Consider the following 57,671-nt stretch of genomic DNA (forward strand, 5'->3'; position numbering starts at 1 on the left):
CCGTAGCTGTAGTGATTCAAGGAATTCATCCCCGCCGGGTTCATCGAACCGTCAGGCAGCACACTGTTCCAGCGTTCCCAGATCGTTGTGGCTCCGAGATTTACGGCATATAACCAGCCCGGGAAATCCTCCTGCAGCAGGAAGTCGTAAGCCAGGTCAGCCATACCGTTCTCAGCCAGTACCTGGCAGAAGATTGGCGCCCCTACGAAGCCGCATCTGATTTTGTACAAATCCCTCTTGATCCGGTTCTTCAGCTGATTGATAATAACCTGCTTATCGGTGCAGACTGCAAATTTGAGCGCGATGATGTAGGCCGATTGCGTATCCACACTCAGCCGCCCGGCAGGCGTGTAGTATTCGAAGAGAAGCTTTTCTTTTACCGCTCCGGCAAGCCTGCTGTAGTGTTCCGCCTCCTCTGCCCGGCCCAGCTTCCCGGAGAGATCGCCCACAATTCTGAGACTTTCATAATAATACACCGTAGCGATATAAGTATCATCGGTGCCGCCCTTGAACGATGAAGGAGTAGCCCCGTCCAGCGCCAGCCAGTCCCCGAACTGGAAGCTGCCGTCATTCAGCCCGGCCCTTGTGCCATGCTTGTCCTCGATGCGGAAGCCGAGATAATCCACCCAATCCTTCATCAGCGGATAATATTGCGCGGCTTCAGCCACACTCCCGTAATTCTTCAGCAGGGTGGCCGGAATCAATGTTGCCGCATCCCCCCACACCGAAGCTCCGCCTCCGGTGCCCATCGCCGGCATATAGTTCGGAATGCTGCCGCCCAGCTTCAGCTGCTCCGTCCGCATATCAAACAGGTATTTACGGTAAAAGGCCCGTGTATCCATGTGATACGAAGCTGCCGGGGCAAACACCTGGGCATCCCCCGTCCAGCCGAGGCGCTCTGCACGCTGCGGGCAATCTGTCGGCATATCCAGGAAATTTGACTTAAGCCCCCACAGGCTGTTGGAATACAGCTGGTTCAGCTTGGCATTGCCCGTCTCCACATAACCTGTCCGCTCCAGATCAGAGTAGATTGCCCGGCCCAGGACATCTTCCTTGGTGACGGAGTCCCAGCCGGTGACCCGCACATACCGGAATCCGAAATAGGTGAAATGCGGGGTTACGGTTTCCCGGCTTCCGCCCGAGATGTAGGTAAAGCCTGCTGTGGCCGTCCCGTAATTATCATTATAGAACCGGTCATTCTGCAGAATCTCACCGAACTCGAACCGGACGGTATGCCCTGCCGGGAAGTCGGCGGTGAATTCCAGCCAGCCGGCAAAATTCTGGCCAAAGTCGAGAATGGTTTCACCGGCCGGCGAATGCAGCACCTTCTGTACCGGCAGCATTTCCTGCAGCCGCAGCGGCGGACTGATCCGGTCCATCAGCTTGCTTTTATCCATAGGAAGAATATCGGCCTGGCCTTCTGTATCCGCATTCACGTCAATGGTCCGGTCAATAAGCTCCCCGTCATAAATCCCGCTCTCTATAATTGAACTGCCTGTGCAGTGCCAGCTCTGATCCGTGGTAATCTTCCGCTCTTCGCCGTCTGTAAAGGTTAGGATTAGTTCAGCAATTGCCGCAAACCGGCTGCCGAAATAAGCCTGCTCCCCCTGCAGCCCAAAGCGGCCCTTATACCAGCCGTTCCCCAGCAGAATGGATAATTCGTTCTGTCCGCCAATCTGGCGGGTCACATCATAGGTCTGCACCTGAATGAACGCATCATAATTGTTGACAAGCGGAGTCAGGACTTCATCGCCCACCTTCTCCCCGTTCAGATAAGCTTCATAGAGCCCCAGTCCGGTAATATATAACCGTGCCCTTGCCAGCGGTTTGTGAACAGCGAAATCCGTCAGCAGTCTCGGGTGAACACCGGAATCGGCCTGCGGGCCGATCCACTCCGCCTCCCATGGCTCGGCCAGCTTGCCGGTCTCAAACCGGCTGACCGCCTGCGCGTGACTGCCCTGATCCGAATAGACATCTATCCGGACAAAATATGTTGTTCGCGGCTGCAAATCCAGTTCTACCGCAACTCCCAGGCTATCCAAATCACCGGCTCTGCCGTACAGGATCTCCGTGAAATCCGGATCGGCTGAAATCTGCAGAGACGCGCTTGCCTGCATCTCACCAGCCGCCCCCTCGACTAACCAGCTGACAATCAGCGGTGTAAAATGATAGCCGAGAGGCTCCTCCACACCATTAAACCAGATTTTTGCAATCTGCATGTTATTCGCTCCTTTTGCCAAGTACGCTTACTATAGCTCTGTTGTCCTGACGAAACAATCGGCGAATTTCAGCTAAATATGCACAAATTACAGATCCAGCTCCGCATAGCGGCTGAACTCAAAATGCGGCTTATGTCCGGCAGCAGGAACAAGCCCCCGTTCATTAAACCACCCGGCCTGCCAGCCGGCAGCCAGGGCACCGGCAATATCCTTCTCCCAGGAATCACCGATATACACACTTGCTGACGCTTCCGTTCCGGTCATCCGGTTGGCATGAGCGAAGATGGCGGGATCCGGCTTCGCCAGGCCCACCGCTCCGGAGATGAAGATCCGTTCTGCGGGGATGATACGGTCCAGCCCCAGCCCGCGGATTTTGGCCCATTGGTAGTCTTCGGGTCCATTGGTAATAATGCCGACGACATAACCTGCGGCTATAAGCCGCCCGAGCAGCTCCCGTGCTCCTGGGAACCAGCCGAACCGGCTCTGCCGCTCCAGATAATCCTGCTGGAACAGTAATGACCGCTCCCGGTCCAGCTCTATCCCGAGCTCGTCACAGGCTTGCTCCATCCTTACGCGTTTGAGCTCATCCAGCCCCACTTCTCCCCGGTCATAACGCGGCCACAGCAAGTCACCGTAACTGCGCATAGTATGAAACAGCCGGGTAATATCCACCGATGTCTCATCCGGGGCCAGCACGTGGCGGACCGCCTGCAGAAAGGGCGAGAAATGATCGTACAGCGTATCGTCCAGATCGAAGAAGAACGCTGGTTGGGTATTCACAGTATTCAAGGCAAACTCCTTTAAGCCGGGCTTTCAAGTCATTCAGGCAGCCGGATTCTGTTCAGCCCGGCGAGATATTCCGCACCTGTTAACTGTATTTTATCATTGAAAGGGCAGTTTCAACTATGCGGGTCTGTACTATGTGATATAGTACTTCTATGTGTCATAAAAGTGCGGTTCATCTGAGGTAGAAGAGGGGCGGTTGTCATCAGCTGGTTAAATGATCTCTATAAATTACAGAAACGGGGGCCGGGCAAGGACACCGGGCCCTCGCTCGTCAATGCCATCTTCCGGATGTACGACCGCTTCCCCCGGATCGGCCTCCGGGAGCGGACAGGCCAGCAGGATATGTCACTGGATATCGCTGATGCTTATCTGAATGGCCGTAATGCCATAATTGAAGCCGGGGTGGGCATCGGCAAGTCATTCGGATATCTGATTCCCGGACTGCTCATTAACCGGATGTCGGGGCAGCCGGTTGTGATCGCTACCTCATCCATCCAGCTGTCGGAGCAGATTCATAAGGATCTTAGAATCATCGGCAGCCGCCTCGGATTCAACACCGTCCGGGCCGCCGTCGGCAAAGGCATGGGCCAGTACGCCTGCCGGCAGAGGGCTGCTGAGCTGTACAGGCCGGAGGATACCAGCGGTCCCCTCACGGCTCTTGCCGGGCGGATTGTCAATTACGAAATTGATGAACGGGCGGATATCAAAGGCGGAATCAGCGATGCCGAGTGGTCGAATGTATGCGTCAATGACTGCAGCTTCGAGCGCTGCCATTACCGGAGCAGCTGCCGGTTCTACGATATGCGGGCGAAGATTAACGCCAGAGCCGGTGAGATCGACTTCATCATTGTGAACCAGGACCTGCTGATCCGCGATCTGATTAAGAAAAAAGAAGGCACCCGGGGCATCATCTCTGAACGCCCGGCGATGATCATTATCGATGAAGCGCATAATCTGGAGTCCAAGGTGCGGGATGCCCGCACGCTTGAATTCACTTACCGGCGCTCCTGCCGGATTCTCGATGATGTACTGCAGCTTCTGCTGAAGCAATCCGGCGACAGAAGCCTCTTCGCCGGGTCCAAATTGATCAAAAACAGTCTCGAGCGGATCTTCAAAGGCATAGAAGGTGATCTGCTCCGGGCAGCCGGGCAGGATACCGACCGGATTAAAGTGCCGAAGCCTTCCGGCGTCCCGCTTGACCGGGTATCGCGTGAGCTTAAGGATCTCAGCCTGGGCCTCTCGGTGCTGACCTCCCGGCAGGAGCGGGAGATTGATGATGCCTTTGAAGCGCTGAACGGGCTGATTGACTTATTTGCCGTCCTCGCCGGTGCAGAGGATAACTATCTGATCTGGGCCAGCCGCCCCCTGCGGGAAGCTACCATCAGCATCTGTCCCAAAGCCATCAGCCGGTTCCTGAAGCATACTTTATTCAAAGGCAGGACACCCGTCATTCTTACATCAGCAACCCTGTGCCAGGGCGGGGATACGCTGGAGGAGCAATATGCTTATTTGGCGCAATCTCTTGGATTTACAGGGGAGTACATGGAACGCCAGGCCTCCCCGTTCGATTATCAGAGCCATGCCATGATGTATATCTCGGATAAGGTTCCGTACTACCGCCATGACCGGCGTGAGCAATACCTTGAGGCCGCCTATGCTGAACTGGTTAAGCTCTGTAATCTGACAGAGGGCAGAACACTGGTCCTCTTCTCCGCCAAGGAGGATATGAAGTACATCCATTCCAGACTGGGGGCAGAAGCGGACGGGTTCCAATGGGAGCTTCATATGCAGCAGGAGGGCGCTTCCCAGGACGGGGTCATCGCTGACTTCCGGCGCAGCAAAGGTGTCCTCCTCAGCACCGGGGTGTTCTGGGAGGGCGTAAATATCGAAGGCTCTGACCTGTCGCAGGTCATCATATTCCGCCTGCCCTTCCCTGTTCCGGCTGATCCGATCTATGAATATAAGGCCGAGTCAGCGGCCAATCCGCTGCAGGAGGTCTTTGTACCGGACATGCTCCTGCGCTTAAGGCAGGGAACCGGACGCCTGATCCGCAGTGAAAGCGACCTCGGTGTACTCAGCATTCTGGATTCCCGCCTGTCCGCTGCCGCCCGGAAAGATTACCGGAGCCGGGTGCTCGGAACGCTGCCGTTTAAAAAAGTTACAGAGGACTTCTCCGTACTGGAGAAATTTGTCCGGGCCAAGGGGATTAAGCGTACAGTCTGAATATGGAATAAGCCTGGCGGCCTGCGCGCCAGGCTTATTTGTGCTGCGCGGGTCTATACACCCTGTGTAGGTTGAGCAGTATAGAATTCGTTTGCAGGGTTCATAAGGCAGTTAATCGTCTATCCTTTCAGGCGCACCAATAATTGTAAATCAATATAAATCCCTTTAGGAGGCACAATATGCTGCTCGATATCCGGCAAGTAAGCAAACAATACAAGAAAGGTCAACAGGCCCTGCAGGATATTAACCTGCAGCTGAAGCCGGGGATTGTCGGTCTGCTCGGGCCGAACGGAGCCGGTAAAACCACGCTGATGCGTATTCTCGCCACCATCTCACAGCCGTCAAGCGGAAGCGTGAGCTGGAACGGCATGGATATCCGTAAGCAGCCTGATGCGCTTCGGGCTGTCTTAGGTTATGTGCCCCAGGATTTCGGCGTATATCCGCATCTGAATCCGGTTGAGTTCCTGGAATACGCCGCTGCGCTCAAGGGCCTCGATGTAAGAGCCGTCCGGCCGCGGATGCTGGAGCTGCTGGAGCTGCTCAATTTACACGATACGTTGAAACGCCCGGTTGGCAGCTTCTCCGGGGGCATGCGCCAGCGGGTCGGCATCGCCCAGGCGCTGCTCAATGATCCGCAATTGCTTATTCTGGATGAACCGACCGTAGGGCTTGACCCGGAAGAGCGGGTGCGCTTCCGCAGCCTGCTGACCGACCTGTCCGGAGACAGAATCATCATCTTCTCCACACATATCGTCTCCGACATCGAAGCGACCGCGGACCAGATTGCGATTCTGGCGAAGGGGCAGTTGCTGATGAGGTCAGCCCCGGCAGAATTATTACATACAGTGCAAGGCAAGGTATGGTCCGTCGTCATTCCGGATCAGGCATTGCAGGAAGCCCGCAAGAAGTGGACGATCAGCGGAACGGTCCGCAGAGCGGACGGCCTCCAGCTGCGCGTGGTCGCAGATACTCCGCCGCTGCCTGATTCTTCACCGGTGGCTCCAAGCCTTGAGGATGCCTATCTGTATATCAGAACCGCCCGGGGGGATCGCTAAATGAAAGTCTTCCGGACAGTCTATAATGTTGCACGGGCCGATGTTCTTGAGCGGACCCGGCAATTCTCCTTCCTGCTGATGCTGGGAATCACGATGTTGGCCGCTTATTTCTTCATTCCGCCGACGGACGGTAACTACGCAACCCTGTACCTGGATCGTTACCGGGGAGTGTATAACTCTGCCTGGGTAGGCTCCTCTGTCGCCATTTCGACTACGCTGTTTCTATCCCTGTTCGGCTTCTATCTGGTCAAGAACAGCATCCGGCGTGATGAACAGACAGGCTTCGGGCAGATTATCGCCTCCACCTCTGTCAGCAAGCTGAACTACCTGGCAGGCAAAGCGCTCAGCAACTTTACCGTTCTGTCGGTAATAGTAGCGGTGATCATCCTGATCACTGCTACTATGCAGCTGGTCCGGGGAGAAGTGCTGCGGATTGAGCTATGGCCGATGCTCTCCCCGTTTCTGTTCCTGACGCTCCCGGTAATGGCTGTCGTATCCGCACTTGCCGTGCTGTTCGAGACGGTTAAGGCTCTCAGGGGCGTTATTGGCCATGTCATTTACTTCAGCATGTACATCGCCTTCATCTCCCTGTCCGCTTACATACCTTACGGCACCAATGTCATTACAGACCGAATGAAAAGTGACCTTACGCTGCTTCACCCGGACTATTCAGGCTCCTTCGGAATCGGAGTTCTGACCCTTGGCGGTCAGCCGATGAAGCTGTTTCAGTGGCAGGGCATGGACTGGACACCCGCTCTGATCGGACAGCAGCTGACCCTGCTCCTGTATGCTTTCATAATTATCCTGGCCGCCTCCGTATTCTTCCGCCGCTTTAAGGAGGTCCCGTTTACTGCACATAAGGGCAGCAAGCGGGAGCAGTCAAGAGCGGCGGCAGAGCAGGCAGCAGCAGTAGCAGCAGGATACACTTCTGCAGATACAATACACGCCGCTGGCTGGAATGGCTTTACCAGACCTTCCGGTACAGGCGCCCGCGCTGCGGCACTTTCCCCGGTAACGCTGCGTAACTCCTTCTTCCCGCTTGTAATGGCCGAAATCCGGCTGATGATGAAGGGCACCCGGCTGGGCTGGTATGCTGTGGCCCTTGTCTTAATCATTCTGGGCCTGTCCATGCCTGCCGGCACTTCAGCCGCCTGGATGATCTGGCCGCTTACCTGGATCTGGCCGCTGGCTCTCTGGTCCGGAATGGGCAGCCGGGAATACCGCTATCAGACCCATCTGCTCGTTGCTTCAAGCCCGCGTTACCTCACCCGGCAGCTTACAGCGGTCTGGCTCTCAGGCGTCCTGCTGGCCTGCATCACAGGAAGCGGCATGCTGATCCGGTTCATCCTTGAGGGTAATCTGGAGTCGCTGGCCTATTTTGCTTCCGCTGCACTGCTGATCCCGAGCCTTGCCCTTGTCAGCGGAGTCATGACGCGGACCAACCGTACCTTCGAGGTGCTGTACATGCTTCTCTGGTACCTCGGCCCGTTCAACAAAACGCCTGTCCTTGATTTTCTGGGCAGCCCCTCAGAATCCGGAACCAGCTGGGCTGCCGCTATGGGCATCCGCTACTGGCTGGTCGGCTGCAGCTATCTGGCTGTCAGCGCCGGGCTGCTGGCCGCAGCCTATCTGGCACGGAGCCGGCTCGCCAAGAGCAGCTGATTCTGCTGATTCCCATACGGACGGACTGCCGTGCTCTGCGGTGTCCGTCCGTTATTATGTCCGTAGCTGCAGGTTGAAGTAAAAAAAATCAAAGGCTCTGTAAAAAAACTGCAACATCCCTCCCCTCCGGCAGCAGCATGTCAAAAAAGTAACGGAATCGCGTCAATATAATTTATTACACTCCCTCCCCCCCTCGTTTAGAATAAATTGTGCAAGTGGTTCCATAACTACAAGATTAATGGGGGTAGACGTATGGCCAAGAAAACCGCAGTTGTAATTCTGACTTTATGCATGATCTTTGTACTGGCAGCATGCAGCTCTAACGGTAATACAGCGGGCAGCCCGGCAGGTGAGGCGTCCGGCAACAATGAAGCAGCCGGTTCCCTTGAAGTAGATCCTTCTGATCCCTCCTTCAGCGCCTTCAAAGAGCCGGTAACCATTCATACGGTAACTTCTGAATACGCTTCCGCGAAATATCCCGAGGGGAATGACATCACTAACAATGTCTGGATCAAGCGGTACAAAGAAAAATACAATATCAGCGTCATCACAGACTGGGTCAGCGATGAATACGACACCAAGCTGAATCTGGCGATCTCCTCTAATGACCTCCCCGATGTGTTTCATGTGAACGCCTCGCAGCTGCAGCAGTTAATCGAAGCCGATATGATTATGGATCTGACAACCGTGTTTGACGGCTATGCCTCCAGCCGCTTGAAGGGTTATATGGAAGCCGATGCGGACAGCTTTGAATCCGGTAAAAAGGACGGGAAGCTGTATGGCATCCCTCAGCTGCACTGGGGACTCATCGAACAGCCGGACTTCATCTGGATCCGCAATGACTGGAAGGAGGAGCTGGGCATCAGTGATCCGCAGTCTGTAGCAGACCTCAAGGAAACCGCGCTTAAGTTTATGGAAAAGCATGGCGGCTACGGCATTGCCGTAGACCAGACCCTTGATTATCTCAACCTGCTGGCCATTGCCTGGAATGCGCATCCTGACATGTGGATTGAAGGCGGTGACGGAAAGCTGGCTTACGGCTCCGTTCAGCCGGAAATGAAGGCGGCTCTGACCGAATGGGCCGAATGGTTCAAGCTGGGGATCATTGACCCTGAATTTGCCATCAAGGATTTCAGTGCCATGAATGCGGATATCGTGGCCGGCAAGGTCGGCATGCAGCCTTACTACCAGTGGTGGGGTTACAATCCGGGGGTAGATACGATCTCGAACCTCGGGAAGGATGCCATCTTCTATCCATATCTGATCCCTGCAACCGACGGCAAAGAGGCCAAACAGTCCATCTTCTTCGCGAACGGCAGCTACACTGTGATCAAGAAAGGCTTCAAGCATCCGGAGGCTGCCGTCAAGCTGCTTAATGACTATGCTTACATTGTAGACGAAGGTGTCGGCAAAGAATCCAAGGAAAGCTTATCCGCCCTGCTGGATAATGACCTGGCGCATGTGGTTGGTGCCTTCCGGGTGCTTAACCCGAATTCTGACTATGAGCAGTTCGAGGCTGTATCTGCAGCTTTGCAATCCGGCGATACTAGCGGCCTGACCACTGCAGGAATGTGGCAAAAGTATAACAACAGCGTGGATTTTATCCAAAATACTACACCGGGCGCGACCGGTGATTACCTGCAGCAGGGGGCTCCAAAAACCGCCTACAGCCTGTCCAAGAAAATTCTCGACAGCGGCAACTATATCAAAACGGCCCTATGGGGAGCCAGTCCCGAGGCGCTCGCAAGCTACGGTACAACACTGGATGATATCTTGACCGAAGGCTTCACCAAAATCATTATGGGTACCGAAAGCGTTGACTATTTCGATACCGTAGTCCAGAACTGGAAGACAGCCGGCGGGGATCAGGCCACTGAAGCCGTTAATGCAGCCTACGGAAAATAAAGGTTCCGGTGTACAGGGGGACGAGAATTCTCGCCTCCCTGTGCTGTATGCGGGGAACTATCTTTGAAACGGAGGATTGAGGATGCTCAAAAAATTAAAACAGCAGAGTCCCTATCATTTAATGCTGCTTCCAAGTCTTGCCCTGGTATTCATCTTCAGCTATATCCCGTTCTACGGGCTGGTGATCGCCTTCCAGAAATACAATCCAGGCCTTGGATTCAGCTCTCCATGGGTCGGCTGGGATAATTTCCAGCATGTCTTTAACCAGCCTAATTTCACCCGGACCATCTGGAATACGCTGTACATGTCCGCCTTTAAGATCATCGGCGGCATTATCGTCCCGGTTATCTTTGCCCTGCTGCTGAACGAAGTGGCCAAAAGCAGTATCAAACGTACTTTCCAGACGCTTGTGTACATTCCGAACTTCCTGTCATGGGTCATTATGGCCGGCATCCTGCTGGATATCCTTAGCGCAGACGGCATTATTAACAGCTTCTTAAGCATTTTTGGAGTGAAACCCGTCCCTTTTCTCGGCAATCCGTCTATTTTCCCCTGGACGATGATTGTGAGCGATATCTGGAAGGGCTTCGGCTTCGGCACTGTCGTCTACCTGGCTGCCTTAACCAGCATTGATCCCGGGTTATATGAAGCGGCTGTAATTGACGGGGCCAAACGGTGGAAGCAGACGCTGTACATCACCTTGCCGCTACTGATGCCTACAATCGTATTGATGTCGGTTCTGGCGCTTGGCAACGTGCTGAATGCCGGCTTCGATCAAATCTTCAATCTGTATTCACCCGTGGTCTATCAGACCGGAGATATTATCGATACCTATGTATACCGGCTGGGGATACAGCAGGCCCAGTATTCGGTCAGCGCAGCCGTAGGCCTGTTCAAATCCATAATCTCCTGCATTCTTGTAGGCGTATCTTATATCCTTGCCTATAAAGTCGCCAATTACCGTATCTTCTAAGGAGGCAGCTATGATTCAAGACAAAAGCCTGGGCAGACGCCTATTCCATATTCTGAACTACACCTTGCTTATCATAACCTCTCTGCTCTGCATTCTGCCCTTCATTAACCTGCTGGCCGTATCCTTCAGCAGCAGTGCTGCTGTATCCGCTGGTAATGTGGCATTCTGGCCGGTAGAATTCACCACCAAAGCCTATGAATTCGCCTTGACCGGAGGGGATTTCTTCACCTCCCTGTGGATCTCCGTCAAACGGGTAGTGCTCGGAACGGTCATCAATCTCGCTCTCATCGTGCTCACCGCTTATCCGCTCTCCAAATCTGCACAGAAGCTGACGGGCCGTAATCTCTATATGACTTTCTTCATTATAACCATCCTGTTTAACGGCGGATTAATTCCGACCTACCTTATTGTTGTGCAAATGGGGCTGATCAACTCCATCTGGGCGCTTATCCTGCCTGGTGCCCTCCCGGTGTTCAGCATGATTATTCTGATGAATTTCATCCGCGGCCTGCCGGAGGAGATCGAAGAATCCGCGATTATCGACGGTGCCGGACCCATGCAGATTCTGACCCGCATCCTGCTTCCGTTATTGAAGCCGGCGCTCGCCACCGTCGGCCTGTTCAGTATCGTCGGCCACTGGAATTCATGGTTTGACGGCATTATCTACATGAACAATCCTAAGAACTATCCGCTGCAAAGCTATCTGCAGACCTTACTGCAGAGCTTTGAGCAAATTATGCTGAAGTCAGGCACAGACTACACCCAGCTCCTGTCGATGATGAATGCCCGCACCGGACGGGCGGCCCAGATGTTTCTTGGGGCCATCCCGATCCTGCTGGTGTACCCCTTCCTGCAGAAGTATTTCACCAAGGGACTGGTGCTCGGAAGTGTCAAAGGGTAATGCCCGGAGGACTGGCCGCCCAAGGCCACCGCAACCAGCAACACAGCAGCAACACAGCAGCAGAGGAACAGCTTTTCCCCCCGGAAAATTGCACCTCTGCTGCTGTGTCTTAGCTGCCGGGAATCCCCGGCAGCACAATATAAAAAACCGTGCCTTCCCCAAAACAGCTCTCCGCCTTAATTCCATAGGCCTGGCCAAAATGGAGCTGGATCCGCCGCTGGACATTGTACAGCCCGATGCCCTTCGCGCCGCCATCCTGCCCGGTCCAGCTCTCCGCCAGTTCCTGCAGGGTCTCCTGATCCATCCCGCTGCCATTGTCGCGGATTCCGATCACAAGATCACTGCCCGCGGACTGGATGGTTACCGTAATTACCCCGTCTTCTTCAAGCTCCGCAAACCCGTGAAAAATCGCATTCTCGATAACAGGCTGCATAATCATCTTGGGAATCCGGTAATCCAGAAGCCCTTCTTCAATCTCATAGACCGCCTGAATGCAATTATAATATCTGACATTCTGAATCGTGATGTAATTCATGACATTATCCAGCTCCTCACGGATGGAGACCAGCGTCCCGTCCAGCCGCGTAGCATACCGGAGCATAGAGATTAAGGCCTCGGTCATGTCGGCGATTTTTTCAGCCTTCTGCATGGAGGCCATCCACTTCACCGAGCCTAATGTGTTGTACAGAAAATGGGGGTTGATCTGTGAATGCAGCGCCCTGATCTCTGCGGCGGCTTTCTCGCTTTCCTCCTGCTGGACCCGCTCAATCAGCTGCTTTAGTTCATAGGACATTTTAATGAAGCGGCTGGACAGATGCCCGAACTCGTCTCGGGAGCCGATATCCTCCACCCGCTCGAACTGCCCCTTTTCCACCAGCCGGATATTATTCATCAGCTTCTTGATCGGCCGGGTAATCACATTCGACAGAAAGACCGAGATAATGATTGCAAACAGCGACATTACAATCGCCAGGGTGAACAGGTTCCGCCCCAGTATTTCGCCCTCATCCGTTAATTCATCCATCGGCATATAGAGATAGGTGGTCCATTGCTGCTGGCTGAGCGGATTAGTCACCACAATATTCCTGGTCTCGTCAGGTCGGACATTATCCCGGAACAGGGTGCCGATCAGGCGGTCATCGGGGTTATACACAATTTTGTCGTTCGCATCAACAATCATGAACCGGGAGCGCAGCGCCTCCTGCAGGTTACTGTTCACAATCTCGATAAATTTGATATCGATGCTGACCACTATCACCCCCAGCTGCCGGCCGGTAGTCCCGTCATATATTTTCCGCGCATGGGAGACAGCCAGCACTTTATTCTGCAGCTGCTCGTCTATCCGGGTCGTTAAGGTAATTGTCCTGTCTTTGGTATGCATGAATTTCTTGAACCACAGCTCATTAGCAACCTTGTAATCCTCATTAATCGGCTGGTTGGGGCTGACAAAGAGGTCGGAGCCGCCGTTCAGGTTATACAGGTAAATGGAGAATACACGGTCTTTCATCATGATGTAATTCATCAGAATGTTATAGGCCGCATCTTCATTGGCCTTGCCGCCCGTCCGGAGATAATCCTGGATCGGATAGCTGCCCTCCAGTGTCGCAGATAAGGTGCTGCTCAGCCCGTTGCTGGCCAGGAGCGAGATTTTCTCAATTTCCTTCAGGAATTCATCGATTCTGATATTCGTTTGCTTGGCCAGATCCTTCAGCAGGTTCCTGTAGTTATGCTCCAATAATTTTTCAGAAGACCGGTACGAATTAATCGTCATGACAAACACAGGCAGAATGATTACCGTTAAGCAGATAACCATGATTTTGGTCTTGATCCGAACCGGATGCCGTCCCCGCATATACACCTCTCCAAACGTGATGGGCAGCAGTCATTTTATTCCCGGTAGTCCTCAGGGGAGACTCCTGCGATCTTTTTGAAAATTTTGCTGAAATAGGTATGGTTGTGATATCCCACTTTGTCAGCGATTTCATAAACCTTCAGCTTGCCGCCCTTGAGGTAGACTTTAGCCCGCTCGATCCGCACCCGGGTTAGATAGGAGATGAAATTCTCCCCGCGCTCCTGCTTAAAAATACGGCTCAAGTACGACGGGTTGACGTTGATTTGGCCTGCGACGCTCTGGAGTGAAATGTCCTCGGCGTAATACTGGTTAATGATGTCTACGGCCATTTCTGTATACGTGCGTTCCCGCATCATGCTGGAATCCGCCTCAAAGCAATACCCCATGTAATCAAGCACACTCTGGTGAATATCCCCCCAGTTCTCTCCGCGCAGGATAGCTTCATAAGGAGACTTCTCTGCCAGGGAAGAACGCAGCCATTTAGCCGCCAATTGAAAATGGGTATGCATCTTTTCCATCAGCAAAATATAGGTCTCCCGGATGCTGCTCTCATCAGCCTGCGAAGCATCGAGCCTGTCACGGATTCCGTTCAGCAGCGCCGCAGCCTTCGGTTCATCCCTGCTCTCCCAGACTGCTGTAAAGTCATGCTCTTCGTCAGAGCTGATGAAGGCAGCCACCGGTTCACGGGGCGGGAGTCCCTTCACATCCGCATAGAACAATACATTGCTTGTGCTGTCAAAGAAACGGTAAGCGAGTGCCCGTTCCGCCTCTTCGTATGCCGCCTTGACTGACCCCAGCCCCGGAACAGCCGTACTCACCCCGGCAGTAAGCTCGAGGTTCATGAAATCTTTGATGGAGACAATAATCTTGCTGCACAGCTTCCCAATATCACTGTATACAGTACTGCTGCCGGGCAGGGTATTTACAAAGACCAGATATTCCGACGAATTGCCGGTGATGACCTCCCGTTCCCACCTGGCAGGAATAACCTCCTCGACAATATTCAGAACCGAGAACCGGAGCAGCTTCTCATCCTTCTCCACATATTTCTTCTTCACCCTGTCAAAATGATTCACTTTCAGAATGAGCACCGCCAGTTCACTGGGCCTAACCTTAATTCCCAGCTCCCCTGCCCTTGTCCTGGCCGACTGCTCGCTGATGAACCCGCTGATCAGGTCCTTGAAGAAATCCTCCTTCAAATGTCCAAGCCCCCGGCTGAAGTTATAGGGCAGATTACGGTTATTCTCCTGGGTCTCCTGCTCTGCCTGCAGCTTCTCCCGGACCACTGCCAGCAGGTCGGATAACACAGCGGGTGTAATCTCACTCTTGATCAAATAATCTGCCGCCCCGAGCTTCAGCGCTTCCTTTACATAAATGAATTCATCGAAATTGCTTAAGATCACACACTTACAGGCTTTCAGGGAGATGGAGAGCTCCCGGATGAGCTGCAGCCCGTCCATTACAGGCATTTTGATATCGGTTATAATCAGGTCCGGCAGGACAGCCAGTGCCATCTCCAGCGCTTCCTTGCCGTTGCCGGCCTCCCCCGCCACCTGGAACCCGTGCTCCTCCCAGTCAATCATGGAACGTATGCCGACACGCATTAATAATTCATCATCTACAATCATTAATTTGTACATAATCATCCCTCGGTGTATTGTTCTTACTAGCAATATAATCAATTTCTATTGAAAGGTATACAAATTATTTAACACTTATCTAAAATAGTATAACAAACAACCCAATTCCGGCGGGAATTGGGTTGTTTGCTTCACGGCTCATTCAGATTAATTGGAGCTCAGCGAGCGGATGAATCTCGCCAGTATGGCTGCTGTCTCTGCACGCATGGTGATAGTTCCCGGCTCCAGCCTGCCGCCGGATTTGCCGTTCAGAATGCCTGCCGAGGCCAGCGCATACGCCGCCTCTTCCGCCCATGGACTAAGGCTGTCTCCATCGGCAAATTGGACTGTGCCCTTATCAGGGAGCTGATACCCCTTGCTTACTGCATAGTTATACAGTATAACCGCCAGCTGCTCACGCGTAATCCCGTGATCCGGGCTGAAGCTGCCTTGAGCGGTTCCGCTGATCAGCCCGCTGCCGGAAGCCCAGCCCACAGCGGCGGCATACCATTGCCCGCCCGGCACATCCCCGAAGCCTGACACTGTATACAGGCTGCGGTCAATTCCCTCCAGATTGGCCAGCATCTGGATGAACATCGCCCGGGTCATAGCAGCCCCGGGGCTGAATACGCCCCCGCTCGTACCCTCGAACAACTTGCGGGCTGCAGTAAAGGTAATATCCTTGGCTGCCCAGTGATACATGGATACATCCTTGAAGCTAACCGGGGTATAGATCACATCGTAGGTCCCCGTAGCTGCTGCGGTGAAAGTCACACCGCTGCCTCCGGCAACAGCCAGCGGCAGGATGCTGCTGTTCTCCTTCTCTTGTCTGACTACCACAAATGCAGCAGGATCTTGGCCAGCTTCAGTGTTGAGCGGCAATGTAATGATCAGCGGATGGTTCTGATCCTCGTATGCTGCCGGCTGCCCGTTATGCAGCAGCCCGATTCTGAAGCTTCCCTTCCTGATATAGAGATGAAGCAAATCACCATACTTCTTCTTGATATTCTGCAGGGTATCCTTAGAGAGCAGGACACTTCCGAAATCCGCAGTCACCGTCAAATCCGCAGAGCCCAGTGCTGACACCGGCAGCTGTACAGTCAGATCTGAGATATCCTTTACGGTGATAACCAGACCGCTGCCGGTGCCAAGAGCCTCCTTAATCTGCTCAGCGGTAGGGATCAGGCTGTAGCCTCCGCCGTTATTTGGGGTGAGTGCAGCTTTGACCCCGTTTAATGAAACGATGTGTGCGTTCTCTGTCTTCACCGGAGCAGCGGCACTGCCCGGCAAGGCTTCCGCAGGCACCGGCTCCACTTCCGGCTCCTTCACCGGCCCTGCCGGTGCAGCCTTCACTTTCGCCAGGGCACCGCTGCCGGCATTGTTGACTGCCCGTACAGCAAAAGTATACTCTGAACCGTTAAGAAGACCCGTGAAGAGGTGCCCCGCAGCAGCTTCCGCATCCTTCCATGTCATGCCGTTATCTTGAGACACTTCATACTTGATAATAGCGGCACCGCCTGTGCTTGCTGGAGCATCCCAGCTTAACGCCACCTGCCCGTCTCCGGCAACCGCCGTTAAGTTCTGCGGCATAGACGGAGCAGTACGTTCATCCCCGGCGATCTCCTTGGTATTAAACATGAAGATCAGTCTCTCATTCGTAGTAACGTTGGGAACATCGGTTATTTCCGCCAGCTGCTTAGTCCCCAGACGAAGGGTCAGGACGGCATTGCTGCCTGATCCGGCTGCTTCCTGATACACAATCCGGTTGCCGTATTTAGGCGATACCAGGTAATAGGGGCCGACTCCGCTGGAGCGCAGCATGAATTTCTCGTTCTCGCCGATCACCGCTGCGTCAGCCTTAAGCATATTGTAATTTCCCGCCTTATCCTCCTTGACCGACAGGTACGTATTCGTTGTGAGCAGCAGCACAGAATATGTGCCGTCATCATTTCCGGTCAGCTGAAAGAACGGTGCATCCTTCTTCATGACACTTGTTACCAGCTCACCGTTCCCATTGATATCGTAATACGAATTCAAGGTTTCGGCGACCTTTATACTGTTCACTGTGCTCCAGTTTCTTTGATACAAGGGCTCCCAGCGTGTCCGCAGCTGAAAATACATTCCATCCGCCGTCTTCAGCGGCTCCCCGTCATAATGAGTCAGTGTGCCAAAATTCAGATTATCGAAATGCACCATTCCCTGGGGACGCGCTGCTTCAGCCGCCTTGGCGGTCCAAGTCATAAGAGCGCCATCAAGCTTTCTGTACAGGGCAAGTCCCTGCTCAAACACGGGCCGGAGCTCGCCTCTGTTGAGTCCGTTGCTGTCCCTGTCAAAGCCATCACCATAATAGCCCCTGGCGGTATCGCCGAATACATTCGGCATAGCAGTGAAGGGGAGCTCCTCCCCGGTCCATTCCGGCGAATACAGGTTATACTTCGCAGAGTATTCGAAAGCCTTCGCCAGTCTGTTATCGTACAGTGAAGCTAAATCCTCATCCTGGTTTCTGGCGATGAGGCAGATCTCTGCCATGTATCCCAGTGCCAGCATCGCATGCGCCTGGTCCCGGCCGGTCTCCATGGTCTGGCCGGACTCATTCACATAAGCAAAGACTGAACCGTTTGTATGAATATCCCGGTAGAAATGCATCGCACGGTCAAAGATTTCACCATTGTCACACAAGACCCCGATAGCCATCATGCTGACAATAGCAGCGGCGTCCCAGTTCCCGTTGGCCAGCATCGGAACTGCGGCATCCTGGATGACAGGATAGACTACGTTCAGCATCATCTCCTGCAGGGCTGCGAAGTCAGCCTGGCTGTATCCGTTGTACCCGCCGCCGTAGTACCGGAGAATTTCCGCTGCACTGGCATATTTATAGGCATTGATTCCGGCCCCGAGTATCCGGTCCCGGCCGTCAATCACCTTCAGCGTCTTAGCCCACCCGGTCAGGATATCAGCAGCCTTGTCAGCATACTGCTCTTCTCCTGTAATCACCCATTGGAGGGCATTGAAATATGCGGCATTGCCGCCCTTCTCGAAATAACCGATATTGGCGGAATCCGACGGCGCGCCTCCGCGCCCGACATTGGAGAAGACTGTATTCTGATAGCCGGAGCCGGCCACCTGATATGAAACCGTATTCAACATTCTCTGATAGTCAGAGTACCAAGGCTCTTCCTTGGCCTGTACACGGGTTCTCATCCGCTCCAGATCATCCATGGCCAGCAGAATTCCGGGATGGCTGAAGATCCGGACATTCACCTCTGCCTGCGCCTGATATCCGGCTTCACTGTACTCGGCGGTATATTGATGAACCCCTGCGCTTAAGCCCGGAAGCGTAACATTCATCAGTCCGCCGGAATACACGGCTTCCGCCACTGATCCATTAAGCCTGTAGTGGGCCGGATTCGTGTCACCGTTTACAGGCTTCCAGAATAATGTGGCATCCTCCCCCGACACAGCCTGGCTGATCTCCAGCGGGTCTGCATCTGTAACCGGCTCGAAGTAAAATTTGTATTCCTTGTTCTCCGCAGCAATTCCGCTGCTCTGCATAGCGCTACCGGTCATTCCCACGTTGAAGCGGTTAAAATTATTATCATCTCTGAGCGTGGATAAATGCGACCAGATCCGGTAATAACCCGAATCCGCATACCGGTCGATATAGAACCGCTCATTCCAGCCCGGAACAGAAGCTGCCGCTTTGATCTCGAACGTCCGCTCCGTGCTGGTGCCGCTCTCTGCACCGCTCATAATATTGAAGTAGCGGTGGGTATTGTTCAGAAATTCGTCTGCCGTGAAATAATTCTGGATGGTCAGATACTTATCGTTCTCCAGCGATTTAATGGAGTACGCCGTCCTGGTGGCTCCCGCTTCCGCCTCCTGATGGTCCACGGTTGCGAAATAATCCAGGACATACAGTGCAAAGGAAGACGCCCCGGAAGCATCGGCTGTCAGCGACAGCTTCCCGGTGACAGGATCAGCATGTACGTATTCACCTGCTGCATTCCTCATTTTGATAATCATCGCCGCGGTGTTGCTGTTGTTATAATAATTGCCCATGGCAGGGCCGGATATTGGGCCGGGAAGCTCAGCAGGCACAAGGCTGTCCATCGCAGCTTGCAGCAAGATAACAGCCAGATTAATCTCAGGCTGGGTTGCATTATTTACAAGCAGGCCTTTTGCCGGCTGCAGCGCTGCCCCCAGCACAGACCAGCTATCCGCAGTGTATGCGGTTTCAATTAACTGGTTGGCCTGCGCAATCAGCCCGCTGAGCACAGTGCGGTCCATTCCATCCGTAATTAGCGGATCTCCCAGCCTAATTTTCAGGACCGGACCCGGATAGCCGGATGTATTCCTTGATGAATATAATTCACTGGCGCTTACTGTACTGTCCTCCACTTTGGCCGTCGTCAGGTGAATGCTGACGGATTGTCTGCCGCTGTGCAGTGCATTACGGACAATCGGTGAAAGATCAATATCTGCATTCTGCTCACCGCTTGAGGTAATATTATAGGTTACCATTGGAGCTCCGGCCATTTCGTATGGACGGTTATTATACGTGACATTAGTAACAGTCCATTCGGTGCCGCTATCCCGCAGGGTAGGCTCGGCTTCAGTGAATATCAGCTCGTTAGGCGAATGTGATTTCCTGAAGCTTAAGGTCATATTCATCCCGTCGATATCATATCTGCTTGTATCCACGGCGGATAAATCGAACTTGAGGTACACATGCCGTGATTTCCCGTAAATCAGCTTGGCTGCATTCAGACTCGTCCCCACACTGTTTCCCTGCCCGCTGAAATTGGACACAAAAACGTCCTGAACCGCCGGAATTACCTCCGGCGCCGCTTCAGCCTTCATTGCTGCCGGCTCCAGAAAAAGTGATGACAACGACATACATACACACAACATTAATGCCAGACCCCGCTTCAGCTGCTGTTTCATGCTCGTTCTCCCTTCTGCACTTCACGATAATTAAGAGAGGCTGTCTCCCGAATCCAGTTTATCAAGACTGCGGGGAGGTCATAAATGCAGTTTTTTAAGTTCTGTATGCAGGTTATTGCAGAATTCTTCGTCTGCTATGGAAGTAGATTAATTTTTGCACCAGTCGCCCAGTTAAGCGGGGATTGCCCTGTTTAAGGTTGAGTTATAGTTTGCAGTTGTATCAGGATGGCGGACATTGCCGCCCGCCCAACGGAAACAAGTGGAAAAATGTATCCTAATTGGGCTGTTTCGGCTCGCTGGACGGAATTAATTGGATAAACGTCATTTAATTTCATGCGTTTCACCTATTCCGGCTGATTTGGATGAAATTAAGTGCTGTTTTTCCACCTGCTGCCGGAAAGGGGCTTATCCGTTCATGAGTAAGTGGAGAAAATCCAACTAATTCCCTGCGCCGGTTCTGTTGCTGTTGCTGATCTTCATAAAAAAAGCACTTCCCCTTAAACCAGGGAAGTGCTCTGGAATTGCTCTCCTTACTGCTGCAAACTCAGTCGTTACTCATCCATCCGAAATGGAAGCTGCCCGGCTGATCCACCCGTTCAAAGGTATGGGCGCCGAAGTAATCTCTTTGCGCCTGCAGCAGGTTGGCCGGAAGCCGTTCGGAACGGTAGCTGTCATAGTAGGCCAGTGCAGAAGCAAATGCCGGCACCGGAATGCCTCTCTTAACCGCAAGGGCAACTACATCTCTCCATGCCTCCTGATAGTTATGAACAACGCTGCTGAAGTACTCATCCAGGAACAGGTTCTTGAGCTCAGAGTCACGGTCATAGGCATCCTTGATATTCTGCAGGAATCCCGCACGGATAATGCAGCCTCCCCGGAAAATCATCGCAATGCTGCCATAGTCCAGGTTCCAGCTATATTCGTCCGAAGCTACCCGCATCTGGGCAAAGCCCTGGGCGTACGAAGCGATTTTGCTGGCATACAGCGCTTTGCGGACCGCTTCGATGAACTCCTTAGCGTCTCCGTCATAGCCTTTGACCTCCGGTCCTTTCAGCCGTTTGCTTGCCGCCACGCGTTCTTCCTTCATGGCGGAGATGAAGCGGGCAAAGACCGATTCGGTAATGATCGATAACGGAACGCCAAGATCAAGCGCATTCTGGCTCGTCCATTTCCCTGTGCCCTTCTGCCCGGCGGAATCGAGGATCACCTCAACCATCGGCTGCAGGGTAACCGGGTCTGTCTTGGCGAATATATCAGCGGTAATCTCGATCAGATAGCTGCTCAGCTCACCGCGGTTCCAGTCTGAGAAAATAACATGCAGCTCTTCCGTGCTAAGGCCCAGCACATCCTTCAGCAGCTGATACGCTTCGCCGATAAGCTGCATATCGCCATATTCAATGCCGTTATGCACCATTTTGACATAGTGTCCGGCACCGTCTCCCCCAATGTAGGTTGAGCAGGGATCACCGTCAACTTTGGCTGAAATAGCTGTCAGAATCGGCTCCACCAGCTCATAGGCATCCTTCTGACCGCCCGGCATGATTGCCGGTCCCTTCAGCGCCCCTTCTTCCCCGCCGGATACCCCGGCCCCGATGAAGCGGAAACCTTGAGCCTGCAGCTCTTTGTTCCGCCGCTGCGTATCCGGGAAGAAGGCATTCCCGCCGTCAATCAATATATCCCCCGGCGACAAGTACGGTACCAGCTGCTGGATTGTATCATCTGTCGGTTTGCCGGCCTTCACCATAATCATGATTTTGCGCGGCAGCTCAAGCGACTCTACGAACTCTTCCAGACTGTATGCCCCTGTAAGGTTCAGGCCTGCCGCTTCTGCCAGCAGCTCATCTGTTTTCTCGCGGGAGCGGTTATACACCGACACCGCGAATCCTTTGCTCTCCATATTGAGGGCCAGGTTCTTCCCCATGACGGCCAGGCCGACCACACCAATCTGCTGTTTACTCATTTCCGTTGACCTCCTATGAATTGTCTGATTGAACTCTTATCTATAATCAAAAATTCGCCGCATCCCGCATAGCCACTTCGCCCGCTTCTTCATCCGCTTCTCCGGCAGCATCGAGCCACCAGTGATGTCCGTCCCTGGCCAGCAGCTGGTCCGACTCCGCAGGTCCGTGGCTGCCCGCCGCATACGTGTGAAGCGGAACCGTATTCTCTGCAAATGCGTTCAGGATCGGCTGCACCCATTTCCAGGACAGCTCTACCTCATTCCAGTGGGCAAAGAAGGACGGATCGCCGCGCAAGGCATCATGAATGAGGTTCTCGTAGGCCTCGGGAATCTCTATAGAGCTGGTATGGAAGTCAATATGCATCGCCTTGAACTTCCCTTTGTGCTGCGGATCCCTTGCCTTAAGCTGAAGCGTAATGCCTTCGTTCGGGCTAATCTCGAACACGAGCAGATTCGGAATATCCTCCCCCTCTGCTGACGAGACCTGCTTCAGCGGCTCCTTGAATTCAATTACAATCCGGGTCGATTTCTCCTTCATGCGTTTCCCGGTCCGGATGTAGAAGGGTACGCCCTTCCAGAACGGATCATCGATCTGCAGCCGGGCTGCAATAAAGGTATCATTCACCGAGCCAGCCGGAATGCCCGGTTCGGCAAGGTAGCCGGGAACCGGCTTACCCTTGATCACGCCTGCCGTATATTGGCCGCGGATGACCTCGGAGCCGATATTCCCTTCCTCCAGCGGCTCCAGGGATTCCATAACCTCTTTCTTCTTGAAGCGCACCTCATCAGCGGAGCTGTCCTTCGGCAGGCGGATGGCGAGCATCATCAGCAGCTGCAGCATATGGTTCTGGAACATATCCCGGAGCGCACCTACATGGTCGTAATACCCGGCGCGTTCTTCTACGCCTACAGTCTCCGCCGCTGTAATCTGCACATTCGCAATATAGCGGTTGTTCCAGAGCGCGTGCAGCACCGGATTCGTCTGCTGGAATACATCCAGCTCCTGCACCATCGGCTTGCCCAGGTAGTGGTCGATCCGGTAAATTTCCTCTTCCGAGAAGGCTTCGCTCAGCTTCAGGTTGAGCTTCTGCGCCGACGGCAGGTCATGCCCGAAGGGCTTCTCAATCACCAGGCGCTTCCAGCCCTTCGCGGCACCCAGGCCGCTCTCCTTAATGTTCAAGGCAATCGGCTCGAAAAACTCAGGCCCGACAGACAAATAGAACATCCGGTTCGGGGTGCTGCCCTTGCCGGCTTCCAGCTGTTCCACCCGCTGCAGCAGCTTCAGGTAATCCTCTGCATTGCCTACTTCCAGTACGTTATATTGAAATGCCTTCAGGAAGCTGCGCACCGACGCGGAAGGGTTCACTTCCCGCCGGGAAAAGTCACGGATCGACTTCTCCACCATTGCCTGAAAGGCTTCATCTCCGAGTTCTCTTCGTCCAAGACCTACCACAGAGAAGGAATGGCTCAGCTTGCGGTCGAGAAACAAATTATACAGTGCGGGATATATTTTTCTCCGGGCCAAATCTCCTGTCGCTCCAAATAAAACAAATGTAGTTGCCTCCATCTCTATTCTCCTTCTGCTCTGGTTTATCGTTCATGGGTACACTATAATACAAATACGAGCCATACAAGTAATTAATATATTGAACAGGAGCTATAGACTATGTCTATGATCAACTTCGAGTTATATAAAGTTTTTTACTGGGCTGCCAAGACAGGAAGCCTGACTCAAGCCGCCAAATTGCTCTATATTACCCAGCCCAGTGTCAGTCATGCGATCAAGCAGCTCGAGGACAGCTTCGGCCTCACCCTCTTCAACCGGAACTCCAAGGGCGTTACCCTGACCCCGGAGGGAGCCGTGCTCTACTCCTATATTGAACAATCGCATATCCTGATCACCCAGGCTGAGAAAAAGATGTCTGAGCTTAAGAACCTCGACAACGGCGAGCTGCGCATCGGCGGCAGTGACTCCCTGTTCAAGCATTATCTTCTGCCTATTATCGAGATTTTTCACCAGCAGTACCCCGGCATCCGGCTTCAGCTGATCCATGGAACGACACCGGAAGTGATCTCTTATCTAAAAGAAGGTGCCGTCGATATGGGCGTAGTCCGCATCCCGATTACCGACCCGCAGCTTGAGGTCCATCAGGGGCTCCAGCTCCAGGACTGCTTCATTGCAGGCAGCCGTTATGCCGAGCTGAATCATAAGGTGCTCTCCATTGAAGAGCTGCTTCAGTATCCGCTTGTCCTGTTCTCCCGCAGCAGCCGTGCACGTATGGCGGTCACGGATTTGTTTCAGGGCTACGGGTATGAACTGAAGCCGGAATTCGAGGTCGGCAGCGTGGGTCTGCTGATCGAATTCGCCCGCAAAGGGCTCGGCATCTCCTTCGTAACCCGGGAATTCGTCTCCCGGGAGCTGGAGGAGGGCTCGCTTTTTGAGATCAAACTGGATGTACAGCTGCCGCCTGCCCAGGTAGGAGTGATGACCATGCGCAATATGCCGCTGACGACTGCCGCCCGCAAGTTCATTGAGCTGACCAGAGGGAATGAATTCTGACCCCGGCCATCCGCAGACAATAAAACCGGACCAGGCAGGGCTTCCCCTTATCCGGTCCGGTTATACTCTGTTTCATACTATGCCCTGTTCAGCAGAACACGCACAGTACCCCTTATTCATTCCCCATCGTGCTGATGTCGATAACGAACCGGTAGCGGACATCGGACGCCAGGACACGCTCCCAGGCTTCGTCAATCTGATCAGCCGAGATCACTTCAATTTCCGAAGCGATGTTATGCTCTGCGCAGAAATCAAGCATCTCCTGCGTTTCACGGATACCGCCGATCATGGAACCGGCGAATGAGCGGCGGTGGCCAATCAGCGAGAATACGTTAACTGCAAGCGGATCAGCAGGTGCACCGACATTGACTAAGGTCCCGTCCAGCGCCAGCAGCGACAGATAGGCATCGATATTGATCTGCGCGCTTACGGTATTCATAATCAGGTCGAACGAGCCGCCAAGCTGCTTAAATGTTTCCGGATCACTTGTGGCATAATAATGGTCAGCTCCCAGCTGCAATCCGTCTTCCTTCTTCTTCAGGGACTGTGATAACACCGTAACCTCGGCTCCCATGGCATGAGCAATCTTCACCGCCATATGTCCAAGACCGCCAAGACCGACTACCGCTACCTTTTTGCCTGGAGCAGCACCCCAGTGACGCAGCGGGGAATAAGTGGTAATTCCGGCACACAGAAGCGGGGCAGCAGCGTCAAGCGGAATGCTGTCCGGAATCCGGACCACGAAATCTTCGGTTACCACGATATGCGTGGAATAACCGCCTTGTGTATAGTGACCGTACCGGTCGGTGGCGCCATAGGTGCCCGTATTTCCTTCCAGGCAGTACTGCTCCTCACCTTTACGGCAGCTGCTGCACTCTCCGCAGGAATCTACCATACAACCTACGCCTACACGGTCGCCAACGGCATACTTGGTAACTGCAGAACCGATCTGGCTGACGATACCGGCAATTTCATGTCCCGGAACGAGCGGATACTTGACCGGCCCCCACTCGCCGCGGGCTGTGTGGATATCCGAGTGGCAGATCCCGGCGTACTTAATTTCAATCAGAACATCATGCGGCTGCAGCTCCCGGCGCTCAATGGTCGTTAACTTGAACGGGCCTTCCTGGCTGAATGTGGCGCGTGCACTGGCTTGTATCATATGTGTAACCTCTCTTTTCCTCATAGTATAGAAATCTGTGCCTCAGGCTTTACAAAACCTATGTTATTACTTAAAGTTAACTCTAAGTCAAGCACAAATATTCAGAAGAGACAGGAGCCATACAATGAAAACCTATTCCATAAGTGAAGCGGCCGAACACTTTAACATGACCCCGCATACCCTGCGCTACTATGACAAGGAAGGGCTTTTACCGCATATTGAAAGAAATCCCGGGGGAAAACGTGTCTTCAAGGAATCCGATATGGAAGCCTTAAGAATCATTGAATGCCTGAAGTCCTCGGGGATGCCGATTAAGGAGATCAAAAACTTCATTGAATGGTGCTCAGAGGGGGATTCCACCCTGCAGCAAAGATATGACATGTTCCTGGAGCGGAAGGCCTGCGTGGAAGCCCAAATGGAGGAGCTGCGGAAAACGATGGAGGTCATAGATTATAAATGTTCATACTACAAGACAGCTTTGACGAGCGGAACGGAAGCTGTGCATACAGGGAAAAGCCATCTCAAACAGCCGGTCCTGCATGGCCATTGAGACAGCTCTCTACTAATTATTTTATCCGGGGAGTATACCTGCCGTTTCAGCGGTGAGCCGTAACATACATCTCGCCCATCACAGACTGCAAGCGGTAGGAGCCTGCGGGCAGCTCAGCTTCGATAAATGCCTGTACAGCGTCCTTGTCTATACCGTACATAACCTCAAGCTCTTTGGCGAAAAGCACTGGTTCATCATTCAGTAAATTGGATAACACCGGTAATTTCCGTGCCTTAAGCTCCTGCGCGACGATCTGCTGAAGTCCCTGCTTATATTCTTCAAGGGATCTTGCCCCTGTAAGCTTCACACCTTTGTTCTCTTCATTGACCATAATTATTGTGGGAAAGCCCCGTACCCCTAAACGGGCAGTCATGGCAAAATCCTGCTCAAGCAGCTCCTGGGCGGCTTCGGAGCCGGCCTCCTCCACAATCTGCCGGCCATACAAGCCGATGGAGTCAACGAGCTTCACCAGCACTTCCTCTTCCGCAATATTCTGATTAAACGCAAACACCGCTTCACGCGCCCGCCGCAAAAACTCAGCCTCCCGGCCCTTATGTCTGCTTTGAATCACTTTATACACTCTGGAAGGCGGGTAAGAGGATTGAATGGGATGAGTATGCCACAATGAACCGTCAATCGGCATGCGGGAATGCTCGCCTACTTCTCTCCAGTGACCGGCGACATCCGCCGGCTTCTGAATCCCATTTCCTCCGTCCGAGAACCCTTGCCAGCCGGCTAGTAATCCTCCCATTAATACTTTCACCTCAAAATACTGGCCGTACTCCCGGATTAGCCGGTTCAGGACCGGCTCCAGCGCCCAGCAATGCGAGCAGATCGGATCTGTAGCATAGTATAACGTCACCTTCTTCTCTGCCTCATTCAAGTCAACCGCTTGTATACTCTCTTCATCTGCAGCACCGCATATGCCGGTCGCAAGATCGCACACCATATTATTAGAATCATTCATATTCTTCTGCACTCCTTTTAGCTTTCCGTTATTTTCGTTGATGCTTGCTCTATAGTATAATTATATTTAGTATGTAACTTCTAACAAGTATGATTGTTTTTAATACCTAGTATATATTTTATACCTAAGGAGAATTCATAATGAAATATATTTTTAATCTGGAACAGCTTTGTCCGGCCACCTTTGCTTTTCATGTCATCAGCGGGAAATGGAATTTGCCGATTCTTGCTTATCTGAGTGAAGAAGAAGCTATCCGTTACAACGAGCTTAAGAGAAGACTCCCGGGCATCACGGGTACGACCTTAACCAACTGCCTGAAGGATCTCATTAACTACGGAATTATTCACCGGGAGCAATATAACGAGGTGCCTCCCCGGGTTGAATACTCCCTGTCCCCTTCCGGCCGGGAGCTGGTTCCGCTCATTGCGTCAATCGTGGCCTGGGGCGAGCGGAACATTCATTCGCTTGAGAAGGAGTGATTGGGTCGCGTCAAAAGCAAATAAGGTATCCCGGCCCGCTAAGATTAGCAGTCCGGGATACCTTATTATGTACTACAGCTTACAATGAAGCGGGGGCACTCTTCGCGCCTCGGCTATCTTTTCCGAGCAGCTTGTTCGTGAAATTCACATTAAAGAAATGAATGATCGGCCCCAGGCCGAAGACCGTTGCCAGCGTGCCCAGCCCGATGATGCCTCCTGCCAGGAAGCAGATTAGAGCGCAGAGCGCATCTGTTAACATCCGGTGCCAGAAATAAGAGATGCGCGGAAACTTTGCTCTCATAATCAGAGACAGGCTGTCATACGGCGCTACCCCGACATCCGATGTCTGATACAACGATACCCCGAAGCTGCATACCACTACACCAATCGCGACGGTAATAACCTGCTGCCAGAGCAGCTGAGGTTCGCCAAGCAGACTGATCCAAGTACTATGGAAGAAAGTAGCTATGTACCCGAGGAGAATCGCATTGACGAACGTTCCGGCGCCGATAAATTTCCGACCGGTGATGAATTCAGCCACAAACAAAACTACATTTACCAGGATAAGAAAATTCGCATAGCTGATCCCGGTCAAATCTGCAAGAGCCATGACCATGCCGCTAAAAGGATCATTCCCCAAGCCGGATAACTTAAAAATACTGATGCCCATCCCTAAAAATATATTGCCGAGCACCATAATGATCAATCGTTTCGAATCTAACCTCTCCATATACCCCTTCATCCGGCCCATCCTATGCTTATATTATAGTGTTGAACTTACTTTAATGCCCAGTTCCATTATAACCGGAATTATCCTGCTGTCTGCTATTAATTCCACAGTGTGAAGTTCATCGCTTAAGGAGCTTCCATCCAGCCGGCAAGGTCATTAACAGGTATCAACCGTTAGTTGAGTATTATAAAAAATCAAACATGAAGTTATTGTTCATCCCGAAAAGTATAGATAAAATCAGAATATAATAAGGAGCGTGATCGTTACCCATGAAAGATACATTAGCGCGAAACATCAATATTTACCGCAAAGAGAAAGGGTTCACACAAGAAGAACTCGCACAAATACTAGGACTTTCTTATCAAGCGGTATCTAAGTGGGAGAATGCCCAGTCATTGCCCGACATCTCGCTATTGCCTCAATTATCAAGAGCATTAGAGGTAAGCATCGATAAGCTGCTTGGTTATGCATCGCAGGACCGGCCGATCACTATCTATGAAGAGGTTTATAAAACTCATGAGTATTACTGGGGTACTCAACCTAATAAAGTATGTTATCAGGTGCTTCAGCTTATGCCTCCCACAAAACCTTTAAGATTACTAGACATTGGCTGCGGCGAAGGAAAGGACGCTGTGTTTTTCGCACGCAACGGGTATGAGGTTAGTGCATTAGATGTTTCGGATGCAGGAATTGACAAAACGAAAAGGCTTGCTGATCAAGCTGGTGTTTCTGTTAATGTGTTCAAAGCAGATATTTTGGATTACCGGTTGAGCACTCACTATGATATTATCTTCTCAAGCGGGGTCCTGAACTACATTAAATCAGAATTCCGCCAAGAAATATTCAATAATTATAAGCAGTTTACAAATGATAACGGCCTGCATGTCTTTAACGTATTTGTACATAAACCATTTATCGCGCCTCCCCCTGAAAAGGAACCAAATGCTCATAAGTGGCTCTCTGGTGAGCTGCTCACGAAATATCATGATTGGCTGATTAAAGATAGCTCGGAGGATATCTTCGACTGTAATTCATCAGGCATTCCCCATAAGCATGCTATGACTAAGTTGATCGCGCAGAAGATACGCTCAGTAGACTAATCTTTTTGCCAGGCAGAATCCGTGCTATCCCATTAACGTACAACAATCGCCCTGTAAGATTATACTTACAGGGCGATTGGCTGTTATCCAGGTACAACGATATGATTTTGATAAGTCCAACTCGATACTAGAACCAGTCCGCATAACCAAGCTGTCTCAAGTAGTCCGCAGATTCCTGCAAACAATCAAACGGATCACGGCCATACGTATTGTCCTGCTCAATCAGGAAATATTTTACGCCGCTCGCAGTTCCTGCTTCCATAATGCCTTTAATATCCAGACTGCCCTGGCCCAGCTCAGCAAATTCAATAATATCCGTAAATTTATACATGAACTTGCTCATGTCTTTGAAGTCTGCTTCCGTTGTCTCCATACGGCCGATCCGGTAATCCTTCAGATGCAGCAGCGAAATTCTGCCCGCAAAGCGTTCAATGACCTCAATAGGGTTCGCGCCTCCGCGGTGTACCCAGTGCACATCCAGCTCAAAACCGAGCTTCGCCGTATTTTCCCGCATAATATCAAGCAGGAACTTCTCATCGTATTTCTCAAATTCAATATGATGATTATGGTAATAGAGCTCGATACCGTGCTCAGCCAGCCGTTCAGCCATAGCTTCCGCATCCTGGATATAGGCCATAGCCTTATCTTTATCGCCCATCAGTTGAATCGGCATCATCCCAATGCGTACAATACGGCAATCCAGCTGCTTGCAGTCTTTTATGATTTTATCAAAATCCTGCGCCAATGACTCGCCGGGCATACCGGGCATAGTATCGAGCGGGGCACTTACAGAGGCGATGGTTATGCCGAATGCCGTACTTGCTCTGTGCAGCTCGGCAACATTATCCTGGCTCATTTCAATCTGAGTGACCTCAACGCAGCTAAAGCCGAGGTCTTTCAGGCTTCTGAATGTCTCGTAGATCCCGATTTCCGCTATCTTATTCTTCAAATTGAACATTTGCACGCCGATTTTCCCTTGTGTCATCTCTGTTCCTCCTATAAATAGATCTCCGTTTTAAGTTCAGAAGAAGTACGGATAGCGTCAATCATAAGCATCGGTACGGCAGCGTCTTGGACATGGACATAATCCTGGGAATCCGCCTGAATACACTGATAGAACTTGCGAACAAGCTTGATGTGCCCCGCGCCGTAATAGAATTTGGACCCGGGCAGCCTGCTGTCCTCCACCCAATGCTCCGCCGGTCCGTCTTCATTTATTTTCCATAAAATATTATCCTTGATCCTGAATCTGGCCTGCTCCAGGATCACTTCAATCTCAACGCTTGAATTCTCGGCATAGGCATTAGTAGCCCAAAAGATCCCTGTAACTCCGCCCTTGAACCGGATATGGGCTGATACCGTATCCTCTACTTCAGTGCCGTAATCAAGGAGCTGATCAACAGAACCGCGGATAGATGCGATCTCGCCGCCCAGCAGCTGCAGCTGATCGAGGACATGAATGGCCTGGTTAATCATCACTCCGCCGCCTGCCTGCTCCATAAGGCCGCGCCAGGGCTTGACGGTATAGTAATCCTTGGGCCGGGCCCAGGCAACAATCCCTTTGACTCCCTTAACAGCTCCGTATTGTCCTCCTGCGACAATTTGCTGCAGCCGTTCAAAAGTCTCATTGAACCGGTTCTGCAGGCAGATCCCGATCTTTACCTGTCTGTTCTCCGCTTCCAGCGCAATGAAAGACCGGGCTTCTGCTGCATTTAAGGCCAGCGGCTTCTCTTGGAATACGTGAATTCCTGAGGCGGCGCAAGCTTTCGTTACCGGATAATGCAGATAATGAGGCAGACAGATATGTACACAGTCCAGCGTTTCCGTCTCCAGCATCTTCATATAATCTGTATAGAATGGAACGCCGGGGACTATAGTTGCCTTCGCCTGATCAATATCGCATACGGCAGCAAGCACAATATCCGGATTCGCCTCTATAGCTGCAATGTGAATAGGGGCTACATCACCAAGCCCAATTACTGCTGCTCTTAACATCCTGTCACCTCTGTATGCGGCCTGCCCCTATTATGCCTGGACAGGCTGCTGCTTCTCTTCTTCAATCCGCTGGTTCAGCTCAGACAGGAACAATTCTTCATCCAGCGGAAGCTCCACCTCGCGGCCCAGCCAGCTGGACAGATGAATGGCATTGGCCAGAGTCACACCATGAATACCGTCGCTTCCCGGAGCCAGCAGCGGAGTGCCGTCAATTATATTAGCGGCGAAATTGTCCATGACCGCGATGTGCTGGCCTCCCCATACACTCTCGAACTCAATCACTTCTTCCGTATATACATCCGATTGATCTCCGCCCATGAAGATTTTCAGCACATCAGCCCAGCCCATATTCTTGCTCATCTCCGCTTCAGGCGTAAGCAATCTCTTAATGGTCACCTTCTTGCTGTCTTCGACCACAATTTTGCCTTTGTCGCCAAGAATTTCGAAGCGGTCTGTGCCCATTACGTCATGTGTGCAGGTAATGAATACACCGGTTGCCCCGTTGCCGTAGTCGAACATAGCGGTTACTTCATCTTCAACAGCTATATCCCGCTGGAAGCCGTATTTGACATTGGAATATACCTTCTTGGGCATTCCGCAGATCCATTGCAGCAGATCAATCTGATGCGGAGCCTGGTTCACGAGAACTCCTCCGCCTTCGCCGCCCCAGGTAGCTCTCCATGCGCTTTGGTCATAATATCCCTGAGGTCTCCACCAGCTTGTGATAATCCAGTTGGTCCGGCGGATATTCCCGATTTCCCCGCTATCGACCCATTTCTTCAACTGTTGATATAGCGGATTGGTCCGTTGATTGAACATGATACCAAAGGTCAGCTCTGGTTTGGCAGCCGCGAATTCATTAAGCTCCTTAACCTGCTTCGTATATACGCCGGCAGGTTTCTCTACCAGGGCATGAATATTTCTTCTCAGCGCTTCAATGCCCATCTCGGGATGAAGATAATGCGGCACACAAGTTACAATCGCATCCACATCGCCGCTTTCCAGCATTTCGATGTAATTGTCATAGAAGGGAACATCCGGATACTTCTCAGCCGCCCACTGTTTTTTGGCAGGATCAATATCGCAGATTGCCCCAAGCTCCATCTGTTTTACTTTGCCTGCGGCCAGAAATTCCGCGTAAGATCCGCCCTGCGCACCAACACCGATAATGCCCATTTTTACTGTTTTCATAATACGGTTGCCCCGCTTTCGATTTGTTTGAGTATTGCTGTTAAAGCCTCATATTGCAGCTTATAACCACCGGCTCCATCCAGTCCCTTGTTATCCTTGATCACGTTCTCCGCTGCTTCCAGCTCCAGATCCTTAAGCGAATCAAACAATACCAGGTGCGGCTCCAGTGTCAAGAAGCCGGTATAACCGCTGTGAATCGCCTGAGCCAGAATGGACGGAATCTGACCTTCACCTGTACCGCACAGCACATTCTCATGATCTGTACTTAACGCATCCTTAATATGGATATAGGCGATGTCCTCTTTGAGCAGATTGTAGCAGGCCTGCGTATCTTCCCCGCATTGCACAAAATTGGCGAAGTCGAAGATAGCTTTAAAGTGCGGCGAATTTACCTCTGCCAGTATCTCTTTGCAGCGCCTGGAAATGTCTCCGTAAATGTCCTTTTCATTCTCATGCAGCAAAACTACACCATATTGCTCCGCGATAGCGGCCAGAATCTTAATCTTTGCTATCACTTCATCCCGGTAGCCGTCCGGATTCTGGCCTTTTGGTATATAGAAGCTGAAAATACGAATGTACTTACAATTCAGCAGACGGCTGATCCCGCACATTCTGATAAGCATTTCCTGTTGTTTGCGGAAACCTTCTTCGTCCTGAACAAAGATTTTGCCTATCGGCGAGCCGATCGAGGATACACCGATTCCTGCTGCTCTGAGTCTGGGCAATACACTCTCTTGAATCTCTTCTGCTGTAAAGTCGCCTACATTTCTGCCGTCGATGCCGCGGAGTGATATGTAGTTCATTCCCAAATTGGCAACCACTTCAAGCTGAGTATTGAAATCAGCCGAAATTTCATCAGAGAAGCCGGAGATTTCGATTGTTTGCTTCAAAACATAGCACACCTCACGTTTCTTCATTAATGGATTATTGGTTAATCCTGCTCTCTAATCCCATCTTAATTGAAACCGCTTTTTTACACTCGTAATATTTTGCAAATTATCGTAAAATCAACAATAATAAAGCTGCGCACATGATTGAAAATCATTCATCTGGAGGACGCGTAATGTTTACAAGGGAAGATGAGCTGAAGAAGCTGTTTGGATTTGCTTGTGAGTTTTCACGTATGAATACCGTTTTCACCGGTGCCGATACCGGAATTGAATGGCAGTCCATCCGCAGTCAGACACCGGGTCCTTTACAGCCGTATATCGGGAAATTGCTGGAGAGCCTGCCCCTTGCCCCGCCTAGTTCTGATACTAAAATCCTGTTTCACTCCACCCCCTTCCGTATGCATTTTATTTGTGCCTACTTGCTCCACGCAGGCCGTTATCTCGGACGCATTAGTGTTGGCCCGTTCCTGCTTGAGGTGCTTTCCGCTGATGCGATGAATGAACTCATCTTTAATCATCAGATGCCGATCGGGCTTGCGCCGATGCTGGAGCAGCATTATCATTCCCTGCCTTTGCTCAGTAAGGAGAAGGCGCATCAGCTTGCCGATTTTCTCGCCTATCTCGCTTCACACTTTGATGACAGGAATAAATATGATTTCGAGGGGGCTGTCACCTATAACATCCAGAATCAGTACGTAATTCTCCCGGATACGCTTAAACAAAAGGCTACGGAAGAAGCCATAGCGCTGATCGAACAGAATTATGTCACGGAGAACAAGCTTCTGGCAGCTGTCGAAACGGGCAGCATCGAGAAAATTCAGCTGATTGGAAGCGAGATTAATCTCATCACCAGTAAAATCCCTGACCGCATTCCCAATAATCCGCTGCGTTCCCGCAAGAACCTGGCATTTGTCCTGAATACGCTGCTGCGGAAATCGGCAGAAAAAGGGGGAGTCCATCCGTTATATATTGACAGCATTTCCGAGAAATTCGCTATACAAATTGAAAAGACTCTGTCCATTCAGCAGCTGCTCGACCTTCAGCAAAACATGTACGCGGAATATTGTGCTGCGGTAAGAAAGCTCAGCTTAATTAACTGGAGCCCGCTCATCAAACGGACCATTGAGTATATCCGGCTGTATATTGACCAGGAGCTGAAGCTCGAAACCATCGCCCGGGCCGTTCATACAAGTCCTTATGAGCTTTCCAGACAGTTTAAGCGGGAAACCGGAGAACCGATCACGGCATACATCAACAAGCTGAGAATAGAAGAAGCTGTTCCGCTCCTGCAAAATGAATATATGTCGATTACCGATATTGCCCAGATGGTCGGCTTTAGCGATGTCAATTATTTCACGAAAATATTCAAACAGTTAAAAGGCTGTACACCCAGCAAATTCCGCAAACCGGAATAAAATAAGGCTTGCCGTCTGAGTTCTCAGATTCGCAAGCCTTTTTGTTGTTCACACCTGAATTATTGGATTGAATTTCTTTTTTCTGCCAGATCGGCAGCCAATTGCAGCGTACGTTTCTTATTGAGCGGATAAAGGAACATTACAATCAGGAAGATCACGAACATGATCACCGCCGGCACTAAAGTCGCCAAGGTATGAATTCCGCTCAGCGTGCCGGAAGTTTGGACATCCAGCTTGGAATTGTACCCGACATAAGCAAGAGCAAAGCCGCCAAGACCGCCGGCAATCGCCTGCCCTACCTTCCGCGAGAAGGAATAGATGGAGTAGATGGTTCCATCCTCGCGCAGCCCGGTCAAATATTCATGATAGTCAATTACATCCGTTACAAATGCCCAAATAATAAGGTTAAAGAATCCGTATCCAAACATGGCTATGGCCAGAATTCCTATAAAAGCGTTTACATGAAGATCAGACAGTATATATAGCAAGCCGTACATTACTGCAGCCAGCAGTATGCCCATGGACGCGGTCTCTTTCTTGCCGAATCTGGCTACAAGCGGCTTAATCAGCGGTGTCGCCAAGAAAACGGCAGCCGGCTGAATGAAACCTACCAGGCTTAACGCTGTGGTGCTCTTAAAGTAATTTTTGAACAAGTATACATTGATCGTACCTACCAGCATGAAGCACATCAGGAAGGTCAGCGAGGCCACCAGAATCCACATGAGAGGCTTATTCCTGGCCAATCCCTTTAGGGTTGCGCTTAATTTAACCTTTTCCCGCTGCGTTTCTGTCTGAACGACCCGTTCTGTCGATAACTTATAGCAGGCTATGTAACAGGCAATGGATAAAATACCGAAGACGACAGCTGCAAGAATGAAGCGGTTCGCTACTGCTTTGTTATCCACAAAGATAATGAGCGGTCCCACAACATTAATAAGCAGACCAGCCAGTGATCCACCCAGTGTTCTGAACGTCGACAAGGTTGTGCGCTCAACAGGGTCATTCGTAATTACCGAGGCCATGGATCCATATGGAATATTAACCGTGCTATACAGCGTTCCCCATAGAATATAAGTTACATATGCGTAAGCCTCATAGAAACCATTAGTCATGCCCGGCAGATGAATAAACATCAATATCCCTGAAATTACGAGCGGGAAAGACATTCTGAGAATCCAGGGTTTGAATTTCCCGTGCGCTCCAGCCTTTCTCGAATCAATGAACCGTCCCCAGGTGACATCCGCCACCGCATCCCATAATCTGGCAACCAGGAACAAACTGCCGACGAACGCTGCACTCAGTCCATAGACGTCAGTATAAAATACCATTAAGAAAGAGCTTACAAGAATAAAGAAAAAGTCATTTCCGAAATCCCCGAACATATACCCCAGTTTGTCCCGCAGACCAAACTTTCTTACTGGTTTAAGCGGGCTTGCTGCTGTTTGATTTACAGTTTCCAGACCGGCATGTTGACCCATTCATAATCCCCCCGAGATTTTAATTAGAGTTGTAATTCACTTAATTGTTTAGATTATCCGTTGTTTGACGAATTTTATAACTTGGAGTACAAACGGACTCATCTCAGATTCAAGGCATACTTCACCTCTCTTTTCATCCTTTTTTTGCATCTGGCAGTAGCAACGTTTTCTATACCGAGCTTAATTGAAAACGCTTTTCTTTACTCGTAATATTTTGCAGATTATCGTAAAATACACATTAATAAGTTGTGACCGATCACTAAACAAGACCCGGATCCTATTAAATTAGGATTCGGGCCTTTAGAAATTTTATAAATATTTAAGAATTACCATACATTCTTCTTAAAGAGTTTCCTCTAAGCTAAGTATGAAAACACGGCTAAGGGGGCTTCACACTATGAAAAAATGGCTGTTTGCCATAGCTTTATTCGCAACATTGGGTTATATCCTGATTACCTGTCTTTACCTTCCCCTGACCCATAACGGGCAGGCGGGGCAGGATACGGTGGTGCAAGCGCAGGGCAACCGGCAGTGAATAACATGTCACGGAGTCAGTCATTGCCGCTACTTTCTTCATAGACTGCCTTCAATAACCTCAATATCCCCCGATCCCAGCTCAATCTTCACAGTTCCAGGAGCATCATATTCCTGCCCGGGTCCGGTCACCGTCCCGTTATTGGTCAGCAGCTGATACTTCCGCTCGAAGGCTTCGGGCACGTACAGCCGCACATCTCCGCGGTTCGATTGAATTACGAGCCGGCTCAGTGTACTCATATCGGCCAGATATATATTCATTGTTAATTGGGCGTCGTTAAATTTAGCGACACTGAAGCCGAGATCAGAGACGAAGGAGACGGTCAGCCCCGCGGCATCCGGCATGATCTGCTCCATTGTCCGGGCAAAGGATTACGGCAGGCTCCCTTTTACTTCTACCCTGTTCTCCGGACTGCCGCCCGCCATAATATGAATATCTATTGCCTGACTGAGGCCTTTGACCACAATTGCCGAAGCTTCCTGTCCAGTCAGACTCCAGCTTCGCTCCACCTGGACCGTCTTCTCATTAGTGTAGCCCATGATTACAACACCTACAGCCGCCAGCATAAGCAGTATGACTATTACCTTGGCCCGTTTACGCATCATTATGCCTCCTTATTTCAGTTCTTCGCCCGCGAAGCTGATCCAGCTCCAGGCCACAGTCACAAGCCAGATTACTACTCCGCCTATAGCCATCTGAATCCAGTCCGGACGGCTTAATTCAGCAATGCCCAGCACCCTGGACAAGTTCCGGAATAACCAATACGGTGACAACCTTCCCGCATCCAGATTCAATTGATGCATAAGAAGACTCAGCAGATTCTCACCCAGAAGGACGAGCAGTAAATATAACGCTGTCGGCAGGGCTGCTGCACGCATCAGTGTATAAATCATGAATCCGAGCGACAGCACGATCTCATACAGGATCGTTTGCAGAATCAGAGGCAGGATTACTTCTCCCGGGTCATAAGCACCTAACAGCAGATATGCAGTGAGGCAAATTGTACAGCTGTACGCTACTACAAATACAGTGCCGAGTATATACGTTAAGATTAATTTGCCGGCGAAATAGCATTTACGCGAAACCCCTGAGACCAGTACATTATTAACCGTGCGGCTTGTGAAATCGGTCTGCCAGGTGAACAGGTACACGGGTATGAACATCACCGGCAATACAAGCGTTCCGCTTTTCATCCCCTGCAATATCACTGCAACCGGAGTCTGTTCTCCCGCTGTCTTGACGAGTACAGCAGCTATACATATGACTGCCAGCGTAATGAGCAGCAGCCGCTTGTTCTTCCATACCCGGTAAATATCCGCCTTCAATAACAGCTTCATAGGGCCACCTTCTGTCCGCCTACTACCTGCAGGAAATAGTCTTCCAGCTCTGTCTGCTGGTACAGAAACCGGTATATGGAAATTCCCGCCTCCAGCAAGGCATTGCTGATCCGGATACAGATTTCATCTGAGGCTGTGAATTCGAGGTATCTGTCCTTAAGCTGCACGCTGCCTGTAATGTTACCCTGAATTAAAGCTATGGCCGCGTTATTATCCGAAGTTTCCAGCAGACGGTAGCCGGTTAGCTCCTTCTGCAGATCTTCGTTTGAGAATTCCTGAATTAATGCGCCTTCATGCAGAACACCATATCTCGTAGCAACCAGTGCAAGCTCGGCCAGAAAGTGGCTGGAGATCAGCAGCGTTGTGCCCAGCTCCTGATTAATCTTGGTAATCATCTGCCTGATTTCAATAATCCCCATGGGGTCCAGCCCGTTAACCGGCTCATCCAGGATCAGAAAATCCGGTGCATCCAGAATCGCCAGGCCGATTCCCAGCCGCTGCTTCATGCCGAGGGAGAAGTCCTTTACCTGCTTGCGCTGCGTATGCTCCAGGCCGATGAAGGCTAATGTATCCGCGATCTTGTCCCGGCTGTAACAATTCTTCTGTATACTGCTGTATTTCAGATTCTCCTCTGCTGTCATATCCATATATAACGCCGGGCTTTCAATCACAGCAGCTACCTTCACCTCCGGGCCGGAAAAGCGAAACTCTCCGGAGCTTGGCGTAATGAGTGTGCTCAAGATGCGGATAAAGGTTGTTTTCCCGGCACCATTTTTACCAATCAGACCGTAAATATCCCCTTTATAAATCGTCATATCTATATCACGCAGCACATGGGCTTCTTTATATTTTTTGGAGAGCCTGCTTGTCTTCAGCATAATATCTTTCATCTTTTGTATCACTCCGTTTGGTTTGTCTTGTTCCTGCTGAAGTGATCATAAGACAATCGCGGCGGTTGATTCGCGGTTTTTCCTGAACGGTCCATTTCATTTCCTGTTTGACATGACAAGCTCCCCATTCCAGTTAAGGAAATGAGGAGCGTCTTTGCCATTTTCGTTATTTTATTGGTACATCGTTAACAGTTCTTTTTTACCGCTTCTCGACAGCAGGCATTGTTTCCCGTTCGTCATAAGTACAGTGGAATCTTTATAATTGACCGTGACAATATGGCGTTTATGAATCAGGAAGGAGCGGTGACAGCGGATGAAGCTGCCGCCCACCCGTTCTTCGATGCTTTTCAGGTTATCAAAAAACTCCAGGCAACTGTGCTCCGTGACCAGAAGGACCTTGTGCTTCGCGGCAGACGTCTCGAAATAAATAATGTCATCCAGCTTCATGTAGCGGATTTCATCCGGCTGCCGGATCGTGAAATATTCCGTCTCCCCGCGGTCGCCGGTAAGCATGCGCTCATTAATGCTCATCAGGCATTGCCTGATTCTCGAAGGGATTTGCTGTGGCTCGTCTTTGAGGATATAGTCCATAGCTTCGATCTTATATTTGAAGGTTTCAAACGCCAGCTCACCATGTGTGGTTATGAATATAATGAATCCCCGGGCATCTATCCTTCTGATCTCTTTCGCCAGATCAAAGCCGTTCATGTCAGCGGACAGATCGATATCGAGAAAATAGATTCCCCTCGTCCGCTCCTTCGTAATTCCTTCCAGAATGTCCTGCGGATTAGCCGTAGCCGGCTGCAGCCTCATATCCAGGCTCTCAATCAGTATATATTTCTCAATTACATCCGCAACATGCGTTCTCGCCGCCGGATCATCCTCGCATACATAGACAGGCAGCACCTTAACGCCCACTCCTCTCTTGGTAAGATTTCAAGATTTGCACGAAACACCCGTCCTCTATGCCTGTCTCGGTTACAACATTAGCGTATCTGTTTACAATGGTCCGGTAGCTGTGCAGTCCAATCCCCCGGTTGTCTCCCTTGGTCGAATATCCATTCTTCCAGATCTCACTCACCGAAGGTGCGTTAGCATAATTATTCCGCACAATCAGCACGAACCTGCCTTCATCCTGAATCAGTGCCACCCTTATGAACCCGTCACTTCTCCCCGCAGCCGCTTCAATTGCATTATCGAGCAGAATACCCAGGCAACGGATGAAATCGGTTATCTCCATATAAAGGTCAGAGACGTCCTTCACGGCTTCCAGCGTGAAGTCCACCCGGGCATGCTTGGCTTGGGATAACTTGGCCAGCAGCAGGCCTTTGACTTCATCCAGCTTGACCCGGCTCAAATGGGTCGTTTCCTGAATACTCTGCTCAAGATTATGCTCCAGGTTCAGAATATGCCCCGCAATGAAGCCGAGCGTCTCATGCACCTTATGCTCATCAGCCGTGGCATAGAGACTGGCGATTATATTCTTATAATCATGCCGGAAGCTGCGGACCTCCTGCTGCAGCTGCTCCAGGCTGCCGATATAGGCCTGCTGCTGCTGGAGCATGAACGCCTGCCGCCGGATCTGCTCATTCTTCACTTCGTTACGGTAATAAATTGTCATTAATAACAGCAGGAAGATCACACTGCCGATAATCGTCACAAACGACAATAAGTAGAGCTGCTCAAAGTCCTCTGTCTCGGCCTGAAACTGCACAGACAGGTATTGCATTATTTTAAGCCAGACGAGAATAAAGACTGCCACAAACAAAGTGGTTAGAATACCGCCCCTTCTCACACTATAGATCCGGTCAAACCATAAGCTCAGCTGCTTCCGGCGCAGCATGAACAAACCGCCAGCAGAAAGGCATCACCGGCCAGTGAGATCATTAGCGTCTGCGAATCATACTTTTCCGGCGATAACAGCGAATTAAATGTGGTAGTACTGCCTGTGATGAAGAATGTTTTAAACACTATGTATACGATAATAAAGGCTATGCCCGATGCTCCCGCACTTTGTATTAATGATCCCCGTGATCTTCCAAGCGCCACAACAGCCACAGCAATGACCTGCAGCAGATATGCCGTTAACACCGGATGATCCCAGGACAGGAACAGGGGAACATTGAACAGCAGCATGACGATTAACCAGCAGGACATATATTGCACCAGGCCCATTCTGAGCTGCAGCAGCCTGTCCACAAGATAGAGCTGGCCGAACGCGGACACCCCGTAAAATACAATTGTTAGCAGTAAATTCTCCAGTATGTGCATAATACTTTTCTCCCGGCTTCAGTTCTCCAATCTCTCTCTATTGATTATAACTGCTGCGCTTCGCTTTCCGGAACTCTTTGGGTATTACTTGCTTATGTTTTTTGAAGGATTGTATGAAATGGGTCGGAAATACGGTTAGTGTCATCCAATTATAAAAAAACAAATAACCCGCTAGGCCAAGGTTTCCGGCTAGCGGGTCACAGTTCGTATCGTTAATCAAATAGCGGTGTAGACAAGTAACGTTCGCCGCTATCCGCCAGGAGAACAACAATCTGCTTTCCTTTATTCCCGGGACGCTTGGCAATTTGCGTTGCCGCGTATACCGCTGCCCCGGAGGAAATGCCCACGAGCAGTCCTTCACTTCTGGCCAGCAGGCGTGCCGTTGCGAGCGCCTCCTCATTCTTCACCTTAAACACTTCATCCACAAATTCGCTGTTGTAGTTCTCCGGAATAAAGCCGGAGCCGATTCCTTGAATCCCGTGTGGACCCGGCAATCCGCCGGAAAGCACCGGCGAATCATACGGTTCGACCGCGATAATCTGAACCGGGGCTTTACGCTCCTTCAGCACTTGGCCGACACCTGAAACCGTACCGCCCGTGCCGACACCGGCAACAAAAATGTCCACTTCACCGTCAGTATCACGCCAGATTTCCTCGGCAGTAGTTCTGCGGTGGACCTCCGGGTTGGCAGGATTTTCGAATTGCTGCGGGATATAGGCGTTTGGGGTCTCTGCTGCAATTTCTTCCGCCCGTCTAATCGCCCCTCTCATTCCTTCCGCTTCCGGTGTCAGCACCAGCTCAGCCCCAAGGGCAACCAGAAGCTTCCGGCGTTCAAGGCTGAACACCTCCGGAAGTGTAATAATCAGCCTGTAGCCAAGAGCAGCAGCGGCGAACGCCAGCCCGATTCCGGTATTGCCGCTTGTCGGTTCAATGATGACAGAGTCTTTATTAATTAAGCCCTTTTCTTCGGCATCCTTGATCATCGCAAACCCGATGCGGTCCTTCACACTCCCCGCAGGATTGAAATATTCCAGCTTGGCAATCAGGCTGGCTTCAAGCGCCTGGGTCTGGCTGTATCTTGATAAAGCCAGTAAAGGGGTATTGCCAATCAAATCCGTAAGATTGTGGTGAATACTAGCCACTCAAATCCCTCCATGACATTAATCCATACTTTTTCAATATGGTTTTAATGTTATCATAGAGGATTACGCTTCACAATTCCTTGTTTTACCTTTATCTCCGGTTGAACAATTCCAGCTTGGCATTAACCGGTTATTTTTTTACAGCCCCATACCATTCTCTTGCCCGCTTGGTAACCTCTTCACCGCCTGATTTATTCCACTTCTCGACGAATTCATCGAATTTCTCAATCGGATACTGGCCGATGATAATCTTGGTGGCGTATTCAATATACAGCGTACGGTTCTGGATATCAGCGAAGCCCTCATATACACTGGACGGCATGCCATCACCGGCAATAGACTTCACGTATTGCTGGGCATCTTCTAAATCTTTGACGGTCTGGTCCACAGACCACATATTATCTGACGATGCTGTGCTCTTCAGAAGATCGACAGTGAAATCAAGCGTCGCCAGAGCGGAGGCAGGATTGAATATTCCCACATTTTCCTGGGTGCTCTTGTCATCCGGCAGCTTAATTGCTTTTCCGTCTACGATTGTATGGTGCATTCCTTCCACACCCAGATACAGGTCTTTCCAGTTATCTTTATCGTACAGGTTATTCAGCAGGGTCAACGTTGCCAACAGCTTCGTTTCATCCTTGCCCGCTTTGACCACCCATTGCGGATCAATTCTTCTTTTCGCCGTGTAGAAACCTTCATAGCCTGGAACTTCAAGGATAGGAAGTACAGAGAATTCCCCTTTTACTCCGGTGTTCTTATTCATATCATCCAGATACTGATTGGTTTTCTCCGTCCACTGGAAGTAGTTTCCGACCTTGTCGCCTGAAACCTTGCCGTCCCATTTGGCTTTATCGTTCAATAGAGCTTCCTGGTCAACTAATCCATCCTTATACAGCTTGGCAATGAACTCCAGGGATGCTCTCATATTAGGCGTCACTGCGGAATACGTCAGCTGTCCGTCATAGATATCCCAATCCGGATTACCTTCGAACATCGCTACACCATACATTGCGAACAGATGGTCCATCCAGCGTGCTTCTTGACGGCCGCCGGTCGGCTGCTCATCCTTTTGCCCGTTTCCGTTAGGGTCCTGATCCCGGAATGCTTCAAGCACCTTCACATATTCTTCTTGAGTCTTAGGCATCTGGAGGCCCAGTTTGTCCAGCCAGTCCTGGCGGATCAACCCGGCATATCTGCCGTAATCCACTACCTGCGGGATATAATAGATTTTCCCCTGGCCGGTAGGATCGTTAGCTTTCACGACATTCCATACATCCTCAGGGATATTGTTCCAGACATTAGGCGCATATTTCGGCAGAAGCTCGGTCAGGTCGGCAATAGCACCGTTTTTGGCCAAGCTGTCCTCGTTACCGCCATAAGGCAGGAATAAGTCAGGAACTTCGCCGGAGGCAATTTTCAGGTTCAGCTGATTTAAGTAGTTGGTGCCGCCGCCCCATTCCACATAGGGATTAATTACGCCGACCCCCAGCTTTTCTTTAATGAATTCATACGTCTGGCTGCCTTTTTCAATAGGCTTGAAGCCGACATTGGTACCCCACACCTCAATATCAACATTCTTATAGTCCTGGGCTGCGGTTGAAGACGGATCAGCGGATGAGGCTGGTGCTGAAGATGAGGCAGGTTCTGGAGCCGGTGCTGCAGAATTATTGTTGTTACCACAGCCAGTGATAGCTGTAAGACTCAAAGCACAAACCGCTGTTAATGTGACAAGCTTTTTGCTTAGCATGCCGTAATTCCCCCTATAAAATATAGTTGTATATGTTCTAAGGCTCTATGAGCCGTAAAACCGCCACTTAAGTTAACCTTCGGTTTCTATCACTCTATGATTCCGTATACATCACCTTCGGTAATACCCTGCTCATTAAAGGCATCCACTCTGACATATAGGGACTGGCCTCTAATTAAAGCGCCGATCTCTGCCTTGTTCTGCCCAAAAACCGTATAGCTGTGATACAGCTTATCCGGAGCGAAGCCCCACAGCACATTGTGTCCTACAGCTGTACTCTTCTCCCAGGTAACGGCCAGATCCAGTTCGCTAAGCAGCCTGGTTTGAATTCCCTCCGGCTTGACCGGCAGTTCACCTTCCCCGCGTCCAAATATCCGCAGACCGGAAATACAGGCGTTCTGCCGGAAGGGAAGCTCCTCAACCGTACATCTGATGTAGCGCACCTTCATTCCCGCTTCGTGTACCACAAGGTCATGCGGCAGATTAGATTCTGCTTGCAATTTATCTTCAATTACGAAATAATCCGCTCCGTCAACCGAGCCTTCCAGAAGCCACCGGGTCACATGCTTACGGTCATCAATATACCTTTTCGTCTTATTCACGACTCCGATTTCAAACAGCTCTGCCCCTTCAGGAACAGGATGATTCAATTGATCATCGGCAAAATTAATCTGTACCGCATGCACATCAGTGATACGCTCCAGATCGACCTCAAGCCATTCCCCCGGCTGGTCCGAGGCCGCCTTCCACCAGCTCTGAACATTCTCATCTGTAGCCCTGGAGGCTTCCTTGCCTTTCTCGGAAGAAGATGCCCTGGCCGGCTTGCCGTAAGAGAGCAGCATCCACTCCGGATTGCTCCATGGGTCAAGTGAAGTCTCCGTAATCTTCATAGGCCAGTCCCCGTAGCGCTGATTGCAGAACAGCTCCCCGTCCTGGTCGAAGCCGGCCGGCCATAGCCCCAGCCGTCTTTCAAAGGGATGATTCACGCTGACTCTCATCGTTGAGGTATGCCACCAGTTTCCGGCTTTGTCCTGCAATGTGGATCCGTGGCCCGCGCCCGGGATGAATCCGCCCGGTTTATAGGAATAGGGATTATTCTTGGCCGGAGTGAACGGTCCCAGCGGCTGATCCGATATATACACAGCATCGGAATAGATATTGTATTGCGTGCCCGGACTGGAGTATTGCAGATAATACCGGCCGTTGTATTTATCCATCCATGCCCCCTCGATATACGGCTCATCCGCAACATCACTCTTGTTGTCTGCTGTTCGCATGAAAGTATGATTGTCCCCGCCTCTTTCATATCCGTGCAGCTTAGGCTGGCCAAATATAAGTTCCGCTGGTTGGCCAATCGGCTGCATATCCTCCGGGTTCAGCTCCACACCATAGATAGGAGTGATCTGGGCGCAGCCCCAGTAGAAGTACATGCGGCCGTCATCATCGATGAATAAATTCGGGTCCCAGAAAGGGAATGATCCGGGAATCTCTTCGAATTCACCCTGAACAGGATCTTTAGTTCTGTAGAAGGAGCAATTTTTACTTTTGGAGGAGGCCGAGAAGTAGATGTATTCCCCGGCTCCCCGTACATCCGGAGCATAGTCATGCACCGGTACACCTTTCAGGGGATGGAATGCCCAGTGTACCAGATCATCGCTGGCAAGGAATCCCGCTGTCATTGAAGGGAACAGATAATATTTATCCTTGAACAGAATCAATGACGGGTCCGCCGCTTCTCTGGCTATACTCCGCTTGTGGTAATCAATGAACTGATATTTGTAGTCCATATTGACCGGATTGCAGACATATTTCATCAGAATTCCCTCATTTGTATTTATACATTTTAACTTTCAGCGCTGCGGGCTTGCTCTTGACTGAGATTCTGCTGGCTTCATCACCGTTCAGTACTCTGCTCATACACCACACATCGTTAACAAACATTCCCTCTTCGATGCGGATATAATCCGCCATTGCCTGCTCGCCGCGTTTCGGGAGCCATTCTGCGGTAAACCGCATTCCGGCTATAATGAACTCATCCTCCGCGGTCTGGATTACAAGCCCGCCCGAGACAGGCTGACGCTCTTCCTTGCGCTGGTACGTAATTTGGATATCGTAGCCGGCAAAGGGCAGGATCGTTCCCCGTTCATGATTCTGCAGGAAGCCTCTCATACAACCGGTGCCTCTATACCCGCTGATAGTATGGATCATGCTCCCCAGCAGGCGATAGCTGTCAGCAAGGAAAGGACCGGTGCCATTCAAAGTGAAACCTGATTTGTCTATGTTGAGAGTCAGAAGCAGAGCAGCATCAGCACCGCTGTCTCCATCCGCAGGCTCTTTAAGGAAGTCTTCGATACCAAACGGGGCAAAGCATAATGCGTTATGTTTACCGACCGCATAGAATACATTGGCTGCTGAATCAAGATCTCTGCGCGCCTCAGGAATGAACAGCGGATTCCCGCCTGCTGTATATTCCGCGCATATTCCGGCAAAGTCAGGCAGATAAATGTCCGGGGCGTACAGGGCTATGGAAGGCGCTGCAAGCTTCCAGATCTTCATCATCTTCGCAACCGGCCCGCCGCTGGGATAGGCTCCCGGACGCTTCGGGAACTGCTCCAGCCAGGCATTCACAAACAGCGGCAACGGATATTCCTTGGCACCTGAGCTTGCGATTTGCTCTACCGCACAAGCGTAATGGTAGGCCATGAAGGATTCGTCGGCCTCTTCTCCAAACACCTCGCTCCATGTGCCGGTCCGGGCATAGGCCCCGCTTATCAGTGGCGGAACCTCTCCGGCGAACCCGGCTTCTGCCAGGGCAGAATAGTCCCGGGCGCTTGCCAAAAAACCGATTTCGTTCTCAACCTGCACCATAATAACTGTATTCTGCTCCCCGTCAACATCCTTCAGATGCTTCATCAGGCTTGTGAAAGCCTTTGCATCTGCTGCAACAGCAGCCTCGCATAATGGAGAGATCGTAGTAGAAGGAATATCACCTTTGTAGCAGGCCCGGAAATAGGTCGTATAATCCCGTTTCACCCATTCCGGCACATAGGAGGAAACTCCGTTCTTCCACAGTCCGAACCACAGGAAGACAAGCCGCACCTGCTCCTCCCGGGCTTGTTCAATGATTCCGTCAACCAGGGAGTAATCGAACTGATGCTGCACAGGCTCAAGCTGCTCCCAGTATATCGGGACGATCAGCGTATTTAAATGCAAGCCCCTTAAGGAAGGCCAGACCTGTTCCGCCATATAAGTTAAAGACGAAGCGCTGGAATTATGAATCTCTCCGCCCAGGGCAACGAACGGTTTCCCGTCTACCCAAAGGGTCGTAAGCCCTTGATTATCACGTTCAAGATAAGGTATAGATTGCATACCGGCTTCTCCTCTCTGGCTGCTCAGCCTTTAACCGAGCCAATCATGGCCCCTTTGACGAAATATTTCTGCAGGAACGGATACACAATAATGATTGGTGTAATTGCAAAGATAACCGTTGCCGCCCGCAGCGTTCTCTCGTTATACATGAGGTTAACGGATGAAGCGATACCCGGGACAAGCGCATTCTCATCCGTAATGAACTGGCGGATTTTCATCTGCAGCGGGAAGAGATCCGGATTCTGAATGAAGAGCAGCGGATGCTGGAACTGATTCCATAACACCACCCCGTAGAACAAGGCTAACGTAGCTAACACGGCTTTTGACAAGGGAAGCACGAACTGGAACAGCATCCGGAAATATCCGCTGCCTTCCAGGAAGGCCGCCTCCTCCAGCTCTTTCGGGAACTGCTTGAAGAAGGTTCTCATAATAATCAGGTTAAACGGATTAAGAATATGAGGCACAATTAACACTAACGGATTATTATATAAGCCGATGCCCCGCACCGTCAGAAAGTAAGGAATGATTGGCGCTTTAAAGATCATTGCAATCACAACGCCGATCATCAGTACGGAACCCCAGCGGAACTCAGGCTTTGAGAGCGGGTAAGCAAGTAAGGCTGTCATCAAGAGAGCCAGCACCGTTCCGATCAGCGTTGAGCCAAAGGTCAGAAAGAATGATTTCCACAGGTCCAGACGGTCCACAATATAACCCCAGGAAGCAAAGGTGAACTCCTTCGGCCAAAGCGTTACCAAGTTCAGATCTACAACCCGCTTTGAGCTGAATGAGGTAGCCAGAACAGACAACAGAGGAACCAGTGCAATGACCGCCAAGACCAGTAACGCCGCCGTAATTACCGCTGTAAACAGTTTATCTCCTTTAGATTCGTACATCTTACCACAGCCCTCCATCTGACACTTTATTCGAAATTTTGTTGAAGGTATAAACCAGGGTGAAGCCGATTACGGACTGGAATATCCCTACTGCTGTTGCAAAGCTGTACTGTGCCTGCTGAATACCGGTTCGGAATACATAGGTATCCAGGATATCTCCCACGCTGTACGTCATTGGCGTCAGCAGGTTAAACACCTGATCAAAGCCAAGCTCCATGAAATTACCGATATCCAGTAACAGAAGCACCACCACCGTAGGGAGAAGCAGCGGGAACGTAATATGCCGGATCTGTCTGAAACGGGACGCACCGTCAATCATCGCGGATTCATACAGCTGCGGGTCAATGGCGCTGATGGCTGCCATATAGACAATGGTTCCCCAGCCTGCATCTCTCCAGATAGAGGTCAGCACATAGATCGGACGAAAGAACGCACTGTCCTGCATAGCGAGGATTGGTTCATGGCCAAACCAGCCAAGGATGATATTGAAGAATCCGTTAATCGAGAAAAGATCAAACACGATACCGGAAACGATGACCCAGGACAGAAAATGCGGAATGTAGAGTGCGGTCTGCACGCTTTTCTTGACCACAGATTTACGGATTTCATTAATCATGAGTGCAAATAAGACCGGAATCGGAAAGACCAGTACGATCTTCAGCAGGCCAAGGATAAGCGTGTTCCCGAAGACCCGGATGAAATCAGGGTAGTGGAGCAGGCTCTGAAAATGCTTAAACCCTACCCACGGGCTGTCCAGAAATCCTTTGAATACGGAATAGTCCTTGAAAGCGATTACGGTTCCGAACAATGGAATGTATTTGAATACGATTAGAAATAACATACCGGGAATAGCCATCACGTACAGCGGCCATAAATTTTTCATTGCAGAACTCTTCGCTAAACTTTTGTTTTTTTGAACTTTCGTTCGATGTAAATTAACGCTCCCCACATCGTTTCCCTCCAGCTTTATGAATGTATTTGTATTTGATAAGCTCACTATACGGGAGCCCGGAAGACAGCTCAAAGGGGCATTTTTAAGTAAATACAAGGTCATTTTATAGTTTGTATAAAACGCTTTCATCGGAAAATTTTTATATAAACATGAATAATAATCCTTGTTATAGGAATTAAACTTAATAAGAGCCATTCTGGACAGAATGATCCTCTGTTCAGGGATGGCTCATACTTCTTTCTACTAATTTATTAACTTAAAATCCGGACTGGGCCAAGAAGCCCGCTTGGGTCCTGCTGGGCAAATGCCGATAAGAAATCCCTCTCTCTCTTCACGAGCGTATTCGTAACTTCAACCACCAGCCTGTTGGTCCCTTGCTTCAGAAGGCCTGGCTCGATCTCCATGCGGTAAGGCGGACAAATGCGCACACCGGCCCGGCTTCCGTTAATCCATACCTCTGCTGTTTCATGAACACCGCCCAGGTCTATGACAGCCGGTGAAGCAGCCTTATTCCAAGCAAATTCCGTCTCATAGCGGAAGGTGCCGGAGAACCGGGGCAGATAATCCGGCCTGCTCATATTGTGCAGTGACGTCAGCTGCCCCCATTCCGTGAACCTCGGGTATTGCTTGGCTTCAGCAATAGAGACGTTCCACTCCCCTCCGAGCACAAGCTCTGATTCCGCTTGGCCTATGGCCGGAACGGCCTTGCCTGCAATGCCCGGCCCATGGAGAATAAGAACGGACTCATAGGGACTAAGCACAAGCTCTACTTCCAGTCCGTCAGCCCCATTGCGAGTACTTAAAAGCGTCAACCGGTTCAAGAAGGCGTCATAGGCATATAATTCCCCTTGAACAGGCAGAGCGATTGCCGTGCAGATCGTCTGGTACGGATGCTCATTAAAGAACATAAAGACATCCAGCTCATCATGGACATAGTGGTAGTTCCGCAGATACGGCTCATACTGGCCGGCTTTAACATCATAGTATCCATCAGACAGCAGCGCCTCCGCCAGATCTCCCAGCGCAACAACCTGCACAGACTGGTTATCAGCAAGCCGTGACAGTTCGGCTGTATCCTCCACGCCTTCACTTGCCCGGGCTGGCAGGCCGTCCACAAAGCGGATCTCCAGCCCTTGACCGGCAAACTCAGCCAAACGCCGGAGCATGGCTGCCGGAAGTGCTTCTGCATAAGGCACAATTAAGCAGCTGTAGTCCTCGTTCGTCACATGCAGCTTGCCGTTTATTACGCTAGCCATATCGAGCAGAGCATCAACGGGAAGCACGTCGCAGTCAATCTGATGCTGCATCAGCTGCTTCACAGGCTTATGGAAGTACATCGCGGCACCCGACCACTCTGCCTCGGCGTGATACAGGACGGCCGCGGTCGCCACATGTCTGCCGCCGCTAATCAGGTGACTGATCCGGTTCATGTACTGATTTAACCCTTTGTAGTACCGGAATTGCGGATTCTCACCGCTGGCATACATATGCGGCGGGCAGTCCGGATCCGGAAATTTCTTCTGCGAGAAGGCATGCGGCACGAAATAATTCACTCCGCGTACGAGCATATGATCCGTGAGCCATTTCATCAGCTTCAAGCCTTCAGCCCAGCCATAAGCACCGTATACCTCACACATTGTCCGGCCTTGCTTCTTGGGATCAATATGCCCCAGGGACACCCCCAGCTTAGCCAGCCCATAGTGGAAAAATTCGCTGTCTGTTTCCCTCGGCACCATGCGGAATGGAAGCTCATCGAACCCGGGTACAATCTGCCACAGCACTACATCAATACCTGACATGTCTTGCCCCCACAATGAACGGTAGAAATGCCCGGCACCTGAGCCGAGTCTGGCATGCACGTTGTTGTCTTCGAGCACATGCCCGATGTATTCTACCCCGCGCGCCCGGCACCAGTCTCCGATTTGGCTGCAGAAATGCTCTGCATACAGTTTGCTGACAATATTCATATAGGTGTATCTTATATGGTCTGCCCGTTCCCCCGCTTCATACCACAGGAGATACAGCTCTTTACGGTAGTCTTCGCCAAGCGCCTGTTCAAGCAGAGCCGGCATTTCCCGGCTCCATGGAAGCACTACCCCCTTCTTTCCGGGCTTCGATTCAAAATCAAAGGTCGCCGTATCATTATAGAAGCCGGGTTCATCCGAGAAGAAGCCGGCGATTGTCTTCCCGAACTCATCCTTATACCGCTCATAAAAAGCCTCGTACACCGTATCCAGCAGGATGCGCACGGAATCGCGGTCCAGCGGATTCAGATAATCCTCCTGGCTCTTGCTGCCGCCGCTCCTATTCTCTGAGACAATAAAAATCCGCCAGTAGCCTTCAGGGATATCCCAATACAGAATCCCGTCCTCAGCATGGTCTGTTATATCAATACTTTCAGAGAGCAATGTTCCATCGTGCGGGTCGCGGCGGACCGCAATTACTGACACCAGTTTATTCATACCTGTTGCATAGTCAGTCGTCGAGTAGGTCGGCCGCATGCCGCTCATCAGCAAGGTGTCCAGCAGAAGCGACGTCCCTTCCGCCGGACCGATCGTATCAATATAACGTTCACCCAGGAATAACCGTTGAAGCTCTTCCGGCGCCTCCGTGACTTTCCCCGCGGCATGTCCGGTCGGGAAGTGATCGTCATCCAGAATCCAGACCTTCATCCCCCTGCTGCGGGCTTCATCCAGAATAATGTCCATATCCTTCCACCACTTTGGACCGAGAAAATCCGGATGCGGCCGGGCCTCAATACAAACAGCACCGATACCTGCTTCATTAACCCGGGCTATTTCCTGCCGGATAACATGCTCCTCTTCCCCTTGCTGCCATAGAAAAGGAAGTAAATAATTTGCTTCTGTACCTTCAAGTATTTCTTGAAGCCGGATATTCATGTTGAACCACCCTTCTGTATTCGCTTACAACCCACTATACTTTAATGAAATTCTTTGCTCAAAGGGGGGCATTTAAGAATTAACAAGGTCATATTTAAGGATTTGTAAATAAATAAGAACCCTTCCCCTGACGGCAAAAGGTCCCTGCAATTTATTGCGAGAATTTCTTGCGGTACTCACTAGGCTTGACTCCTGCCAGCTTCTCAAACAGGCGGGTAAAGTGCTGGGTGTCTGAATAACCAACCATTTTACAAATCTCATACACCTTATAATTTGTTTTTTCCAGCAGCTCTTTGGCTTTGCCGATCCGGATCTTTGCCAGATAATTCAGGTAGGTGTCTCCTGTCTTCTGCTTAAATAACTGGCTTAGATAATACGAATTAATATAGAAACGGGAGGATAATTCTGCGAGACTGATAGGTTCATCATAATGCTTCGCTACAAAGCTCTTAACCTCTGCTATAACATCCTTTTTCAATGAAAGATTGTGCTCCTGCTTGAAGGCAATGATGCCGCGGATAACCTGAATCATCCAGTCTTCAAGACTTTCCATGGTCCGGAACCGGGAGATCCCTTCCAGAGCCAGGATATGATTGCCCAGAATATCATGGTTCTGAACTTGCTCGAAGGACATTTTGCGTACACTTACCAGCAGAATTTGTAAACATAAGGACTGCAGATCAGCAAGGTTATTGCCCGGGTCTACCGCTACTTCACGCAGAAGTCCGCGAATCAGCTGTATGCAGCTTTCTTCATCCATTTGCTCCAGGGAAGACTCCAGCTCATTTAACGTTTCAACAGGAATCAAATACCGTTTCCCTGACAAGTTCAGCATTTCCGAATACATAATGATGGAATTCGTTCCTTTCAGCACCTTATAGCTCAATGCGTGACAGGCCTCCTCGAATGAGGCGCCAATTTCACCGGCATTCCGCTTCATTGCTCCGATTCCTATAGTCATAATACAATTCAATTTATGGGAAGCCTCTTCTCTTAATCCCTGAAAAGCATATTGCAGCTCCGGGTAGCGGATGTCCCCGTTGTGTACAATTACAACCGCTATTTGTGAACTGGAATAGCGTACCTGATACACCTTCTGATAGGGCTCCAAGGCCAACTCGATCAGGCTGAATACGGCTTCCAGCTCAGCATCCCCCAGCCTGCCCGCCCCGCTGTGAATTTCTGCCACAGCACTGATATATCTTGAATTCTCAAGCGGAATCCCGGTAATTCTAAGCAGCTCGTCTACATGGATTTTGTTGTCCAGGCCGGCATCAATTAAATCACGCAAGGCGCTTTGCACCATCCGCGTATTTACTTCCACCTTAAGACTGGCCAGCTCTTTAAGCTTCGCCTGTTCGGCTTGCAGCTTTTCCATAACCTGGCGCAGGCATTTCTGCAGCTCCTCTTCCTCCACCGGCTTATTCAAGAAGTATTGGACTCCTAATTGGATCCCTTTACGGGCATATTCAAACTCCGCATAACCGCTTAACAGGATAAATTTTGCTGTGCAGCCCTCTTCCTGCAGCATGTGAATCATTTCAAGCCCATCGGCCTTAGGCATGCAGATATCGGTAATTATAATATCCGGATTACTTTGCCGGATTTGGGCATATCCTTCAAGTCCGTTGTTGGCAGAGCCTATGATTTCACATTCAGGAACGTAACTGGCCAGAATGGCCTGAAGGCCATCTACTATGTTTTTCTCATCGTCTACCAGGAATACCTTCATTATAAGTACCTCCTCTATAGGATTCTCAGATGCAGTTAAATGCTGGGGAGATATAATTCAATGATCGTCCCGCGCTCATCGCTTGGAACAATGGCCAGATAGTAGGGATCACCATAATTCAATTTAATGCGTTCAGCTATATTCTTTAGACCCAAGCCCTTTCCAATCAGTTCCTTGGTCTGATCCAGCTTGAATTTATCGGAATTTGCATCCTCCAAGATCCCCTGCAGCTCCTCTTGCTTCACCCGTGACATGCCGCAGCCATCATCCGAGATCCGGATTACAATGCCTCCTTCAGCTGCCCATCTGCCTTCAATCACTATATTCATGGGCGTGCTATAGTCTTCGAAACCATGGATGATGCTATTCTCCACAATAGGCTGGAAGACGAGCGGGATCAAATGGCACCGCTGCATTTCCTTTGAAAGTCTTATCTCCATATTAAAATGGTTGTCATAGCGGATATTCTGCAGCTTCAAATAGTTGGCCGTATACTCCAGCTCATCCCCGATGGAGTGCTGATCCCCTTCCTTACCGAGTGCAAGCCGGAACATCCGGGCCAGAATCTTAATCATATCCGAGACTTCCTTATCGCCTTTGATAAGTGCCTTCATCCGAATCGATTCCAGCGTATTGTACAGCATATGCGGATTAATCTGGTTCTGCAGGGCCAGGAATTTCGCCTTACGGTGTTTAATCTCGGCAATATACACATCCTCTATTAAGGTACGGATTGTGCCGACCATTCTGTTGTAGCTGTTAACCAGACTGCCAATCTCGTCATTCGTAATCCGTGCGCTTTCGATAGGCACATAATGCCCGTTCTCGACCTGCTTCATGCTCCGGCGCAAAGCAATTATCGGTTTCGTAATTCTATAGCTCAGACCGAGCGAAAGCGCGCTCATTACCAGCCATCCGGCAACAATCGTTGTCCCGGTCACAACCTTGATTTTGTCGATTTTGACCAGCAGATTTTTGCGCGGGATCAAGGTTTTTATTATCAGGTCACCCAGCTCAGTGCTCCCGGTAATTACAATCTGCTCTTTATTGCTCGTCTCTGCTGAGTAGTCAAGGTTATCTTCCAGTATCTGGCTCCATGACACCCGGCTGCTGGCTCCGTCTGAATGATACACAATATCGCCCGTAGCCGTACTGATGATGACACTTATACCGTATTTATCCCGGGCCAGCACAAAATCATGATTCAATTCCAGCAGCTTATAGGGGTCCATGTCAATCAGCAGGACTCCCATCATGGCACCGCCGGAGTTAAACAATACTCTGCCGAGTGTTACCGCAGCCCCTTCCCCCGAATCCTCATAATAGGAGCGGTCATGCAGTCCGGTAACAAAAAAAGCGTTATCGGCATTTTTGATCTGCTTATACCAGTCCTGGGACAGCAGCTTGGCTTCATTGACTGTGCTGGTGATATTCGAATACTGATAGACGGTATCGTCCCGGCCGATCAGCATTACATTGTTTATCTCCGTCTTCAGCACGGCAACCCGCATAAGCACACGCTGAATCGTCATCCGCTGAAGGATCCGTTCATTCATATTATTCTGATAATCTTCACCAAGCTTATTAATCACATCATTATCTACAAGGACTGATTTGGTGACTTTATCATACTCCCTCATAAATTCATTCAAGGAAGTCTCAATCTGCGATGTATAAATAGAAGCAAATTCCTGTGAAGACTCCTCTAGCCCGGTAGCAGCCTGATTATAAATGATAGCGCTCACAATAAGGAACGGAATAACGCTTGCTACCAGATAACCTGTCAGGAACTTTTGCTGCAGCCTCATGTTGGAAATCCTCATACTAATCTTCTGAAGTATTCGGTTAAGTTTCATCTGAGAACCTGCTTCCGGTAGATAATCATGAACCTGTTGTTTCCGCTTTCAGTACACTATAAGCATTGTTATGGTTTATAACAACATGTCATTTTTAAGTTTTAACAGGGGGTAATTCCAGTTCATTATAAATCAATTTTGCGCCGCACGCTAAAGGGGAACGGTCCTTTACCTGCTCTCTGCAAAATTATTAGTATAAGTTGTGAAGATTGTGTTGACAAGCATTGACCGGCCCAAACTTCATGATGTAGAATGCTGTTGGAATAATCAAACAATCCATATATTTTGAGGAGAAAGCGAGTAGCCAAGGCGGGGACAGCTGCGGCGGAAATATATTGTATTTGGTTTTTCACATACATTCGGCTCGTTTGCCTATAGGCCAGCCTAAATGTTGTACATTTTACAACATGGTTACCTCATTACCGGGGAGTTCGCACGTAATCTTGTATGCAATACAACAATCGTCTCAGATTTCCGCTCAACAGAGAGAAAATGCTGTATCTTCTACAACAATCTTTACTTTCAGCTGAAATCCCGAAGAGATTGTTGTAAAATCTGCAGTATTTCAGTGTGAAGCATCCCATGGCGAGGCTCTAGCATAAGATGCTGACCAGGCACTCTGTGGGGACCCGTAAGTATCTAAGGTATTGCTGCAAAAAAACAGCCCGCAAAATTACTTTTGCAGGCTGTGGTTTATAGGGTTTCTTCTTCCGGCTTAATCGAAGTATACAGCCTTGCCTGTACGTGCCGATTCATACAGCGCCTCCAGAATCAGGGAAACCGCGTAGGCCTGTTCAGGTAATACCACCGGATCCTTATCCTGATCAATCGCTTCAATCCACTTTCTCATTTCCAGGTCAGGCGCACTTTCCGCTTTACCGTCATAGAAGGCTACGCCGCCTGCACTCAGCTCAATCTCATTCTTATATAAGCGGCCGTGCTGTTCTCCGTTAATGCGCAGGCCGTCTTTCATATCCGCACCGGCCTCCGTTCCGCTGAGGCTGCATTTCGCCTCATCCACATCGAGGGAGTTCAGCGCCCAGCTGGATTCCAGCATAATCGTTGCCCCATTCTCCATCACAATCATGCCAAACGCTGAATCCTCCACCTTGAATTTGGCCGGGTCCCACGGTCCCCAGGCATTGGCGGCATTTTCCCGCTGGGACAGCTCATGATACTTGGTGCCCAGAACAACCTTCGGCTTGTAGTTATCCATCATCCACAAGGTAAGATCGAGTGCATGGGTGCCGATATCAATAAGCGGTCCTCCGCCCTGCTTCTCCTCATCCAGAAATACGCCCCAGGTAGGCACGGCTCTTCTTCTGATGGCATGCGCTTTAGCGTAATAGATATGGCCTAGTTGTCCGGTTTCACAGAGTTTTTTCAGGAACAGGCTGTCTTCTCTGAAACGGTTATTATACCCGATTGTCA

At 50.6% G+C, this 57,671-nt stretch carries 44 protein-coding genes (2 of these 44 cut by a window edge); 12 read left to right on the forward strand and 32 right to left on the reverse strand.

Going from position 1 to position 57,671, the window contains the following annotated elements; translation table 11 throughout:
- Together LOS79_RS16905 and LOS79_RS16910 are read right to left on the reverse strand one after the other, a co-directional pair.
- Positions 1-2,219, reverse strand: the 5' portion of a protein-coding gene (locus tag LOS79_RS16905) for an alpha-L-rhamnosidase (RefSeq protein ID WP_315411132.1). It extends 532 nt beyond the left edge of the window; the window shows 2,219 of its 2,751 coding nt (coding positions 1-2,219); its start codon is at positions 2,217-2,219; its stop codon lies beyond the left edge, outside the window.
- A gap of 87 nt (positions 2,220-2,306) precedes the next feature.
- Complete coding sequence (locus LOS79_RS16910) at positions 2,307-2,999, reverse strand: HAD family hydrolase (RefSeq protein ID WP_315422291.1); 693 nt, start codon at positions 2,997-2,999, stop codon at positions 2,307-2,309.
- A gap of 294 nt (positions 3,000-3,293) precedes the next feature.
- Here LOS79_RS16910 and LOS79_RS16915 point away from each other — a divergent pair, with 294 nt between their 5' ends.
- The 6 genes from LOS79_RS16915 (at position 3,294) to LOS79_RS16940 (ending at position 11,724) form a co-directional block, all read left to right on the forward strand.
- Positions 3,294-5,228 (forward strand): ATP-dependent DNA helicase, encoded by a 1,935-nt coding sequence (locus tag LOS79_RS16915; protein ID WP_315411133.1) that lies wholly within the window; start codon positions 3,294-3,296, stop codon positions 5,226-5,228.
- Between the two features lie 179 nt (positions 5,229-5,407).
- On the forward strand, positions 5,408-6,283 hold the full coding sequence (locus LOS79_RS16920) for an ABC transporter ATP-binding protein (protein WP_315411134.1): 876 nt from the start codon (positions 5,408-5,410) through the stop codon (positions 6,281-6,283).
- Positions 6,284-7,945 carry a hypothetical protein gene (locus LOS79_RS16925; RefSeq protein WP_315411136.1) on the forward strand — a complete coding sequence of 554 codons (1,662 nt, stop codon included), beginning with the start codon at positions 6,284-6,286 and terminating at the stop codon, positions 7,943-7,945. It begins immediately after the preceding gene.
- Positions 7,946-8,197: 252 nt separating this feature from the next.
- Positions 8,198-9,850, forward strand: a complete 1,653-nt coding sequence (locus tag LOS79_RS16930) for a type 2 periplasmic-binding domain-containing protein (RefSeq protein ID WP_315411138.1) — start codon at positions 8,198-8,200, stop codon at positions 9,848-9,850.
- Positions 9,851-9,932: 82 nt separating this feature from the next.
- Entirely contained in the window at positions 9,933-10,823 is an 891-nt protein-coding gene (locus LOS79_RS16935) for an ABC transporter permease (RefSeq protein ID WP_315411140.1), read from the forward strand.
- Between the two features lie 10 nt (positions 10,824-10,833).
- On the forward strand, positions 10,834-11,724 hold the full coding sequence (locus tag LOS79_RS16940) for a carbohydrate ABC transporter permease (RefSeq protein WP_315411141.1): 891 nt from the start codon (positions 10,834-10,836) through the stop codon (positions 11,722-11,724).
- Between the two features lie 109 nt (positions 11,725-11,833).
- Here LOS79_RS16940 and LOS79_RS16945 read toward each other — a convergent pair whose 3' ends face one another.
- The 5 genes from LOS79_RS16945 to zwf form a co-directional block, all read right to left on the reverse strand.
- Positions 11,834-13,576: a cache domain-containing sensor histidine kinase gene (locus LOS79_RS16945; protein WP_315411142.1), complete on the reverse strand. Its 1,743-nt coding sequence runs from the start codon at positions 13,574-13,576 to the stop codon at positions 11,834-11,836.
- Positions 13,577-13,611: 35 nt separating this feature from the next.
- Complete coding sequence (locus LOS79_RS16950) at positions 13,612-15,216, reverse strand: response regulator (protein ID WP_315411144.1); 1,605 nt, start codon at positions 15,214-15,216, stop codon at positions 13,612-13,614.
- A 147-nt stretch (positions 15,217-15,363) separates the two neighbouring features.
- Positions 15,364-20,085, reverse strand: coding sequence for an S-layer homology domain-containing protein (locus LOS79_RS16955; protein ID WP_315411146.1), 4,722 nt, complete (start codon positions 20,083-20,085; stop codon positions 15,364-15,366).
- Positions 20,086-20,683: 598 nt separating this feature from the next.
- Positions 20,684-22,099: an NADP-dependent phosphogluconate dehydrogenase gene (gene gndA / locus LOS79_RS16960; RefSeq protein WP_315411147.1), complete on the reverse strand. Its 1,416-nt coding sequence runs from the start codon at positions 22,097-22,099 to the stop codon at positions 20,684-20,686.
- Positions 22,100-22,145: 46 nt separating this feature from the next.
- Entirely contained in the window at positions 22,146-23,666 is a 1,521-nt protein-coding gene (zwf, locus tag LOS79_RS16965) for a glucose-6-phosphate dehydrogenase (RefSeq protein ID WP_315411149.1), read from the reverse strand.
- A 99-nt stretch (positions 23,667-23,765) separates the two neighbouring features.
- On the opposite strand from zwf, the gene LOS79_RS16970 reads away from it, so the two are divergent.
- Positions 23,766-24,659: a LysR family transcriptional regulator gene (locus LOS79_RS16970; RefSeq protein ID WP_315411151.1), complete on the forward strand. Its 894-nt coding sequence runs from the start codon at positions 23,766-23,768 to the stop codon at positions 24,657-24,659.
- Between the two features lie 112 nt (positions 24,660-24,771).
- On the opposite strand, the gene LOS79_RS16975 is transcribed toward LOS79_RS16970, so the two are convergent.
- Positions 24,772-25,821, reverse strand: a complete 1,050-nt coding sequence (locus LOS79_RS16975) for an NAD(P)-dependent alcohol dehydrogenase (RefSeq protein ID WP_315411153.1) — start codon at positions 25,819-25,821, stop codon at positions 24,772-24,774.
- A gap of 124 nt (positions 25,822-25,945) precedes the next feature.
- Here LOS79_RS16975 and LOS79_RS16980 point away from each other — a divergent pair, with 124 nt between their 5' ends.
- Positions 25,946-26,371, forward strand: a complete 426-nt coding sequence (locus LOS79_RS16980; protein WP_315411155.1) for a MerR family transcriptional regulator — start codon at positions 25,946-25,948, stop codon at positions 26,369-26,371.
- Between the two features lie 46 nt (positions 26,372-26,417).
- Here LOS79_RS16980 and LOS79_RS16985 read toward each other — a convergent pair whose 3' ends face one another.
- Entirely contained in the window at positions 26,418-27,338 is a 921-nt protein-coding gene (locus tag LOS79_RS16985; RefSeq protein WP_315411156.1) for a DsbA family protein, read from the reverse strand.
- 140 nt (positions 27,339-27,478) lie between these two features.
- On the opposite strand from LOS79_RS16985, the gene LOS79_RS16990 reads away from it, so the two are divergent.
- Positions 27,479-27,817, forward strand: a complete 339-nt coding sequence (locus tag LOS79_RS16990; protein WP_315411158.1) for a winged helix-turn-helix transcriptional regulator — start codon at positions 27,479-27,481, stop codon at positions 27,815-27,817.
- A gap of 79 nt (positions 27,818-27,896) precedes the next feature.
- Here LOS79_RS16990 and LOS79_RS16995 read toward each other — a convergent pair whose 3' ends face one another.
- Positions 27,897-28,547: a YczE/YyaS/YitT family protein gene (locus tag LOS79_RS16995; RefSeq protein WP_315411160.1), complete on the reverse strand. Its 651-nt coding sequence runs from the start codon at positions 28,545-28,547 to the stop codon at positions 27,897-27,899.
- A 269-nt stretch (positions 28,548-28,816) separates the two neighbouring features.
- Here LOS79_RS16995 and LOS79_RS17000 point away from each other — a divergent pair, with 269 nt between their 5' ends.
- A complete protein-coding gene (locus LOS79_RS17000) occupies positions 28,817-29,647 on the forward strand; it encodes a helix-turn-helix domain-containing protein (RefSeq protein ID WP_315411162.1) in 831 nt (276 codons plus the stop codon).
- Positions 29,648-29,774: 127 nt separating this feature from the next.
- Here LOS79_RS17000 and LOS79_RS17005 read toward each other — a convergent pair whose 3' ends face one another.
- The 4 genes from LOS79_RS17005 to LOS79_RS17020 are packed head-to-tail and all read right to left on the reverse strand — an operon-like array spanning position 29,775 to position 33,723.
- Positions 29,775-30,632 carry a sugar phosphate isomerase/epimerase family protein gene (locus tag LOS79_RS17005; protein WP_315411164.1) on the reverse strand — a complete coding sequence of 286 codons (858 nt, stop codon included), beginning with the start codon at positions 30,630-30,632 and terminating at the stop codon, positions 29,775-29,777.
- A gap of 11 nt (positions 30,633-30,643) precedes the next feature.
- On the reverse strand, positions 30,644-31,642 hold the full coding sequence (locus LOS79_RS17010) for a Gfo/Idh/MocA family protein (protein ID WP_315411166.1): 999 nt from the start codon (positions 31,640-31,642) through the stop codon (positions 30,644-30,646).
- A gap of 30 nt (positions 31,643-31,672) precedes the next feature.
- Positions 31,673-32,833 (reverse strand): Gfo/Idh/MocA family protein, encoded by a 1,161-nt coding sequence (locus tag LOS79_RS17015; protein WP_315411168.1) that lies wholly within the window; start codon positions 32,831-32,833, stop codon positions 31,673-31,675.
- Positions 32,830-33,723, reverse strand: coding sequence for a sugar phosphate isomerase/epimerase family protein (locus tag LOS79_RS17020; protein WP_315411170.1), 894 nt, complete (start codon positions 33,721-33,723; stop codon positions 32,830-32,832). Before LOS79_RS17020 ends, LOS79_RS17015 begins: the two co-directional genes overlap by 4 nt.
- 233 nt (positions 33,724-33,956) lie before the next feature.
- Here LOS79_RS17020 and LOS79_RS17025 point away from each other — a divergent pair, with 233 nt between their 5' ends.
- Positions 33,957-35,138: a helix-turn-helix domain-containing protein gene (locus LOS79_RS17025; RefSeq protein WP_315411172.1), complete on the forward strand. Its 1,182-nt coding sequence runs from the start codon at positions 33,957-33,959 to the stop codon at positions 35,136-35,138.
- A 59-nt stretch (positions 35,139-35,197) separates the two neighbouring features.
- Here the strand turns inward: LOS79_RS17025 and LOS79_RS17030 are convergent, their stop codons facing one another.
- Complete coding sequence (locus LOS79_RS17030; RefSeq protein WP_315411173.1) at positions 35,198-36,616, reverse strand: MFS transporter; 1,419 nt, start codon at positions 36,614-36,616, stop codon at positions 35,198-35,200.
- A gap of 397 nt (positions 36,617-37,013) precedes the next feature.
- Here LOS79_RS17030 and LOS79_RS17035 point away from each other — a divergent pair, with 397 nt between their 5' ends.
- Positions 37,014-37,151: a hypothetical protein gene (locus LOS79_RS17035; protein ID WP_315411175.1), complete on the forward strand. Its 138-nt coding sequence runs from the start codon at positions 37,014-37,016 to the stop codon at positions 37,149-37,151.
- Positions 37,152-37,189: 38 nt separating this feature from the next.
- Here LOS79_RS17035 and LOS79_RS17040 read toward each other — a convergent pair whose 3' ends face one another.
- From LOS79_RS17040 to LOS79_RS17120, 17 genes are all read right to left on the reverse strand, one after another.
- Complete coding sequence (locus LOS79_RS17040) at positions 37,190-37,507, reverse strand: DUF4097 family beta strand repeat-containing protein (RefSeq protein WP_315411177.1); 318 nt, start codon at positions 37,505-37,507, stop codon at positions 37,190-37,192.
- Between the two features lie 15 nt (positions 37,508-37,522).
- Positions 37,523-37,756: a hypothetical protein gene (locus LOS79_RS17045; RefSeq protein ID WP_315411179.1), complete on the reverse strand. Its 234-nt coding sequence runs from the start codon at positions 37,754-37,756 to the stop codon at positions 37,523-37,525.
- A 9-nt stretch (positions 37,757-37,765) separates the two neighbouring features.
- Entirely contained in the window at positions 37,766-38,488 is a 723-nt protein-coding gene (locus LOS79_RS17050; protein ID WP_315411181.1) for a hypothetical protein, read from the reverse strand.
- Positions 38,485-39,378 (reverse strand): ATP-binding cassette domain-containing protein, encoded by an 894-nt coding sequence (locus LOS79_RS17055; protein WP_315411183.1) that lies wholly within the window; start codon positions 39,376-39,378, stop codon positions 38,485-38,487. Before LOS79_RS17055 ends, LOS79_RS17050 begins: the two co-directional genes overlap by 4 nt.
- A 171-nt stretch (positions 39,379-39,549) precedes the next feature.
- Positions 39,550-40,284: a LytR/AlgR family response regulator transcription factor gene (locus tag LOS79_RS17060; protein WP_315411185.1), complete on the reverse strand. Its 735-nt coding sequence runs from the start codon at positions 40,282-40,284 to the stop codon at positions 39,550-39,552.
- A 1-nt stretch (position 40,285) separates the two neighbouring features.
- Positions 40,286-41,221 carry a sensor histidine kinase gene (locus LOS79_RS17065; protein WP_315411187.1) on the reverse strand — a complete coding sequence of 312 codons (936 nt, stop codon included), beginning with the start codon at positions 41,219-41,221 and terminating at the stop codon, positions 40,286-40,288.
- The gene (locus LOS79_RS17070) at positions 41,200-41,649 is read right to left on the reverse strand and encodes a hypothetical protein (RefSeq protein ID WP_315411189.1); all 450 of its coding nucleotides are present in this window, start codon (positions 41,647-41,649) and stop codon (positions 41,200-41,202) included. The genes LOS79_RS17065 and LOS79_RS17070 overlap by 22 nt, the downstream gene beginning before the upstream one ends.
- A gap of 212 nt (positions 41,650-41,861) precedes the next feature.
- Entirely contained in the window at positions 41,862-42,791 is a 930-nt protein-coding gene (gene cysK / locus LOS79_RS17075) for a cysteine synthase A (protein WP_315411191.1), read from the reverse strand.
- 130 nt (positions 42,792-42,921) lie between these two features.
- Positions 42,922-44,538 carry a type 2 periplasmic-binding domain-containing protein gene (locus tag LOS79_RS17080; protein WP_315411193.1) on the reverse strand — a complete coding sequence of 539 codons (1,617 nt, stop codon included), beginning with the start codon at positions 44,536-44,538 and terminating at the stop codon, positions 42,922-42,924.
- A gap of 89 nt (positions 44,539-44,627) precedes the next feature.
- A complete protein-coding gene (locus tag LOS79_RS17085; protein ID WP_315411195.1) occupies positions 44,628-46,352 on the reverse strand; it encodes a family 43 glycosylhydrolase in 1,725 nt (574 codons plus the stop codon).
- Between the two features lie 10 nt (positions 46,353-46,362).
- The gene (locus LOS79_RS17090) at positions 46,363-47,907 is read right to left on the reverse strand and encodes a DUF5597 domain-containing protein (RefSeq protein ID WP_315411197.1); all 1,545 of its coding nucleotides are present in this window, start codon (positions 47,905-47,907) and stop codon (positions 46,363-46,365) included.
- 23 nt (positions 47,908-47,930) lie between these two features.
- A complete protein-coding gene (locus tag LOS79_RS17095; RefSeq protein WP_315411199.1) occupies positions 47,931-48,800 on the reverse strand; it encodes a carbohydrate ABC transporter permease in 870 nt (289 codons plus the stop codon).
- Position 48,801: 1 nt separating this feature from the next.
- Positions 48,802-49,683: an ABC transporter permease gene (locus LOS79_RS17100; RefSeq protein WP_315411201.1), complete on the reverse strand. Its 882-nt coding sequence runs from the start codon at positions 49,681-49,683 to the stop codon at positions 48,802-48,804.
- Between the two features lie 320 nt (positions 49,684-50,003).
- A complete protein-coding gene (locus LOS79_RS17105) occupies positions 50,004-52,652 on the reverse strand; it encodes a glycosylhydrolase-like jelly roll fold domain-containing protein (protein WP_315411203.1) in 2,649 nt (882 codons plus the stop codon).
- Positions 52,653-52,803: 151 nt separating this feature from the next.
- Positions 52,804-54,384: a response regulator transcription factor gene (locus LOS79_RS17110; RefSeq protein ID WP_315411205.1), complete on the reverse strand. Its 1,581-nt coding sequence runs from the start codon at positions 54,382-54,384 to the stop codon at positions 52,804-52,806.
- Between the two features lie 35 nt (positions 54,385-54,419).
- Complete coding sequence (locus LOS79_RS17115; protein ID WP_315411208.1) at positions 54,420-56,192, reverse strand: cache domain-containing sensor histidine kinase; 1,773 nt, start codon at positions 56,190-56,192, stop codon at positions 54,420-54,422.
- A gap of 763 nt (positions 56,193-56,955) precedes the next feature.
- Positions 56,956-57,671: the 3' portion of a Gfo/Idh/MocA family protein gene (locus LOS79_RS17120; protein WP_315411210.1), read on the reverse strand. 367 nt of this gene lie beyond the right edge of the window; 716 of the gene's 1,083 nt are visible here — the last part of the coding sequence; its start codon lies beyond the right edge, outside the window — the gene reads right to left on this strand; its stop codon occupies positions 56,956-56,958.

Source organism: Paenibacillus sp. MMS20-IR301, from assembly GCF_032302195.1.
Classification (GTDB): domain Bacteria; phylum Bacillota; class Bacilli; order Paenibacillales; family Paenibacillaceae; genus Paenibacillus_AQ.

What these genes read in the sequence shown, in the direction of transcription:
- LOS79_RS17065 (WP_315411187.1), bottom strand. Translation starts at nt 41,221, where the DNA reads ATGCTGCGCCGGAAGCAGCTGAGCTTATGGTTTGACCGGATCTATAGT.
- LOS79_RS17080 (WP_315411193.1), bottom strand. Translation starts at nt 44,538, where the DNA reads ATGCTAAGCAAAAAGCTTGTCACATTAACAGCGGTTTGTGCTTTGAGT.
- LOS79_RS16945 (WP_315411142.1), bottom strand. Translation starts at nt 13,576, where the DNA reads ATGCGGGGACGGCATCCGGTTCGGATCAAGACCAAAATCATGGTTATC.
- LOS79_RS17005 (WP_315411164.1), bottom strand. Translation starts at nt 30,632, where the DNA reads ATGACACAAGGGAAAATCGGCGTGCAAATGTTCAATTTGAAGAATAAG.
- LOS79_RS16975 (WP_315411153.1), bottom strand. Translation starts at nt 25,821, where the DNA reads ATGATACAAGCCAGTGCACGCGCCACATTCAGCCAGGAAGGCCCGTTC.
- LOS79_RS17105 (WP_315411203.1), bottom strand. Translation starts at nt 52,652, where the DNA reads ATGAATATCCGGCTTCAAGAAATACTTGAAGGTACAGAAGCAAATTAT.
- LOS79_RS17070 (WP_315411189.1), bottom strand. Translation starts at nt 41,649, where the DNA reads ATGCACATACTGGAGAATTTACTGCTAACAATTGTATTTTACGGGGTG.
- LOS79_RS17015 (WP_315411168.1), bottom strand. Translation starts at nt 32,833, where the DNA reads ATGAAAACAGTAAAAATGGGCATTATCGGTGTTGGTGCGCAGGGCGGA.
- LOS79_RS17030 (WP_315411173.1), bottom strand. Translation starts at nt 36,616, where the DNA reads ATGGGTCAACATGCCGGTCTGGAAACTGTAAATCAAACAGCAGCAAGC.
- gndA (WP_315411147.1), bottom strand. Translation starts at nt 22,099, where the DNA reads ATGAGTAAACAGCAGATTGGTGTGGTCGGCCTGGCCGTCATGGGGAAG.
- LOS79_RS17040 (WP_315411177.1), bottom strand. Translation starts at nt 37,507, where the DNA reads ATGGAGCAGATCATGCCGGATGCCGCGGGGCTGACCGTCTCCTTCGTC.
- zwf (WP_315411149.1), bottom strand. Translation starts at nt 23,666, where the DNA reads ATGGAGGCAACTACATTTGTTTTATTTGGAGCGACAGGAGATTTGGCC.
- LOS79_RS17110 (WP_315411205.1), bottom strand. Translation starts at nt 54,384, where the DNA reads ATGAAGGTATTCCTGGTAGACGATGAGAAAAACATAGTAGATGGCCTT.
- LOS79_RS17025 (WP_315411172.1), top strand. Translation starts at nt 33,957, where the DNA reads ATGAATACCGTTTTCACCGGTGCCGATACCGGAATTGAATGGCAGTCC.
- LOS79_RS16925 (WP_315411136.1), top strand. Translation starts at nt 6,284, where the DNA reads ATGAAAGTCTTCCGGACAGTCTATAATGTTGCACGGGCCGATGTTCTT.
- LOS79_RS16950 (WP_315411144.1), bottom strand. Translation starts at nt 15,216, where the DNA reads ATGTACAAATTAATGATTGTAGATGATGAATTATTAATGCGTGTCGGC.
- LOS79_RS17010 (WP_315411166.1), bottom strand. Translation starts at nt 31,642, where the DNA reads ATGTTAAGAGCAGCAGTAATTGGGCTTGGTGATGTAGCCCCTATTCAC.
- LOS79_RS16970 (WP_315411151.1), top strand. Translation starts at nt 23,766, where the DNA reads ATGTCTATGATCAACTTCGAGTTATATAAAGTTTTTTACTGGGCTGCC.
- LOS79_RS17000 (WP_315411162.1), top strand. Translation starts at nt 28,817, where the DNA reads ATGAAAGATACATTAGCGCGAAACATCAATATTTACCGCAAAGAGAAA.
- LOS79_RS17085 (WP_315411195.1), bottom strand. Translation starts at nt 46,352, where the DNA reads ATGAAATATGTCTGCAATCCGGTCAATATGGACTACAAATATCAGTTC.
- LOS79_RS16995 (WP_315411160.1), bottom strand. Translation starts at nt 28,547, where the DNA reads ATGGAGAGGTTAGATTCGAAACGATTGATCATTATGGTGCTCGGCAAT.
- LOS79_RS17035 (WP_315411175.1), top strand. Translation starts at nt 37,014, where the DNA reads ATGAAAAAATGGCTGTTTGCCATAGCTTTATTCGCAACATTGGGTTAT.
- LOS79_RS17095 (WP_315411199.1), bottom strand. Translation starts at nt 48,800, where the DNA reads ATGTACGAATCTAAAGGAGATAAACTGTTTACAGCGGTAATTACGGCG.
- LOS79_RS16935 (WP_315411140.1), top strand. Translation starts at nt 9,933, where the DNA reads ATGCTCAAAAAATTAAAACAGCAGAGTCCCTATCATTTAATGCTGCTT.
- LOS79_RS16985 (WP_315411156.1), bottom strand. Translation starts at nt 27,338, where the DNA reads ATGAATGATTCTAATAATATGGTGTGCGATCTTGCGACCGGCATATGC.
- LOS79_RS16990 (WP_315411158.1), top strand. Translation starts at nt 27,479, where the DNA reads ATGAAATATATTTTTAATCTGGAACAGCTTTGTCCGGCCACCTTTGCT.
- LOS79_RS17045 (WP_315411179.1), bottom strand. Translation starts at nt 37,756, where the DNA reads ATGATGCGTAAACGGGCCAAGGTAATAGTCATACTGCTTATGCTGGCG.
- LOS79_RS17090 (WP_315411197.1), bottom strand. Translation starts at nt 47,907, where the DNA reads ATGCAATCTATACCTTATCTTGAACGTGATAATCAAGGGCTTACGACC.
- LOS79_RS17055 (WP_315411183.1), bottom strand. Translation starts at nt 39,378, where the DNA reads ATGAAAGATATTATGCTGAAGACAAGCAGGCTCTCCAAAAAATATAAA.
- LOS79_RS17100 (WP_315411201.1), bottom strand. Translation starts at nt 49,683, where the DNA reads ATGAAAAATTTATGGCCGCTGTACGTGATGGCTATTCCCGGTATGTTA.
- LOS79_RS16940 (WP_315411141.1), top strand. Translation starts at nt 10,834, where the DNA reads ATGATTCAAGACAAAAGCCTGGGCAGACGCCTATTCCATATTCTGAAC.
- LOS79_RS17115 (WP_315411208.1), bottom strand. Translation starts at nt 56,192, where the DNA reads ATGAGGCTGCAGCAAAAGTTCCTGACAGGTTATCTGGTAGCAAGCGTT.
- LOS79_RS16915 (WP_315411133.1), top strand. Translation starts at nt 3,294, where the DNA reads ATGTACGACCGCTTCCCCCGGATCGGCCTCCGGGAGCGGACAGGCCAG.
- LOS79_RS17050 (WP_315411181.1), bottom strand. Translation starts at nt 38,488, where the DNA reads ATGAAGCTGTTATTGAAGGCGGATATTTACCGGGTATGGAAGAACAAG.
- LOS79_RS16920 (WP_315411134.1), top strand. Translation starts at nt 5,408, where the DNA reads ATGCTGCTCGATATCCGGCAAGTAAGCAAACAATACAAGAAAGGTCAA.
- LOS79_RS16980 (WP_315411155.1), top strand. Translation starts at nt 25,946, where the DNA reads ATGAAAACCTATTCCATAAGTGAAGCGGCCGAACACTTTAACATGACC.
- LOS79_RS16930 (WP_315411138.1), top strand. Translation starts at nt 8,198, where the DNA reads ATGGCCAAGAAAACCGCAGTTGTAATTCTGACTTTATGCATGATCTTT.